The organism is Micromonospora sp. NPDC049257, from assembly GCF_040678915.1.
In the GTDB taxonomy this organism is placed as follows: Bacteria; Actinomycetota; Actinomycetes; order Mycobacteriales; family Micromonosporaceae; genus Micromonospora; species Micromonospora antibiotica.
Window position 1 is genome coordinate 1 of sequence record NZ_JBFAQU010000005.1, and the last position, 46,634, is coordinate 46,634.

A 46,634-nucleotide genomic window follows, 5' to 3' on the forward strand; every position below is an offset into this window, starting at 1 on the left:
CGCTAAAAAAACAACAACCCCCCCACCCTACCCCACCCCCACGCCCTCCCCCCCTCCCCCGCCCCCCCCCCGGCCCGCGGGGCGGCGGGCGGCGCGGCCCGCGCCGCCGGACGCCCACGCCCACCGGTCGGTCTGTGCGCCGCGCTCATGTCCGCCGGATCGCCGCCGCGCCCGTCGGACGGCGCGGCGGGTCAGGCCCACTCCTCCCGACGTTCCGCATCGCGGCGGGCCAGCGGTCGAGGGGTGACCGCGCCGGCCGGCCGGGGGGTGGCCGTGCCGGTCGGTCGCGGCGTCACCACACCGGTCGCCCGGAACCGGACCGAGTCCGCCGCCAGATCCGGGTGCTCCACGGCGAACGCCAACGCCGCCGCCTCCTCCAGACCCAACTCGCCGCCCTCGCCGTAGGCCGCGTCGAAGGCCGCGTCGCCGAGGGTGCGCCGCAGCTCGACCTGCCGCTCCTGCCAGTACGTGGCGAAGATGCCCGGAGTGCCCCGCAACCGGGCCCGGGTGGCCTGGGCCGCGCCGAACAACCGGGCCGCCGTCACCGGCTCCCCGCCCAGCGCACACCGCACCGCCACCGCGTTCACCGTGTCGCAGGCCCGCCCGTGGTAGCCGTGCCCCATCCGGGCCCGCAGCGCCACCAACAGGTGGTCGTGCGCGGCCACCAGGTCGTGCCGGGCCAACGCCACCATGCCCAGCAGCATGTCCACCGACCGGTAGCCCCGCTCCACCGGCCGGGCCGCCTCCGCCGGGCGGGCCGCCCCGAGCAGCTCCGCCGCCTCCGCCAACGCACCCCGCCGCCACAGCAGCTCCGCCAGGTTGTAGACGGCCAGCAGGGCGTCCCCGCTGACCTCCAACTCGCCCGCCCAGTCGATGACCTCCCGGCAGACCCGCTCCGCCTCGGCGAACTGCCCCATGTCGACCAGCGGCGCGGCCCGCCCGGCGAGCACCCGGGCCAGCAGCCCCGCGTCACCGGCCTGCCGGGCCGCCGCCTCCGCCCGCTGCGAGAACCGCAGCTCCTCGGCGAACTCGCCGTCCGCACCGGCGTGCAGCGAGTGCAGGTGGTACGCCGCCGCCAGCTCCGCCTCGGGGATCGCCTCCCCGGTCTCGGCGATCCGCCCGTACAGCCGGAACAGCCACAGCCGGGCCTCCCGGGACAGCCCCCGCTCCCGCCACCACTGGTCCAGCCCACCGGCCAGCAGCAGCCCGGCCCGCGCACTGCCCCCGGTGGCCGACCAGCGCAGCGCCGCCCGCAACTCACGGGCCAGCGGGTCCACCGCGTACAGCGACAGGGTGACCGGCCGGCCGTCCGCCCCGAGGTGGGCCCGGTGCAGCGCGTGCTGGGCCCAGGCCACGTGCCGGTCCCGGGCAGCCTGCTCCTCGCCGGTCTCGACCAGCCGACGCGCCGCGTACGCCCGGATCGGGTCGAGCATCCGGTAGGTGCTGCCGGAGGCGTGCGGCTCGGCCAGCACCATCGACTTGTCCACCAGCACCGACAGCGGATCGAGCGGGTCGTCGGCGAACAGCCACTCCACCGTGGCCAGGTCCACCGGCCCGGCGAAGACCGCCAACCAGCGCAGCAACCGGGCGGACCGGGGCCCCAACGTCCGGTACGACCAGGTGACCGTGGCCTGCATGGTGAGGTGCCGCTCGGTGGCGGAACGCTGCACCGCCCGGTGCGCAGGGCTCGGCGGCGTCTGCCCGGAGGCTGCTGCGACCAGGTCCACGGTGTCCTGCTGGTTGCCCGCCCAACCCCGCTCGGCGGGTGGCTCCGGGGCGTCCCGCCCGGCGTCGAGAGTGCCCAGCATGTCGTCCAGCCGGGCGGCCAACTGACCGGCGGAGAGCACCCGCAGCCGGGCCGCGGCCAACTCGATCGCCAACGGCAGCCCATCCAGCCGCTGCACCACCCGGCGCAGGTCGGCGGCCTCCGTCCACTCCGGCGGGCGACCGCCCCGGGCCGCCGCCGTCCGGTCCAGCAGCAACGCCACCGCGTCGCTCTCGGTACGCCCCGGCTGCGGGTCGACCGCCAGCGGCGGAATCCGCCACACCACCTCACCGAGCAGGCCGAACGCCTCCCGACTGGTGGCCAGCACCCGCAGTCCGCTGCCACCGGCGAGCAGCCGGGAGATCACCTCGGCACAGGCCGCCGGCTGGGCGTCACAGGTGTCGAGGACCACCAGCATCCGCCGGACGGCCGCGTACTCGACCAGGGTGTCCAGGATCGGGCGGCCCGGTTCCGGACGGGCCCCGAGCACGGCGGCGATCGCGAACGCCACCAGCCCCGGGTCGGTGACCGTGGCGATGTCGACGAACCACACCCCGTCCGGGTACGCCTCCACCTGGCCGGACGCCACCTCGACGGCGAGCCGGGTCTTGCCGGCGCCACCCGCACCGACCACGGTGACCAGCCGGTGCCGACGGATCAGCAGATCCAGCTCGACCCGTTCGGTCTCCCGGCCGACGAACGAGGTGACCTGGGTGGGCAGGTTGTGCGCCAACGCCTCGGCGGTACGCGGGCGGGGGAACTGCCGCCCGAGCCCCGGCGCGACGAGTTGGAACAGCCGTTCCCGGTCGTCGAAGCCCCGGAGCCGGTGCAGGCCCAGGTCGATCAGGGTGGCCCCGGTGGGCAGCGGTTCGGCCAGCCGCGCGGTCGACGCCGAGCAGAGCACCTGCCCACCGTGCGCGGCGGCGGCCACCCGGGCGGCCCGGTGCACCTCGGGGCTGGCGTACTCGCCGTCGCGGGGTTCCGCGTAGCCGGTGTGCAGTCCCATCCGTACCTTCGGGGCTGCCTCCGGGTTGGGCCACTCGTGGGTGGACAACGCCCGCTGCGCGGTCAGGCAGGCGGTCAGCGCCGCCGACGCGTCCGGGAAGGCGAGGAAGAACGAGTCCCCCTCGGTCAGCAGCTCCGCGCCGTCGGTCTCGGCCAGCGTGTCGCGCAGCAGGCGACGGTGCTCCCAGAGCACCGGGCGATAGTCCGACCCGAGCAGTTGGGCCAGCCGGGTGGAACCCTCGATGTCGGTGAACACGAAGGTCACCCAACCGCTCGGGAGGTGGATCCGTGGCGACATTCGTGGCACCTCCGCCCTGACGTCGGGGTTCATGCTGCCCTATGGTCAACCGGTCACGCATCGTGAGAACGGTTGGGCGATATCGGACCCAAGGGGGTCACTGACCCTGGCGCACCGACGCGCCACACCGTTACATCGGGTCGTTTCCGACCCGGTCACCAGCCGGTCCGGTCACCGGACGATCCGGTCAGCAGCCGCAGCCGCCCCCGCAACAACCGCCACCGGAGGCGGGACCCGCAGGGGCGCCACCGGCGCCGGAGCCGCCACCACGGCCGGTGACCGCCACGGTGGACAGGAGCTTGACCGTGTCGGCATGCCCCTGGGGGCAGTCGGCCGGCGCACCGGCCTCGGCCATCGGCCGGTTGACCTCGAAGGTGTCGCCGCAGGCGCGGCAGCGGAACTCGTACCGGGGCATGCCCCCACCCTACGGCCGGACCTGACTCCCTGGCCGACATGGGTGATACTCAAACAGTGGTGAGCGGCGAAGATTCGACGGTACGGCCCCTGCGGGCGGCGACCCCACCCGAGGACGTACCCCCCGCTCCGCGGCGCGGCTGGATCCCCCGGCCCCGCCGACCCCACCGGGCCCCCTCGTCCACGCCGGCCCCTACGGCCCCCGCCTCCCCGACGGCCGACGCCGCCGCTCAACCCCGGACCCCCGAGGTCCGGCCGCAGCCGACGACGCCCGAATCGCAGCCGACGACGCCCGGGTCGGAGCCGACGACGCCCGGGTCGGAGTCGGCCCCGACGACCGGCACCGACGGCACACCCGAACCGGCCGTGAAGACCGACGCCGAACCGGCCGCGAAGACCGGTCCCGGTGACGAGGGCGGGTCGGCCGCGAAGGGCGACGGGGGCGACGAGGCCACGCCGGGTACGCAGCCGCCGGCGGGTGGCGGTGCGGTGGCGGGTCGGCGGCGGCGGATCCCGTTCGCGCACGCCGTCCGCCTGCCGCCACCACGGCAGGCGGTGGGCGCCGCGACCCGGGCCACCCGGGCCTGGTCCCGTCGTCCCAGCGGCCGGCTGACGTTGCCCGCCCTGTTCCTGTTCGCGCTGGTCGCGGCGACCGCCGCCGTCGGCGCGGTGGTGGTGCCGGGCGCGGTCCGGGCACCCCGACCGGTGGCGGTGGACGACCCCGCCACCACCGGCTCCGGGTTGCCGTCGGTCGCCACGACCACCGGGATCCCGGTGCTCCCGGGCGGAGGCGTCCCCTCCCTGCCGCCGGCCGGCTTCCCACCGGGCGGGGTCGCGCCGACCGGACCGGTCGCCCCCACCGCCGCCGGCCGGCCCGCCGACGCGCTGGGTGACTGGGCCCGGGTCACCGGCACCAAGGTGGCCGTCTCCCCGATCGCCATGCAGGCGTACGGCTACGCCGAGCTGGTGCTCGCCCGGACGAACCCGAGCTGCCGGCTGAGCTGGACCACACTCGCCGCGATCGGCTACGTGGAGTCCCGGCACGGGCAGGCCAACGGCGCGACGCTCGGACCGGACGGCCGGGCCGTACCGGAGATCATCGGTGATCCGCTCGACGGCAAGGGCGGGCGGTCCCTGATCCGGGACACCGACGGCGGGCTGTTCGACCGGGACACCGTCTACGACCGGGCGATCGGACCGATGCAGTTCATCCCCACCACCTGGGAGCAGGTCGGGGCGGACGCCGACAACGACGGCCGCAAGGACCCGCACGACCTGGACGACACCGCGCTCGCCGCCGGCAACTACCTGTGCCAGGGCGGCCGGAACATGACCATCCCCGGCGACTGGTGGGGGGCCATCCTCTCCTACAACGACGTCCGCCGGTACGCACAGGACGTCTTCGACAAGGCCCACGAGTACGGGCGCGCAAGCCGTACGTGAGGTGATCGTTCGCATACATTGGCGGACCGGACACTTCCCCCGAAGAGCCGTTGACGGCAAGCTAGACGCGTGATGGTGCGCGAGTGGGATCCCCGAACCGCGTCGTCCGCCGAGATCGGCTCCGTACTGGACACGCTGAACGCGGTCCTCGCCGCCGATCTCCCGCAGGACCCGCCCTGGCGGGAGGATTCCCTGCGGGAGTACCTCTCCGAGGTGATGCCCGGCGAACGACGCATCTCCTGGGTGGCGGAGGACGATCCGCCGGCCGGAGGCGGCCACGGCACCATCCTCGGGCACGTGCACGTGCTGCTGCTCGGGGACATCGGCGTGCTGGAGGTCCTGGTGCACCCGGCGGTGCGCCGCAGCGGGCTCGGCCGGGAGTTGGTGCGCACCGCCGCCCGACGGGTCTACCAGGAGGGCTTCCAGTCGATCGGGGTCGAGGTCGTCGGGGACACCCCCGCGATCGGCTTCTACTCGTCGCTGGGCTTCACCCGCGAGTACGTCGAGACCCGCAGCGTGCTCGACCTGGGCACGGTCGACTGGACGGCGCTCACCGAGATGGCGGCCGGCGTCGACCCGGGTTACCACCTGGAGTTCTACCCGGGTGGGCCGTCCGACGACCTGATCGAGGCGTACGCGCGGGCCAAGGCCGAGGTGCGCGACGTCGACGACGGCGAACTGCGCCCCAGCTCGTACGATCCGCAGCGGCTGCGGGACAGCCTCGACACGCTGCACCGCCGGGGCATGAAGCCGTACATCGTGCTGGCCCTCCAGGAGCGCACCGGCACGGTGGCCGGCCTGACCGAGGTGGTGGTGCCGGTCCAGCACCCCACCCGCGCCGACCAGTACGACACCATCGTGGTGCGTGACCACCAGGGCTACGGCATCGACCGGGCGATCAAGGCGCGGATGCTGCTGGAGCTGCGGTCCGCCGAGCCGGAGCTGACCGAGGTGCAGACCTGGAACGCCCAGGCCAACGAGGCGATGCTGAAGGTCAACGCCGAGTTGGGCTACCAGGCCGACCGGGACTGGTGCGAATACAGCGTGGACGTCGCCGAACTGGTGCACCGGCTCGACGCCCAGCGCTGAGCAGGGCGGCCGGCGGCGTCCGATCGAGGGCGTCGGGCGGCACTGTCGCGAATTCACCACATCGCCCCCGGGGGGATGGACGGCGGACAGCGACGCACCTTAACGTGCGTTGGTTCCCGTCCACCCATCGTGGAGGCCCCATGCGCCTGCGCCGCAGATTCGCCGCGCTCGCCACCGTCGCCGTCGTCGCCGTACCGGTGCTCGGCGTCGCTCCCACTGCGGCCACCGCCGCGCCCACCGACCTGTTCATCTCCGAGTACGTCGAAGGCTCGTCCAACAACAAGGCGATCGAGCTGTACAACGGCACCGGCGCGGCGGTCGACCTGACCGCCGGTGGCTACCAGCTCCAGCTCTATTTCAACGGGGCCACCACGGCCACCACCATCGCCCTCACCGGTACCGTCGCCGCCGGGGACGTCTTCGTCTTCGCCGCCGCCTCGGCCGGGCCGGCGATCCTCGCCCAGGCCGACCAGACCACCGGCGCGAGCCTGTTCAACGGCGACGACGCGATCGTGCTGCGTCGGGGTGCCGTCGTGCTCGACGCGATCGGGCAGGTGGGCGTCGACCCGGGCAGCGAGTGGGGCAGCGGGCTGACCAGCACCGCCGACAACACGCTGCGCCGGCTGCCTGCGGTGTCCAGCGGGGACACCGACCCGTCGGACGCGTTCGACCCGGCCGCCCAGTGGGCCGGGTTCGCCACCGACACCTTCGACGGGCTGGGCGCGCACACCCTCGACGGCGGCGGCCCGGTGGATCAGCCGGCCGTGCTGACCTGCGGCGGGACGTTGACCATCGAGGCCGGCGCGACCGGCACCCGGGAGGTGACCGGCACCGACCCGGACGACACGATCGTCGACCTGGCGGTCACCGCGGTCACCCCGGCCCCGGCGAGCGGCTCGATCAGCCGTACCGCGTTCACCCCGGCGACCGCGCCGGGGGGCACGGCGACCGCGACGGTGACCGCCACCGGCCTGCCCGCCGGCACCTACACGGTCACCGTGACCGCGACGGACGCCGACGGCGGCACCGCCACCTGCCCGCTCACCGTGCAGGCCAACGGGGTGCTGTCGGTGGGCCAGGTGCAGGGCCCGACCCGCGACGACGAGAACCCGCGCACCGACCGGTCGCCGCTCGCCCCGCCCTCCGGCACCGGCACCAGCCCGCTGCTGTACGACGTGCGGGGCGTGATCACCCAGAAGTCGCTGACCCGCACCTCGGCCGGCGCCGACCAGTACGGCTTCTACCTGCAGAGCCGCACCGGCACCGAGGACGGCGACCCGCTCAGCTCGGACGGGATCTTCGTCTTCATGGGCGCGTTCACCACGCTGATCGGCGGCTACGCGCCGACCGTCGGCGACGAGGTGGTGCTGCGCGGCCGGGTGTCGGAGTATTTCGACCAGACCCAGCTCTCCGGTGCCTCGCTGGTCCGCCGGCTCGACACCGGACTCGACGCGAACACCGCCGTGACGGTGGACGACGCGGTCCCGCCGGCCGACGCTTCGGCGGCCGACCGGTTCTGGGAGCGGCACGAGGGGGCCCGCCTGCGGGTCCGCAGCGGCTCCGGCGTCACCGGCCCCCGGGACGTGTTCGGCTCCACCGCCGACTCCGAGGTGTGGGTGGTGGACCGGGCGGATCCGCTGCTGAAGCGGGCCGACCCGTACGCCCGCCGGGTCTTCCGGGACGCCCACCCGCTGGACGACGTGCCGGGGCAGCTCTTCGACAACGGCAACGGGCAGCGCATCCTGCTCGGCGGTGGCGGCGTGAAGGCCACCGCCGGTGACTCGACGGCGCTGCTCCCGCCCGCGCGTACCTTCGACACCCTCACCGCCGACGCGTTCGGTGCGGTGTCGTACGGCTTCAGCAAGTTCAGCGTGCAGCCGGAGTCGCTGGCCCTGACCGCCGGGGTGGACCCGGCGACGAACAACCCGCCGCGCCCGGCGGACCGGGCCCGGGAGGTCGCGGTGGCGACCTACAACGTGGAGAACCTGTACGACTTCCGCGACGACCCGTTCGACGGCTGCGACTTCACCGGCAACGCGGGCTGCCCGGGGGTGTCCCCGCCGTTCGACTACGTGCCGGCGGGCGAGGCCGACTACCGGGAGCACCTGTCGGAGCTTGCCGCGCAGATCCGCACCGACCTGCACGCCCCGGATCTGATCCTGGTGCAGGAGGCCGAGGACCAGGACATCTGCTCGGTCTCCGGCACCAGCCTGGTCTGCGGCACCACCGACAACGCCGACGGCGCACCGGACACCCTCCAGGATCTGGCGCTGGCGATCCGGGCCGCCGGTGGTCCCGCCTACGCGGCGGCGTACGACCGCACCGGCGCGGACGCCCGGGGCATCACCTCGGCGTTCCTGTACCGCACGGACCGGTTGTCGCTGGCCGGGGCGACCGCCACCGATCCGCTGCTGGGTTCCGCGCCCACGGTGCAGTACCGGTCGGCGGGGCTGGCGTCCAACGCGGACGTGCAGAACCCGAAGGCGCTCAACGCGGTGCTGCCGGCCGACACCGACACCTCGACGGGCAAGGACGGCAACAACGTCTTCACCCGGGCCCCGCAGCTGGGCAAGTTCGTGGTGAAGTCGACGCCCGGCGGCTCGGAGTCCTACCTGCTGTACGCGCTGAGCAACCACTACTCGTCCGGGCCGGACAGCCGGGTCGGGCAGCGCACCGAGCAGGCCGCGTACGGCGCGGCGATCGTCACCGCGATCGAGGCGGCCGACCCGGACGCCCGGGTGGTGTACGGCGGGGACCTGAACGTCTTCCCCCGCCCGGACGACCCGATCGCGACCGGCGCGAACCCGACCCCGTCGGACCAGCTCGGGCCGCTCTACCGGGCCGGCCTGCACAACCTCTGGGACGACCTGGTGGCCGACGTACCGTCGGCGGCGTACTCGTACAGCTTCCAGGGGGCGGCGCAGACGTTGGACAACCTGTTCGTCAACGACGCGCTGCACGCCGACCTGGTGCAGATCCGGGCGGCGCACGTCAACGCGGACTGGCCGGCGGAGTTCACCGGGGACGGCACCCGGGGGGCCAGCGACCACGACCCGCAGGTGGCCCGGTTCCGCAGCCAGCCGTCGCTGCGGGTGGCCGACGCCACCGTGGTGGAGGGCGACCAGGGTGGCAGCACGATGACGTTCCAGGTCACCGTGTCCCGTCCGCTGTCCCAGCCGACCACGCTCTGCGCCGCCACGGTGGGGCTGACCGCGACGGTCGTGCTGGACTTCACCCCGTACGTCGGCTGCCGGACCCTGCCCGCCGGGCAGACCTCGCTGGCGTTCCCGGTGACCGTGCGCGGTGACCGGAAACGGGAGGCGGACGAGAAGATCGCGTTCGCGGTGGCCGGCCCGTTGAACCTGCGGTTCGCCGATCTGCTGGCGACGGGCACCATCACCGACGACGACTGACGGTTGCGCACCTCCGACGGCCCGTCGGTCCGGCTTCCCGCCGGATCGGCGGGCCGTCACCATTGTGGGCGCACCACGCGGGGCGGCGGTGGCACGTTGCGGTACTTCGCCACCCGCACCTCCCACTGGCTCCGGCGTCGCATCGCGTCCCGGACGGCCCGGTTACGGCGGAACGTCTCCGGCGGTCGGGCGAGCCCGTAGACGTCCGCCCACCACTCCCCCGGTTCAGGGTCGAGAATCGTGTCGAGGTGCGACGGGTAGCGGCGCTCGGCACCGTCCCGGGTGTCGTCGCGGTCCCGCATCGGGGTGAGCACCCGGCCGAACTCGTCGACCACGGCCAGCCGGAAGCCGGCCGCCGCGATGATCCGGCGTAGCAGGGCGATGCTCGGGGTGAGCGCACCCGCCTCGATCCGCCCGACCGTGCCGTGGTGCACCCCCGCCCAGCGGGCCAGTTCCCGTTGACTCGCGTCGGCACGCCGCCGGACCGCCCGCACGATGCCCGCCGCCGGCCAGGGCAGGTCGAACGGCCTGCTGAGGAAGGTCGGCGGCTCGTCCCCTTTCCCCTCCGGAGCGGGAGAGGGGGCCGCAGCCGGGGCGGACGGAGCTGCAAGAGCCGGAGCGGACGGGGCCGGAGCGGGCGACGCCGGAGCGGACGGCGCCGGAGCGGACGGGGCCGGAGCGGACGGGGCCGGAGCGGACGGGGCCGGAGCGGAGCCCAGGACGGGGTGGGACGCCGAAGCCGGGCCAGAGCCCGAGGTGGGATGGGCAGCGGGTTCGGGCGGCAGTGCGGGGTCGGTCATGGCGCCACCGTCGCGCCCGGCCAGGCCCTGCCGCAACCCCGCCGTCGTCACCTGTGGACAACTCCGCGACCTGTGGAAAACCCGCATCCTCCACAGACCCCTTCCGATCACGCTGGGTTACTCGGTCGCCTCATCGCCTCAATTACTTTGGGTAACGCAAGCCTGGACGACCCCACCGCCCCCCCAAGATCCATCAGAACACCGTGAACAGCAAGAACGTCTAACCCCTCTCCACCCCGCCCCACTGCCCCACCGACGCTTTGCTCTGCTGCCCCATCCGCGACAGGCACCCAGAGCGAGCGTCGCGCGGATGGCAGCAGAGCAAAGTGCGCGAATGAGGGTAGGTGGAGGGAGGCCAGAAAACGCGGAGAGTAATCAAGACGGCTGCCCGCCGACCGGACGGTGCCGCCGAATTTAGACCCAGCATCGCCAGCGACAGCAGCTCACCGACGGCAGGGCGGGGGACCTTGGGCCGGGGACCTTGGGCCGAGGGCCGGATCCCGGACGGGGCGGGGTGTGGACCGGGGTCGAGGCCGGAGCGGGGACCGGGTCAGGAGAGCGGGACCGGGTGCCGTGGCGAGGACCGGGAGGCCCCAGGTCAAGGAACGAGGGGCCAGATCAGGGAACGGGAGGCCAGGTCAAGGAACGGGGGCCGGAGCAAGGAACGGGGGCCACAAGCCCAGAGGTCAGGGCAGGGAACGAGGAGCCAGGGCAGGAAACAGGGGGCCAGGTCAAGGAACGGGGGCCGGAGCAAGGAACGAGGGCCACAAGCCCAGAGGCCAGGGCAGGGCACGGAGGGCGGACCGGGGGCGGGGGACGCCGACGAGGGTGGGCCACGACGCTCGCGGCACGGACCAAGCCGCCCCGGGAGTCAGTAACGCTGACGGAGCAGCGTCGCGGCTTCCACCGCCCAGTAGGTGAGGATGACCTGCGCGCCGGCCCGCCGGATCGAGGTGAGCGTCTCCAGCATCACCCGCTCGCGGTCGATCCACCCGTTCGCGGCAGCCGCCTCGACCATCGCGTACTCGCCGGAGACCTGGTAGGCGGCGACCGGGACGTCCACGGCGGCCCGGACCGCCGCCACCACGTCGAGGTAGGGCAGCGCGGGCTTCACCATCACCAGGTCGGCGCCCTCGGCCACGTCCAGCTCGACCTCGCGCAGGGACTCCCGCAGGTTGGCCGGGTCCTGCTGGTAGGTGCGCCGGTCGCCGTCGAGCGCCGACTCGACGGCGTCGCGGAACGGGCCGTAGAAGGCGGAGGCGTACTTCGCCGCGTACGCCAGCACCGCCACGTCGGCGTGACCGGCGGCGTCGAGGGCCCGGCGGACCACGCCCACCTGGCCGTCCATCATCCCGGACGGGCCGACCATGCCGACCCCGGCGTCCGCCTGGGCCACCGCCATCTCGGCGTACGCGGCCAGGGTCGCGTCGTTGTCCACCCCGCCGTCGGGGGTGAGCAGCCCGCAGTGCCCGTGCGAGGTGAACTCGTCCAGACACAGGTCACTCATCACCACGGTGGCGTCGCCGACCTCGGCCACCACGTCGCGGATCGCGACGTTCAGGATGCCGTTCGGGTCAATGCCGCCGGAACCGGTCGGGTCCCGTCGCTCGGGCACCCCGAACAGCATGATCCCGCCGACCCCGGCCTGGACCGCCTCCACGGCCGCCTTGCGCAGCGAGTCCCGGGAGTGCTGGAGCACCCCCGGGAGCGACGCGATGGCCCGTGGCCCGGTCAGCCCCTCCTTGACGAACATCGGCACGACCAGCTCGGCCGGGTCGACGCGGGTCTCGGAGACCAGCCGCCGCACGGCCGCGTTACGGCGCAGCCGGCGGGGCCGGATCTCGGGGTACGGCATGAGGGGCCTCCCAGTACGGCTAGCGGAACCTGAGCGCGGTCGGCCCCTGCACCTTCGAACCCCGACGCTGCTTCGCCGGCATGGCGGCGAGCTTCTCGCGCAGTTCGACGGCGTAGGCGGCGAGCGCCTCGACCAGGTCGGGCACCGAGGCGTGCGGCGGCTGCACGTCGACCCGCAGGCCGAACTCCGTCGCGGTCTCCGCCGTCTTGGGCCCGATGACGGCAACAACGGTACGCGCGTGCGGCTTCCCGGCGATACCGACGAGGTTGCGCACCGTGGAGGAGGACGTGAAGAGCACTGCGTCGAACCCGCCCGACTTGATCGCGTCCCGGATCTCGGCGGGCGGCGGGGCGGCCCGGACCGTCCGGTACGCGGTCACGTCGTCGACCTCCCAGCCGCGCTCGGTGAGCCCAGCGGCGAGCGTCTCGGTGGCGATGTCGGCGCGCGGCAGCAGCACCCGGCCGACCGGGTCGAGGATCTCGTCGTGCGGGGAGAACTCGGCCAGCAGCCCTTCGGAGGACTGCTCCCCGGCGGGCACCAGCTCCGGCTGGATGCCGAAGGCGCGCACCGCGTCGGCGGTGGCCTCACCGATACAGGCGATCTTGACGCCGCCGAAGTGCCGGGCGTCCAGTCCGTGCTCGGCGAACTTCTCCCAGACGGCCCGGACCGCGTTCACCGAGGTGAAGATCACCCAGGCGTACCGGCCGTCGACCAGCCCCTTGACCGCCCGCTCCATCTGGGCCGGGGTACGCGGCGGCTCGACCGCGATCGTCGGCACCTCGCACGGGATCGCCCCGTACGCGCGCAGCCGGGCGCTCATCGCCCCGGCCTGCTCCTTCGTCCGGGGGACCAGCACCTTCCAGCCGTACAGCGGGCGGTTCTCCCACCAGCTCAGCCGGTCCCGCTGGCCGACGCCCTCGCCGACGGTGAGCACCACCCGGCCGGTGAAGCCGAGCGCCGCCGCGACGAACGAGTCCACGCTCGACGTGGTGGTGTACTGCGTCTCGCCGGTGCCGTCGCCGGTCACCCCGACCCCGGTGGTGCCGTCCACCCCCGCGGCCAGCAGGCCGTCGCGCACCGCGGCCAGGTCACCGGCGTCGACCGCCAGGGCCAGCGAGCCCCGGGCGACGGCGGCGGCGAGCGCGTCGAAGTCCAGCGTGCCGACGTCCTCGACGTCTGCGGCGGTGCGTACCCCGGGCAACGGCACCCCGGCGTAGGTGGCGACGCCCTCGGCCTGGCCGACGCCCGGCACCACCTCGAAGTGCGCGGCGGTCCGCGCGACGGCCTGCACCTCCTTGACCACCGAGTCGTGGCCGAACGGGTCACCGGCGACCAGGTGCACCGCGTTGAGCCCGGAGCGGGCCGCGCTGATGAGCATCTTCGCCACGTCGCCCGGTACGCCCTCGGCGGGGCTGAACTGGGCGTCGGCCCGGGCCTGGGCGCGCACGACGTCGAGCAGCGACTCGGGGACTCCCCGGTCGTACACCACCTGGTCGGCGTCGGTCAGGGCGTCGTGGGCCCGGCGGGTCAGTAGGCCCGGGTCACCGGGTCCGGCGCCGACGAACGCGATGCGGCCGACGGGCTTACGGGTGCGGGTCATTCTGTGCTCCCAAATTGCTGGGTCCCCGGGCCGGTGCTTCCTTCGTGGCCGAGGATCGAGTCGGCGCCGAGTTCGAGGAGTTCGGCGGCGAGTGCCTTGCCGATCTCCGCCGCGTCGGCGGGCGTTCCGGTGCGGGACAGCCGGAGGTCTCGGGAACCGTCCGGGCTGATCACCGCCCCGCGCAGGTAAATCTCGTCACCGTTCTCACCTTCGGCGAGTTCGGCGTAGGCGGCGACCGGGGCGGAGCACCCGGCCTCCAGGGTGGCCAGCAGCGCCCGTTCCGCGACGACCGCGGCCCGCGACGGTGCGTGGTCGAGCACGGCGAGCAGCTCGACCAGGTCGGAGTCGTCGGCCCGGCACTCCACGGCCAGCGCGCCCTGGGCGGGCGCGGGCAGCATCAGCATCGGGTCGAGCGTTTCGGTGATCACGTCGGTCCGGCCGAGCCGGGCCAGCCCGGCCCGGGCCAGCACGACCGCGTCGAGGTCGGCGTCCGGGCCGAGCACCCGGCCGAGCCGGGTGTCGACGTTGCCCCGGATCGGGGTGACCTCCAGTTGCAGGCCGAGGGCGTGCAGCTGGGCGATGCGGCGCAGCGCGCCGGTGCCGACCACAGCCCCGGGCGGCAGCTCCGCGAGGGTACGACCACCGGTGGCGACCAGCGCGTCACGCGGGTCCTGCCGGGGCGGCACCGCCGCGACGTGCAGCCCACTCGCCTCGGCGGTGGGTAGATCCTTGTAGGAGTGCACGGCGAGGTCGATGGTGCGGGCGGTCAACGCGTCGCGCAGCGCCGAGACGAAGACGCCGACGCCGAGGCGCTGCACCGGCGCGGACGACCGGTCCCCGGCGGTGACCACCTCGACCAGCTCGACGGCGCGGCCGGTCGCCGCGGTGATCGCCTCGGCGACGTGGCCGGACTGGGCCATCGCCAGGGCGCTGCCCCGGGTGCCGAGGCGCAGGGGGGTACTCATCGCTCACCTCCGGTGGGCGGCTGGTCGGAGTCGGTCGTCGGCACGTCGGCGACCTCGAACGATCCATGGCCGGTCTCGACCACGTCGGGCACCGAGTCGACCGGCGAGGTCTGCGGCACCTGCAGGTCGAACAGCTCGCGCAGCAGCGCGGCGTACTGGTCGCCACCCGGTTCGGCGGCGAGCTGGCGGACCTTGACGGTGGGCTGGTGCAGCAGCCGCTGCACCACCCGGTGCACGGTCCGGGCGACCTCGGCGCGCTGCTCGTCGCTGAAGTCCGGGCGACGCTGGGTGAGCCGACGCAGCTCGGCGGTCACCACGTCGTCGGCGCGTCCGCGCAGGGCGGCCACGGTGGGTGCCACGTCGGCGCCGCGCAGCCAGCTCAGGAACGCCTCGACCTCGGTGGCCACGATCCGGCCGACCTCGGCGGCGTCGGCGGCGGCCGGGCCGTCGGCGAGCAGGGTGGCCATCCGGTCGATGTCGATCACCTCGACGCCGGGCAGCCCGGCCACCTCGGGTGCGACGTCGCGGGGGACGGCGAGGTCGAGCAGGACCAGCGGCCCCCGGTCGGGGTCGCGGCGGGCGAGCGCACCGGTCACCACGTCGACGGTGAGGACCGGTTCGGTGGCCGCGGTGGCGGCCACTACGATGTCCACTGTGGAGAGCGCGGGGACGAGTCCGGCGATCGGGACGGCGTTCGCCCCGTACGACTCGGCCAACCGGACCGCCCGGTCGACGCCCCGGTTGGTGACGGTGAGCGGGCCGGCGTCCCGGCGGGACAGCGTCGCCACGCTCAGCGCGCCCATCGCACCCGCGCCGACCACCAGGGCCGGCCGGCCGGTGAGGCCACCGTCGAGCAGCTCGGCGGTGAGGTCCAGGGCGGCGGTGACGACGCTCTGCCCGGCCCGGTCGATGTTGGTCTCGGCGTGGGCCCGTTTGCCGACCCGCAGCGCCTGCTGCATCAGCTCGTGCAGCAGCCGCCCGGCGGTGTCCGCGCCGGAGGCCCAGTGGTAGGCGTCGCGGAGCTGGCCGAGGATCTGCGCCTCGCCCACGACCATCGAGTCCAGTCCGGCGGCGACCCGGAAGACGTGGTCGACGGCGGCGGCGTCGTAGTGCACGTAGAGGTGGTTGGCGAACGCGGCGGGTGGGGCGCCGGCCTGCTCGGCGAGGACCGCGCAGATGTCGCCCAGGCCGCCGTGGAAACCGGACACGGCGGCGTAGACCTCCACCCGGTTGCAGGTGGAGACGAGCACCGCCTCGGCGACGTACGGCTGGGCGACCAGGCGGTCCAGGGTGCGGGTGAGGTCGGCGGGGGCGACTGCCAACTGCTCCAGGGTAGCCACGGGAGCGGTGCGGTAGGACGCGCCGACGACGAGCAGCTTCACGTGCCGATCGCCTCCTGGGTGTCGGGGGTCGTGAGCCCGCCGGGCAGGGCGGTGAGGGCGGAGCCGCCGGTGGCGGGCAGCGCGGTCAGCGACGCCTTGCGGTGCTCGTGGAAGGACAGGATCTGCAGCTCGATGGCGAGGTCGACCTTGCGCACGTCGACCCCGTCCGGCACCGAGAGTACGCACGGCGCGAAGTTGAGGATGCTCGTGACGCCGACGGCGACCAGTTGCTCGGCCACCGCCTGGGCGGCCGGGGCCGGGGTGGCGATCACGCCGATCGAGATGGCCTCCTCGGCGGCGACCCGGGGCAGCTCGTCGACGTGCCGGACGACCAACCCGTTGATCATCTCGCCGACCCGGGACGTGTCGGCGTCGAAGAGGGCCGCGATCCGGAAGCCCCGTCCGGCGAAGCCGGCGTAGCCGGCCAGGGCGTGACCGAGATTACCCACCCCGACCAGGGCGACGGCCCGCCGTTGGGTGAGCCCGAGCACGAACTCGATCTGGTCGATCAGCAGGGCGACGTCGTAGCCGACGCCCCGGGTGCCGTACGAGCCGAGGTGGGAGAGGTCCTTGCGGAGCTTGGCGGAGTTGACTCCGGCCGCCCCGGCCAGGCCCTCGCTGGAGACCGTCTCGTGGCCGGCGTCGGCGAGGTTGTGCAGGGCGCGGAGATACTCGGGGAGCCGCGCGACGGTCGCCTCCGGGAGGTCCGGGAGCGCCGGTACGGCACCGGCGCGGCCGGGCACGCCAGGGTGACGGTGCTGACTCATGAGACTCCGTGCGGTGCGATCCTCGGCCGGCTCCGGTGCCCGCCCGTTGGGGGACCCCCGCCGGTGGCCGGGTGAGCCGGCCGTGCTAGCAGGGCGCGTCGAAACTACAGAGTAGGCGCTTGTGAAGACGTGCACAAATCGCGATCTTGCTGAATCGCGGCACTCCTCCACCAGCTCCCCCATCCCGCAAGATCGATCCGGCACGCCAAGGGTGCCGCCGCGCGATTATTACGCAATCCCGACTTCCCTCACCAATCGCGCGCGACTGCTGACCCACCGTGATCCGCGCCACCCTAGAGCTGGGGAGTGGTCAGATCCTTGAGCAACCGCTCCTCCTCCACCCGCCAGTACCCGTGCTCCTTGCCGTCGAGCAGCACCACCGGCAGCCGGTCGCCGTACTCGCGCTCCAGCTCGACGTCGCCGGTCACGTCCTTCTCGACCCACCGGTCGCCGGTGACCGCCACCACCCGCTCCAGGGCGGCCTTGGCGTCCTCGCACAGGTGACAACCGGGTCGGGTGATCAGGGCGAGCCGGGCGGCAGTGGACATCGGGACCTCCGGGTACGGGGCGGCCGAACTCGGCCGCGACGGGGATGCGCGCGGTGCACGGACCGGTGCGCACGGGTGCCGGATGCCCGGCGACACGCGCCGGGCACGCCCGCCCAGTCTCGCCCGTCCACCGGTGCGCCACACCCGGGACGGCCGAGCCGGTCGCGCAGTGGCCGAGTCTGGCACGCCCCCGACCGCCCGGCCAGGCCCACACACCGTACGGTCACGCAGCGTCAACGGGCCCGCCCGAACGGAGGGCCGATCCGGGTCCCCGACCGCGCCGGGACGGGGCCGGGAACACCGGTGAACGGACCGGCGCCACGGCGTGTCGTCGACCGCCGACCACCCCACTGAGCTGCAATTTCCACCCCAGATCAAGTCGCGACGTGAAAGTCAACCGACCACGACGGACAACCGGTCCGCCAAGGCTGTGCGGCCCCGGCAAATACTTTGGCCCTGTGTAACGGACTTGGCACACACGGGTGACGTTGGCCCTATCATCACTCGGGTCGGCTCACCCCATTTGCCGTGAGTCGACACCCCTCAGCCCGAGGAGGCCCCCGTGCCTGTGCGCGCATTGGACCAGCACCTCAAGGGGATCTGCCGCGCGTCGGCACCCCACCACACGGCCCTGTCCGACAGGGACAGACCCGGCGCGGCGGCTGCCCGCCGCCGTCCGGGCCCGGCCGTGTCGCGCCCTCGGGAGGCCCGATGACCGCCTTCGGCTACCCGGATCATCCCACCGGGCTGACCGGGCCGACGCCCCGCGCATCGGTGAACGAACGGTTGGACCCGGCCCGCCCGGAGGCGGCGTCCCGCCGGGTGCACCAGCGTCCACACCCCAACGAGGCGGCACCCCGGCCCGCCGCGCCCGGTGGCAACGCCACCCCGGCCGGCCGGGTGACCTCACCCGCCCGGCCACCCACCATGCCCACGCAGAGCCGCCGGGTCGGCGACCCCCCCGCCGTGACCGATCCGACCGGCGGGGAGACCGCCGTCATCCCGGCCGTACCGGCCGACGACACCGCACTGATCCCGGCCGTACCGACCGACGACACCGCACTGATCCCGGCCGTACCGACCGACGACACCGCACTGGTCCCGGCCGTGCCGACCGACGACACCGCACGCCCGACGGCCCCGGCCCCCGCCCCGGCCGGCACCACCGCGACGCCCACCGGCACCCCGCCCACCGGCTTTCCGAGCCGACCCGACCCGTCCGACCCGGCCACCGAGGTCTGGACGCTGGTCGAACGGGCGCAGGCCGGCGAGGCCGAGGCGTTCGGACTGATCTACGACCGGTACGTGGACACGGTCTTCCGGTTCGTCTACTTCCGGGTCGGCAACCGCCAACTGGCGGAGGACCTCACCTCGGACACCTTCCTGCGCGCCCTCAAACGGATCGGCAGCTTCACCTGGCAGGGTCGCGACCTGGGCGCCTGGCTGGTCACCATCGCCCGCAACCTGGTCGCCGACCACTTCAAGTCCGGCCGCTACCGGCTGGAGGTGACCACCGGTGACGTACTCGACGCCGACCGGGAGGACCGCGGACCGGAGGGCAGCCCCGAGGCGGCGGTGGTCGAGCACATCACCAACGTCGCGCTGCTCACCGCCGTCACCCGGCTCAACCCGGAACAGCAGGAGTGCATCGTGCTCCGCTTCCTCCAGGGCCTCTCGGTGGCGGAGACGGCCCGGGCGATGGGCAAGAACGAGGGAGCGATCAAGGCGTTGCAGTACCGCGCGGTCCGCGCGCTGGCCCGTCTGCTACCCGACGGTTTCCAGCCCTGACCTGCGGCAACGATCACTCTTCGTGATTTCGCTGCCGGCCGCCCCGTAACCGGTGCCCGGCACGGAGCGTTTCTCCGGGTGCGGCCGGTGGTTGTCCCGGCGCCCCCGGATCCGTCCCGGTCCAGGGCAGCGCCGCCGACCACGACCCTGGTACGACGGTGCACGCCGCCGCCGGTCGCTGGGAACCACCGCGGCCGACCGGCCGTGACCAGCGAGAGGGGGTGCCTGCGGTGGACAGCGACCTTTTCTCCCGTCGTCGGGCCGTACGCTTCGCCCAGCTTCTCGACGAGGCCAACGGCGGCCGACGCCACCACGTCCGATCCCGCGCCGACGACCAGCTCACCAGGCTCGTGGCGGTCGGGCAGCGACTCGTCGCCGAGCGACCTGACATCCACGTGGACGTCGAGTTCCGCGCCGGCCTGCGGGCCATGCTGGTGGCCGCCGCCGAGCGGGAACACACCACCGACCCGGCTGCGGCCGGCACCCCGCAGGCCACCGGCCGGAGTTCGCTGCTGGGCGGGGCGACCGCCCGCCGGGCCCGGGCCCGGGGCGCCATCCTGGTGGGCATCGCGGCCGGGGCGATCGCCGTCTCCGGCATCTCCGCCGCCAGTGAGAACGCGGTGCCCGGCGACGCCCTGTACGGCATGAAGCGTTCCACCGAACGGGCCCAGCTAGCCCTGGCCAAGTCGGACCTCAGCCGCGGGCAACTCTTCCTCGACTTCGCCCGGACCCGGCTCGACGAGGCGGCGACGCTCCGCGACGACGCGACCGGGTTCAGCGCGGTCCTCGACGACATGGACGCCGACACCCGGCAGGGCGTACGGCTGCTCACCACCGGTGCCGCGCAGCACACCGATCCGGCGGCGCTGGACGCGGTGAACACCTTCGTCACCGGGCAACGTCGGGCGGTGGCCGGCCTGCTCGACGGGGCCGGCTCCGCCGAGCGGGAACGCACCCGGCAGTCCCTCGCCCTGCTCGACGCGATCCGCAAGCGCTCCGACGCGCTGCGCGCCGCGATCAGCTGCGCGTCACCCGCCCCGGTCGACAGCGACGCCCTCGGCCCTGTCCCGGCCGGCTGCCCGATCGACCGCTGACCGGCGGCAGAGTCACCCGCCACAGTTCCTGCGTGGACCGGTCGACCGGCGTCCCGGCCCGACTAGGCTCGTCAACGAAGGCACGCTCGACGGCGCGGGAGGAGGTGCGATGGCCGACACCCGCAAGGTGACCGTCAGCACCGACGCCCACGGGCACACCGCCGGCTGGGCGGACGCGACGCCGACGCCCGGGCCCGCCCCGGCGGATTCCCTCGCCGCTGCGTTCTTCGACGTCGACAACACCATGATGCAGGGCGCGTCGATCTACTGGTTCGCCCGTGGGCTCGCCGCCCGCCGCTACTTCACCACCGGTGACCTGGCCCGGTTCGCCTGGCAGCAGGCCCGGTTCCGGTTGCTGGCCACCGAGCACGCCGGTGACATGTCGAAGGCCAGACAGGCCGCCCTCGCCTTCGTCGAGGGTTGGCGGGTCGGTGACGTCGAACGGCTGGCCGAGGAGATCTTCGACGAGTTGATGGCACCACGGATCTGGGTCGGCACCCGACGGCTCGCCCAACGCCACCTCGACGCCGGCCAGCGGGTCTGGTTGGTCAGCGCCGCGCCGGTGGAGATCGGCCGGGTGATCGCCGCCCGGCTCGGCCTGACCGGCGCGATCGGCACCGTCGCCGAGGTGGTTGACGGCGCGTACACCGGCCGGCTGGTGGGTGACCTGATGCACGGGCCGGCGAAGGCCGAGGCGGTCCTCCAACTCGCCACGGTCGAAGGGCTGGAGCTGGCCCGCTGCACCGCCTACAGCGACTCCTGCAACGACCTGCCGATGCTCGACGCGGTGGGCCGGGCGGTGGCGGTCAACCCGGACGGCGCGTTGCTGCGTACCGCCCGGGAGCGGGGCTGGGAGGTCCGGGACTTCCGCACCGGGCGCCGGGCCGCCCGGATCGCCGTACCGTCGACGGCGGCGCTGGGGCTGCTGGCCGGCGCGGTCTCCGCCGGCCGGGCGCTGCACCGACGCCGCCACCCGGCCTGACCCCGGCGCCACCCGGACCGCAGCCGACCCGCCGGGCCACCGCGCCGCACCCTCCCCGGACCGGGCCACCGCGCCACACTCCCGCGCCGGGCGGCCGGAGACGCAGGCTCAGGGGCCGAACGGGTCGGGGCGGCGTTCCAGCAGCTGGTGCAGGGTCTGCTGAATGGTCTCGCGGACCTGGTCGGCGAGGTTGAACACGACCAGCGGGTCGTCCGCCGAGTCGGTCAGGTGGGCGGTCGGGATCGGCGGGCAGAACTCGATCAGCCACTTGCTGGGCAGCGGCACCATGCCCAGCGGCCCCAGCCACGGGAACGTCGGGGTGACCGGGAAGTAGGGCAGCTTGAGCAGCCGGGCCAACGGTTTGATGTCGGCCAGCATCGGATAGATCTCCTCGCCGCCGACGATGGCGACCGGGACGATCGGGGTGCCGGTGCGCAACGCCGCCGAGACGAAACCACCCCGGCCGAAGCGTTGCAGCTTGTAGCGGTCGGAGTAGAGCTTGCCGATGCCCTTGAACCCCTCAGGGAAGACGCCCACCACCTCGCCGTTGCCGAGCAGCCGCTCGGCGTCCGGGTTGCAGGCGACCGTACCGCCGGTCTTGCGGGCCAGCTCGGAGACGACGGGCATCCGGAAGACCAGGTCCGCGCCGAGCAGCCGCAGGTAGCGGCGGGCGGGGTGCTGGTCGTGCAGGGCGGCGGAGAGGATCAGCGCGTCCAGGGCCACCGTGCCGGAGTGGTTGCCGACCACCAGGCCGGCCCCCTCGTTGGGCACGTGCTCCAGGCCGGTCACCTCGGTGCGGAACCAGTCGCGGTAGAGCAGCCGCAGCAGCGGATGGAAGACCGCCCCGGTCAGCTCCGGATCGAACCCGAACTCGTCCACCTCGTACTGGCCGGAGAGGCGGCGGCGCAGGAACGCCAGACCGGAGGCGACCCGACGGTCCCACTGGTCACCGGGCCGGTCCGCCACCGAAGGGCCGGCCGCGTCAGGCTCGGCGGGCGCGGGCGCGGGCGCGGACTTGGGCGCGGGCGCGGACTTGGGCGCGGGCGCGGGCGCGGGCGCGGACTTGGGCGCGGGCGCGGGCGCGGACTTGGGCGCGGGGCGGGCCAGGTCGGGGGCGGTGGGCTCGGGCCGGGCCCCGTTGCGCGACGGCGGGGCGGGGACGGGCGGCGTGGTGAGCCGACGGTGGCCGTTCTGCTCGGTCACGTACGGTCCCGGACCGCGGAACGGACCTGCCGGATGCTCTCCAGCACCATCTGCTCGGCCATGGCGAGCTGGTCCCGGCTGAGGACGGCACCACCGTGGTGGGCGCGGATGAAGTCGTCGAACGCGACGGCGGTGGAGCGCGGGGTGAAGCCGTACTCCCGGGTCAGCCGGCGGGTGTCGACCACTCGGCCGTGCACGATCAGGTCGACCTGGTCGAGGCCGTAGCGGCCGAAGCCGAGGTTACGGGCGATCGCGGCGGCCCCGGACAGCCCCGGCTCCCACACCGGCACGGCCACCCGACCGGCCCGGCGGATCGCCTGGGACAGCGAGAGCACCCCCGGCCCGGCGACGTTGTACGTGCCCGGGTGGTCCTCGGCGACCGACCGGTGCAGCACCTCCAGGGCGTCGTCGAAGTGCACGAACTGGAGCCGGGGATCGCGGCCGAAGACCGTGGGCACCACCGGCTGGGAGAAGTACCGGGTGAGTGTGGTGTCGGCGGTGGAGCCGATGAACGGGGCGAAGCGCAGCACCGTCGCGGTCACGTCGGGTCGACGGCGACGGAAGCCGCGCACGTACCCCTCGATGTCGAGGATGTCGCGGCCGAAACCGCCGCGCGGCACCTCGCGGGGCTCGGTCTCCTCCGTGAAGACCGCCGGGTCGCGGAAGGACGCGCCGTAGGCGGCGGTCGACGACCGGACCACTAGCTTGCGCAGCCGGGGTGCCCGCTGGCAGGCGGCGAGCAGCTGCATGGTGCCGATGACGTTCTGTTCCTTCATCCCCGACCGGCCGCCCTGCTGCGGGTCGGGGGCGGTGACCAGGGCGAGATGGACCACGGCGACGACGTCGAGGTCGGCCAGCAGGCCGCCGAGCGAGTCGAGGTCCAGCCGGATGCGTTCCACCCGGTCGAGCAGGCCGGCGAACTCGGGGCCGGGAGTGGCCGGGTCGACGCCGATCACCCGTTCGATGCGGGGGTCGGCGGCGAGCCGGGCGGCGACGTGCGCCCCCAGATAACGACCGACCCCGGTCACGACGACGACCCCCGGAGCACCTGGGGTGCCACCGGGGGTCATCGCGCACGCCCTGACCGGCAGGCGAGATCGAGCCGGGATGTCCGCGGCCTGATCACCTGAGCCTCCGGGGGTCGACAGATGGCAAGTGGTGCCGGACGCCGGGTGGTGACCCGGCGTCGGTCACTTGCCGAGACGGCGACGCTGGACGCGGGTCTTGCGCAGCAGCTTGCGGTGCTTCTTCTTAGCCATGCGCTTGCGGCGCTTCTTGACCACCGAGCCCATACGACAGCCTTTCGATGCAACGTTCGGCACGGACGCCCGGCGTCGAGATGGTGACGCCGGTGGCCGCTCTGCGGACAACGGACCTGGACCCAGCCTGGTGGCGGCGGGGCACACCGGCGCACGGTTCAGGATCGGCTCCAGGGTAGCCGGAGAGCGTCAGCAGGACCAACGCGCCCCCAGCCGATGCCCGTTACGTCGCGATCGGTGCGGTCGTACGGCCGCGACCGGCGCGATCAGGCGGTCTCCTGGAACGCCCCACGCAGATAGTCGTGTACGGCGTGCTCGGGCACCCGGAACGAACGGCCCACCCGGACGGCGGTGAGTTCACCGCTGTGCACCAGGCGATAGACCGTCATCTTGGACACCCGCATCACCGCGGCGACCTCGGCGACCGTGAGGAACCTGACATCCGACAGCCGACCGTCGGAGGACTGCGACCCGGCCATGGCTCACCCGACCCATCCCATGCCCGGCGCGCGCCACCCGACGGAGCTTCCGCACGGGCCGGCAACGCGCGTGTTACCAGTACGGTAGCGGGGCGGCTGTGACCTGCGCGATCCCTTCCCACAACTCATCGCGCACCGGGCGTCGTTCACCCGGTCGTGACCTGGTGTTCCCGGATGGCCTACTTCTTCGAGGCCAGGGCCCGACCGAAGAAGACCAGGTTCGCGGGGCGCTCGGCGAGGCGGCGCATCAGGTAGCCGTACCAGTCCTCCCCGTACGGCAGGTAGGTGCGCACCGTGTAGCCCTCACCGGCCAGCCGGGCCTGCTCGTCGGGGCGGATGCCGTACAGCATCTGGAACTCGAACTCGCCGGGGCCCCGGTCGAACCAGCGGGCCCGGTCCTCGCCGATGGCGATCAGGCGCGGGTCGTGGGTGGCCAGCATCGGGTAGCCCGCCCCGGACATCAGCACGTTGAGGCAGCGCACGTACGACTTGTCCACCTCGCGGGCCGACTGGTACGCCACCGACTCCGGCTCGGCGTACGCGCCCTTGCACAACCGGACCCGCGACCCGGCACCGGCCAACTCCCGGCAGTCCGACTCGGTCCGCCGCAGGTACGCCTGGAGCACCGCCCCGGTCGACGGGTGGTCCTTACGCAGCTTGACCAGCGTGTCCAGGGTCGAGTCGGTGGTGGTGTGGTCCTCCATGTCCAGGGTGACCGTGGTGCCCGCCTCGTCGGCCGCCGCGCAGATCGCCCGCGCGTTGTCGTAGGCCAACTGCTCGTCGAAGCGCTGACCGAGGGCGGAGAGCTTGACGCTCACCTCGGCGGCCGGGGTGAGCCCGGCGGCGTCGAGTGCCCGCAGCAGGGCGAGGTACTCGTCCCGGGTGGCGGTGGCCTGGTCGGGGGTGACGGTGTCCTCGCCGAGGTTGTCGAGGGTGACCGTCAGGCCGTCGGCGACGAGTTCGCGGGTCGCGCGCAACGCGTCGTCGGTGCCGGTGCCGGCGACGAACCGGCGGACGACGTCCCGGGTGAGGGGGGCCGTCGCGACGAGCCGCTCGACCTGGGATGACCGGGAGGCGGCGAGGATGACGGAACGGAGCATGAGCCGAGCGTAACGCCCGACCGTGGGACCGCGCCCGGCGGCGGGGCGGACCGTGCCCGGCGGCGGGGCGCACCGGTTCCGGCCACGGTACGGGCCGGTCAGGGGACGCGCCGGTGGCGTGGATCAGTTACAACCATGAGCGTGGAACGACACCCCCGCCGCCGGCTGCGGTCGGCCTCCGTGCAGATCGGCGCGCTCACCGCGCTGGCACTCGCCCTCTCCGGCTGCAACCTCACCTCCGACGACGACGATGACGACTGCGCCCTCGGGCCGGTCGGCGGCGGGGACACCGTGGCACTCGCCATGCAGGTGCCGACCGTCGGCATCGACCCCCGGGCCGCCGCACCCGACCCGGTGGCCGGCGCGCTGCCGGAGCGCGGCGGCTTCGGCACCCATCTCGCCTCCTGCGGCGGCTGACGGTGCGCCGGGAGCGGGTCACCCCCCGCCCGGAGTTCGACGCGGTGATCCGCACCCAGGGCCTGGTGTACGTCGACACCGAACTGCCCGACGGCGAGATCATGTCGTACTGGGACGAGTCCGCCGCGTACGTCTTCGACCTCGACGAGGTGCTCCGGCTGGAGGAGGCGACCGAGGAGTTGCACCGGATGTCGGTGGCCGCCGCCGAGCACGTGGTGGCCCGCAACCGGTACGCCGAGTTCGGCATCCCCGACTGGGCGGCACAGGCGGTGGCCCGGTCGCTGCACGAACGCCCACCCACCCTGTACGGCCGGTTCGACCTGGCCTACGACGGCTCGTGGCCGCCGAAGCTGCTGGAGTACAACGCCGACACTCCGACCGCCCTGGTCGAGGCGAGCATCGTGCAGTGGTACTGGCTGGAGGACACCCGCCCCGACGCCGACCAGTGGAACAGCCTGCACGAGCGGCTGGTCGGGGCGTGGGCCAAGATCGGAGCGGGGCTGCACGACCGGCGGGTGCACGTGTGCTGGTCCAACGAGGAGGAGTCCGGCGAGGACCAGATCACCGCCGGTTATCTGGCCGAGACGGCCCGGCAGGCCGGGCTCGACGTGACGCTGCTGCCGATCCAGCACGTCGGCTGGGACGGCCGGCGCTTCGTCGACGCCGCCGACCGGCCGGTCACCACCTGCTTCAAGCTCTACCCGTGGGAGTGGATGCTGGCCGAGCCGTACGGCCGTCCGGCGTTGGAGCCGGGCACCCCGACCACCTGGATCGAACCGGCCTGGAAGCTGCTGCTGTCGAACAAGGCGCTGCTGGCGGTGCTCTGGGAGCTGTACCCGGGGCACGAGCTGCTGCTCCCGGCCTACCTGGACTCACCGCGCGGAATGCCGGAGTACGTGGCGAAGCCCTTGCTCGGCCGGGAGGGCGGCTCGGTACGCATCGTCACCGGCGACACGGAGATCAGCAATCCGGGGATCTATGGTGACGAGGGCTTCTGCTATCAGGAGTTCCGGGCGTTGCCGCAGTTCGACGGGGGTCGGATGGTGCTGGGCAGCTGGATCGTCGACGGCGGGTCCGCAGGCGTCGGCATCCGGGAGAGCGAAAGTCTGATCACCGACGGTTACGCGCGCTTCCTGCCGCACTACATCGACGCGCCGCGTGCCGCATGAGTCGTCTACCGTTGGTCGGGTGAACTTCGACGCGTACGCCAGGACCGGGGTTGACCTAGTCAACGCCCACCTGGACGACCTCGACGACCTGCGGGCCCTCTTTCCGGACGACAACGCGTGGATGCGCGACGAGGTCGCCGACCGGGACCTGGCAATCTTCCGGCGGGCGCAGAAGCGGTTGCGCGACGTCTTCGAGTACGGCACCTCGGGGCGCGACGCCCAGGCGGTGGCCGAACTGAACGCCATGCTGGAGGCGTTCCCGGTGCAGCCGCGCATCTCGGGTCACGACTCCAGCGACTGGCACATGCACGTGACCAGCCGGGGCGCGTCGGTCAGCGCCGAATACCTGGCCGGCGCGGCGTGGGGCCTGTCGGTGTGGCTCTGCGAGTACGGCAGCGCCCGGTTCGGGGTCTGCGCCGACGAGCGCTGCCGCAACGTCTACCTGGACACCTCGTCCAACTGCTGCCGCCGGTTCTGCTCGGAGCGCTGTGCCACCCGCTCCCACGTCGCCGCCCACCGCGCCCGCAAACGCGCCGCCGAGCAACCCACCCTCACCCCGGTCCCCTGACCCCTCCCCGCCCTCTCCCCCCTTCCGCCCCGCTCGCCCCGCCCCGCCCCGGTGATCAAGAGCTTTGCGTCAGATTCGGGCTCGGACATGACGCAAACCTCTTGATCACCGGGGCGAAGTGGGGGTGGGGTGGGGTGGGAGGGAGGGGAGGGGGTGGGTTAGGCGTTCAGGGGGGTGGGGGCGGTCAGGTGGGCGCGGGCGAAGGTGAGGGAGTCGCGGAGGTCGGCTTCGCGGACGGCGCGGCTCTTGGCGCCCCGGGTGGTGACCTCCACCGCGACCGAGCCGGTGAAGCCGCGGCCGGCCAGGGAGCGGAGCAGCTCGGCGCAGGGTTGGGTGCCCCGGCCGGGGACCAGGTGCTCGTCGCGGCCCTCCCCGGTGCCGTCGCCTAGGTGGACGTGGGCCAGGCCGGTACCCATCCGGTCGGCCATCGCCAGCGGGTCGCTGTGCGACGCGGCGCAGTGCGACAGATCGAGGGTGTACGCGGGATAGCCGACGTCGGTCGGGTCCCAACCGGGCGCGTACGGGACGAACTGCCGACCGGCCATCCGCACCGGGTACATGTTCTCCACCGCCAGGTGCAGCCCGGTGAACCGGGCGGCGATGGTGCCCAGCCCGTCGGCGAAGGTCCGGGCGTAGTCGCGTTGCCAGGTGAACGGCGGGTGCACCACCACCGTCGGGGCCTCCAGCGTGTCGGCCAGCTCGGCGGCCCGCCGCAGCCGCTCCCACGGGTCGGGGCTCCACACCCGCTGGGTGACCAGCAGGCAGGGGGCGTGCACCGACAGCACCGGGACGCCGTAGTGCTTGGCGAGGCCACGCAGCGCGCCGGCATCCTGGCTGACGGCGTCGGTCCAGACCATCACCTCGACCCCGTCGTAGCCGAGTGCCGCGGCGAGCTGGAACGCCGCCGCGGTCCGCTCAGGAAAGACCGAGGAACTGGACAGGAGCACCGGGACGCGGGAAGTCACATCCCCGAGGGTAGCCCGGCCCGCCACCACAGTTCCGGACGAGCAACCGCAAAAGCCGCGCAACCACCGGCGTACGTCACATCGGTGCCAGCTGATCCAACCGTCTGAGGATGACGCCCTCACGCAGCGCCCACGGGCAGATGTCCACCGCCGGCACATCGAACCGGCGCAGCACCGCCTCGGCCACCACCGCCCCGGCCAGCAGTTGGTGGGCCCGCCCGGCGCTGACCCCCTCCAGCTCGGAGAGCTTGCCCGGTGGGATGTGCCGGACGAACCCCAACACCTGCCGCAGCCCCGTCCGGGTGAGGCTGCGCCGCGCCCACAGCCCTGCCGAGGAGGGGGCCGCCCCGGCCAACCGGGCCAGCGTCCGGAAGGTCTTCGAGGTGGCGACCGGCCGTTCCCAGCCCACCCCGGCCAGTTTCTCCACCACCGGGTCGAGCTGCGCGTCGACGTACTCCCGTAACTCCTCCACGGCCTCGGCGGTCGGTGGGGTCAGCCCCGACGGGTCGACGTGCAGCCGGTCCCGGCTCAACCGGCCGGCCCCCAACGGCAGCGACACCGCCACCTCCGGGTCCTCGTCGATGCCGGCCGCCAACTCCAACGAGCCGCCGCCGATGTCCATCGCCAGCAACCGCCCCGCCGACCAGCCGAACCACCGTCGCACCGCGAGGAACGTCGCCCGCGCCTCGTCCGCACCGGAGAGCACCTCCAGCCGTACGCCGGTCTCCTCCCGCACCCGGGTCAGCACCTCGGCCGCGTTGGTGGCCTCCCGCACCGCGCTGGTCGCGAAGGCCAGCAGGTCGTCGGCGGCCAGCGCGGTGGCCGACGCGCGCGCCGCGCCGACCGCCTCGACCAGCCCGTCGGCGCCGGCCCGGGTGAGCGCGCCGTCCGGGCCGATCTGCTCGGCCAGCCGCAGCACCACCTTCTCGGAGTGCGCCGCCCACGGGTGCGCGCCGTGGTGGGCGTCGACCACCAGCAGATGAACCGTGTTGGAACCGACGTCGAGCACACCCAGCCGCATGGGAAGACCCTAGGGCCACCGGGTTTCGGTGGCACGCCGGCCGGCCGCATCGGGCGCGCGTACGCTGGTCCGGGTGACGAGCCAGGTGGAGCTGCACGTGCTGGTGGACGACCCCGGCGACCCGCGCAGCCGGGAGGTCGGGCTGGACTTTCCCCGGGAGTGGATCGAGTTCGTCGACCCGGCCGACGAGCGGCACCTGGTCCGCGCCGACCTCACCTGGCTGCTGTCCCGCTGGACGTGCGTGTTCGGCCAGGGCTGCCACGGCATCGTCGCCGGCCGGGCCGCTGACGGCTGCTGCTCGCACGGCGCGTTCTTCACCGACACCGACGACGAGAAGCGGGTCCGCGCGGCCGTCAAGCGGCTCACCCCGCAGACCTGGCAGCACTTCCGCAAGGGTACGAAGAACTGGACCGCGACCGACACCATCGACGGCAAGAATCCGGCCCGGCGTACCGCCACCCGGGGTGAGGACGCCCCGTGCGTGTTCCTCAACGACGCCGACTTCCCCGGCGGAGGCGGGTGCGCCCTGCACGGCCAGGCGTTGCGCGACGGCGTGCACCCGCTGGAATACAAGCCGGACGTGTGCTGGCAGTTGCCGATCCGCCGGGACCAGGAGTGGACCAAGCGGCCCGACGACACCAAGGTGCTGGTGTCGACGCTCGCCGAGTTCGACAGGCGGGGCTGGGGTTCCGGCGGGCACGACCTGGACTGGTGGTGCACCTCGTCGACCGACGCGCACGTCGGCACCGAGCCGATGTACCTGTCGTACGGCCCGGAGCTGACCGCGCTGATCGGCGCACCCGCGTACGCGAGGCTGGCCGAGCTGTGCGCGGCCCGGCTGGGCCAGGGTCAGATCGCCCCGCACCCGGCCAGCCCGCAGGGGTGAACGCCGTGCACCGCCGGCCTACGGCTCGAACTTGTAGCCCAGCCCGCGCACGGTGACGATGAACCGGGGCGCGGACGGCTCCGGTTCGATCTTGGATCGCAGCCGCTTGACGTGCACGTCCAGGGTCTTGGTGTCACCGACGTAGTCGGCACCCCAGACCCGGTCGATGAGCTGCCCCCGGGTGAGCACCCGGCCGGCGTTGCGCAGCAGCAGCTCCAGCAGCTCGAACTCCTTGAGCGGGAGCTGCACGGTCGTCCCGTCGACGGTCACCACGTGCCGCTCGATGTCCATCCGGACCGGGCCGGCGGCCAGCGTCGGCGCACCCGACTCGGTCACCTCGGGGCTCTGCCGGCGCAGCACCGCCCGGATCCGGGCCACCAGCTCCCGGGGCGAGTACGGCTTGGTGACGTAGTCGTCGGCGCCGATTTCCAGCCCGACCACCTTGTCGATCTCGCTGTCCCGGGCGGTCACCATGATGATCGGCACGTGCGAGCGCTGTCGCAGCTGCCGGCAGACCTCCGTCCCGGACATCTCCGGAAGCATCAGGTCGAGCAGCACGATGTCCGCGCCGGTCCGGTCGAACTCGGTGAGGGCGGAGGTGCCCGTCGCGGCGACGGAGACCTCGAAACCCTCCTTGCGGAGCATGTACGACAAGGCGTCGGAGAACGACTCCTCGTCCTCGACCACCAGTACGCGGCTCAACGGGGTGTTTCCTTCCTACGGTCAGGACCGGCGCAGTTCGGCCGGGCCGGGCTCGATCCCAGCGGACGGCAGTATCGTCTCCAGGGCGTCCGGCGGGCCGGCGGGTAGCCGGAGGGTGAACGTCGAGCCCCCTCCCAGGGTGCTCGCCACCTCCACCCGGCCGCCATGGTTGCTGGCGATGTGTTTGACGATGGCCAGGCCGAGGCCGGTGCCACCGGTGGCGCGGGACCGGGCCTGATCGGCCCGGTAGAACCGTTCGAAGATCCGGTCGACGTCGGTGGGGGCGATGCCGATGCCCTGGTCGGTGACGGAGACCGTGACGTGGTCGTCGTCCGCCCGGGTGGTGACCCGCACGGTGGTGTCCTCGCCGGAGTAGGTGATCGCGTTCTCCACCAGGTTGGACACGGCGGTGGCGAGCTGGCTGTCACTGCCGTACGCGGTCAGCCCCCGCTGTCCTTCGGTGATCACCTGGACCCGGCGGGCGGCGGCCGAGGTGCGGGTCCGGTCGAGCACTTCGGCGATCACCCAGTCGACCGCGACGGGTTCCGGCGCGGGTTGCGGCTCGGCGCCCTGGAGCCGGGTCAGTTCCAGCAGCTCCTGCACCAGCCGGCCGAGCCGGGTCGACTCGTGTTGGATGCGTTCGGCGAACCGGCGGGCGGCAAGCATGTCCTCGGAGAGGTCGGGTGCGCCGTCGGCCGGTTCGGTGGCGTCGACGAGGGCTTCGGCGAGCAGTTGCAGCGCCCCGATCGGGGTCTTCAGCTCGTGGCTGACGTTGGCCACGAAGTCCCGCCGCACCCGGGCCAGCCGGTGCGACTCGGTGACGTCGGCGGCTTCGACGGCGATGTACCCGCCGCCGATGCCCATCGCCCGCAGGTGCACGCCGAGCGGGTTCTCCCCGGCGTTGTCGCGACCCCGGGGCAGGTCCAGCTCGATCTCGCGCCGCACCCCGGTCCGCCGGACCTGCCCGGCGAGGGTACGGATCAGCGGATGGGCCGCGATGGTGCCGGGGGTGGCGCCGGTACGGAGCAGTCCCATCGCCCGGGCGGCCGGGTTCACCAGCACCGGCACGTCGTCCGGGCCGAGCACCACGACACCGGCGCGGAGTGAGTCGATGGTCTTGCGGCCGAGCCCGGTCAGCCCGCCGGACTGGTCGTCGGGAATCGCACGCCTCCCCAGGTTCCAGCGGGAGCCCTCGCTCCCGGACGACGCCGCACGGCGTCGCCAGTCGTGGACGGTTCGCGACAGCAGCAGCCCGGCGACCAGTCCGGTCCCCAGGGCCACCACGATCGCCACCGCCCACTCCACCCGGCGATCGTAGGGTCATTGTTAACCTGGCTATCGCCCATAACAGGACGAACCACACTCGCTTTGGGAGAAATTCACTCCCGGGCCCCGCGTCGTTCACCCGGGTTCATCTGCGGTCCGTCGCCCCCGCCTACGGTGGGTCCCGCACCTGCTCAACCCGTACGCCGACGGTCCTCGGGGCTGCCGGCGGCACCGACCCCAGGAAGTGACGATGCGCGACGAGTTCCGGGCCGACCTGCAGATTGTCAGCCAACTGCTGGTGGACATGGCGGAGGGGGTGCGCGCCGCGATGCGCCAGGCCACCCGCGGGCTGCTCACCGCCGACCGCGAGGCGTCCGAGACCGTGATCGCGCGGGACGCCGAGATCGACGACCTCTACCAACACGTCGAGGAGCGGGTCTGCGACCTGCTCGCCCGGCAGGCGCCGGTCGCCTCCGACCTGCGCGCGATGATCACCGCCCTGCACGTCGCGGCCGACCTGGAGCGGATGGGCGACCTGGCCGACCACGTGGCGAAGACCGCCCTGCGCCGGCACCCGTCCCCGGCGGTGCCGGCCGAGCTGCGACCGGTCTTCACCGACATGGCGTCGGTCGCCGACCGGATGGCCGAGAAGATCGGCAAGGTGCTGGCCAACCCCGACGCCGACATCGCCGCCGAGTTGGACCGCGACGACGACGTCATGGACGACCTGCACAAGAGCCTGTTCGGCATGCTGCTCGGCGACGGGTGGCCGTACGGGGTGGAGACGGCGATCGACGCCACCCTGCTCGGCCGGTTCTACGAGCGGTTCGCCGACCACGCGGTGAACGCCGGCGAGCGGGTGGTCTACCTGATCACCGGGGAGACCGTCCCCGCCACGAGCTGACCCGCACCGCGCGACGGGAAGTGCTCCCCGCCCGGCGACCTCCGCCGGGCGGGGAGCACTTCACTGCGGGTCAGCGGCCCTGGTTGGCGACCGCGGCGGCGGCCTCCTTGGCGGCCGTCGGGTCGAGGTAGGCCCCGCCCAGGGTGATGGGGCGCAGCTGCGGGTCGAGGTCGTAGCGCAGCGGGATGCCGGTGGGGATGTTCAGCTTGGCGATCGCCTCGTCGGAGATCTGGTCGAGGTGCTTGACCAGGGCGCGCAGCGAGTTGCCGTGCGCCGCCACCAGGACGGTGCGGCCGGCGAGGATGTCCGGCACGATCGAGTCGTACCAGTAGGGGAGCATCCGCTCCACCACGTCCTTGAGGCACTCGGTGCGCGGCATCAGCTCGGTCGGCAGCAACGCGTACCGCGGGTCGCCGACCTGGGAGAACTCGTCGTCGTCGGCGATCGGCGGCGGCGGCGTGTCGTACGAGCGACGCCAGAGCATGAACTGCTCCTCGCCGTACTCGTCCAGGGTCTGCTTCTTGTTCTTGCCCTGCAGGGCGCCGTAGTGCCGCTCGTTGAGCCGCCACGACCGGCGCACCGCGATCCAGTGCCGGTCGGCGGCGTTCAGCGCCAACTCGGCGGTGCGGATCGCCCGGCGCATCACGCTGGTGTGCACCACGTCCGGCAGCAGGCCGTGCTCCCGCAGCAGCTCGCCGCCACGGCGGGCCTCCGACTCGCCCTTGGCCGTCAGGTCGACGTCCACCCAGCCGGTGAAGAGGTTCTTCGCGTTCCAGTCGCTCTCGCCGTGCCGCAGCAGGACCAGCGTCCCGACGGTGGGTCCCTCGCTCGCAGTCATGCCGATCATCCTGCCGCACGCGGCGCGGGGACACGCGGGCAGTGGTGGTGACGACCACCACGTGGAAAACCGGGTGACCGGTGTCAGACCCCGGAACTAGGTTGTAAGGCGCTACGAGGGCAACAGTCATTACCTGAGCGGGGGCGCGGGCGTGCGGACGGTACGGAGTTGGTTCCGGGACACCACAGGTGGACTACCGAGGACCTTCTGGTACCTCTGGACCGGCACCCTGATCAACCGGCTCGGTTCGTTCGTGCTGGTCTTCCTTGCCATCTACCTGACCCAGGCCCGCCACTTCTCCGCCGCCCAGGCCGGCCTGGTGATCGGCCTGTGGGGGGTCGGCGGCGCGGTCGGCACCACCGTGGGCGGCACCCTGGTCGACCGGTGGGGGCGGCGGCCGACCCTGCTCACCGCCCACCTGGGCGCGGCCACCATGATGCTGACGCTCGGCTTCGCCCGGCCCCTCTGGGCGGTGGCGGTGGGTGCGCTGCTGCTCGGCACGTTCGCCGAGGCCGCCCGGCCGGCGTTCGGGGCCATGATGATCGACGTGGTGCCGGAGCGGGATCGGTTGCGCGCGTTCTCGCTCAATTACTGGGCGATCAACCTGGGCTTCGCCTGCGCCGCAGTGCTCGCCGGCCTCGCCGCCGAGGCCGGCTACCTGCTGCTGTTCGTCGTCGACGCGGCCACCACCCTGGCCACCGCGCTGATCATCTTCGTCAAGGTCGGCGAGACCCGCCGCGCCCCGGCGACCAGCGCCGTCAAGGGTGCGACGAGCGGCCCGCCCCGGGCGGGTGCGCTGCGCACCATCGCCGCCGACCGGGTGTTCCTGGGGTTCGTCGTGCTCAACCTGTTCGGCGCGCTGGTCTTCCTCCAGCACATCTCGATGCTGCCGATCGCGATGGGCGACGCCGGGCTCTCCCCCGCCACCTACGGCTCGGTGATCGCGCTCAACGGGGTGCTGATCGTGGCGGGCCAACTCTTCGTCCCCCGGCTGATCCGGGGCCGGAGCCGCTCGCACGTGCTCGCCCTCGCCTCGGTGGTGATGGGCGTCGGCTTCGGGCTGACCGCGTTCGCCGACGCCGCCTGGTTCTTCGGGCTCACCGTGCTGATCTGGACGCTCGGCGAGATGCTCAACTCCCCGTCCAACGCCACCCTGATCGCCGAACTCTCCCCGGCCGAACTGCGGGGCCGCTACCAGGGTGTCTTCTCGCTGTCCTGGCAGGTTGCCGGGGCGGTCGCCCCGGTGCTCGGCGGGGTGGTCCGGGAACACGCCGGCAACGGCGCACTCTGGCTGGGCTGCGCCGCGATCGGCATGGCGACCGCGCTGGCCCACCTGCTCTCCGGGCCGGCCCGGGAACGTCGGGCGGCCCGCCTGCGCCACCCCGGGGCCCCGGTCGTGCCGGTCACCGCCGTCCAACCGCCTCCCCCGCAGTCGGCCGAGGCCTGCGACCGCACCCGCCGAGCCGGTCGGCGCCCGCACCCCCGCCTGAGTACGACACCAGCGCGCCCACCCGAGCCGGGCCGAACACGGCGGCTCACCCGGGTCGACGGCCCGGACCCGCCCGGGACCGCACACCGGGCAGTCACGAGAGCGTGGGCATACCCCATCAGCGTCCTTTGGAGCTGATGACGCAAACGACTCACCTCACCGGGAGGTGTGTACCCGCATCGGGCAGGCGGACCACGTGGGTGAGGTGCCACCGCCCCTGAATCGTCAACGGCATCAGCTCGAAAGGACGCACCCGGGGCTACCCGCACCCGGGCGACGGCCCGGCAACACGGGCCCAGCGATCTCGTGGGGCAGGTCATCTGCCCGCTACCCGCTCCGGACCTGGCACCGCCCGCCCACACGGGTCCGGCGGACACTACGACGTGGCGCTACCCGCCCACCCGGGCCTGGCACCGCCCGCCCACGAAGGAACCGGCAACGGCAGAGCGCCCACCGCGACCGGAAGTCGCGGTGGGCGCTCGTACCGCCTGCCCGGCGGCGGCGGGCGACCCTCACCCCCGTAAGCGTCGCCCGCTCGCGCCGCCGGTTCCCGGATGGCACCGTCCCCCAACGGTGTGCTCCACCCGATGCGCGCCTCGCCCGGTGCACGGATCTGATCGATCCGCCGCTCCCCCGAACGTTTCCGAGCGTGACGCGGTGCAATAAAGTTAGTTCGCCCAGATTCCGGATTCAACCCGCGAGCACTGTTCCGCCGGTCACAACACCGGCCGTCCCAGCTGCGCTGACGCCGTTTCCGGGTCTCGTGACTGCCAACACGCGGCTACCCGGCAGCGATTCCCGCAAACCCCTCAGCCGTCTTCCCGATCGGGTGATTCGGTGCGGAAGAAGTTGCTCTGCCGGCCGTCCCGCAGCTGCTCCTGGAAGATCAGGTTCAGCCTGCGGCTGTCGAACGTCCGGAACCAGTCGTCCCAACTGACCACCCGCACCTGCCGGCTCTGCCGGTAACCCGGGAGGTCGAACGTGAGCACCCCCGGCCGGCCCGCCCGCTCGGTGCCGACGATGGTGGCCGGCCGGGCCCCGCGTGCCGCGGCCCAGTTCCGGATCACCTGGTGGTTGGTGGTGACCAGGCTGCGCCCCGGGCGTTCCGGCCGGTCCGCCGGGGAGGTGATGAGCTGCGAGGACCGTACCGACCGCGAGGTGGCCCGCCCGGTACGCACGCCCGCAGCGCGGGTGGCGGCCCTTGCCGGTGCCGCCTTCGCTCCCGGCCGCGACAGGGCGGCTCGTCCCGACCGGGACGCCGCCGTCGCCTTCGCCCGGGACGCGGCGGACGTCTTCACCCGGGACGCCGCCGACGTCTTCGCCCGTGCCGAGGTCCCCCGTCGGGTGGAGGTGCCCTTACCGGCACCGGTCGCCCCGGCGCTCTTCCTGGCCGGCGCCCGGCCGGACGGGCCGGTGCTGCGTCGGGCGGCACCGCCGGCCCGACCCTCCGCGCGCAACGTCCGCGCGAGCGTCTTCACCAGGTCCGGCTTGCGCAACGCGGAGATCCCGGAGACTCCCCTGCGGCGCAACTGACCCCGGATGTCGTCGACCCTCATCCGGGAGATCTCCGACTCGGAGATGCCCGGCGTGTTCGGGGTCTGATTGCCGGCCTGACGCGTGGTCCTGGTCGCCGACGCGCCGCGACCTGAGCTGTTCCGCTGAGCCATGACACGCTCCTCGACAGTCCGTCCTCGGCCTGCGGCGGGTCCCACACTGCCGCACCGCAGCGGTGCGGCATACCCGTCAGGACCGGTCCGAACCTCCCGAGGACGGGGTGAAGAGGTGGGCGAAGGCGGCGAGGTTAGCGGTCGACTCGCCCCGCTTGACCCGCCACTCCCACTCCCGGCGGATCGAACTGCCGAAGCCGATCTCCAGCATGGTGTCGAAGGACTCGTCGGCATAGCTGAGCACCGCACCGAACAACCGGTCCAGCTCGTCGGCGTCGACGCCGGACGGGTTGACCCGGCCGGTGAGGTAGACGTCCCCGACCGCGTCGATCGAGAACGCGACGCCGTACATCCGGGCGTTGCGTTGCAACAGCCACGCCCACAGCTCCTCGCGCCGCTCGTCGGGCTGGCGCATCACGAACGCCTCGACCCGCAGCGCGTGCTCGCCGACGATCAGGTTGCAGATCGTCTTGAGCTTGTGGGTGCCGGGCAGGGTGACCGCGTACGACCCCTCGCCGGTGGCCTCCCACTCCAGCTCCCGCTCGGTGCAGACCGCCTCGATCAGGGCCGCCAGCTCGCTCTTCGCGCTCATCGGACCCACTCTACGGCCGGGGTGACGAACCCACCGGACAGCGCCCGGTCACCGCACCCCCGGTCCGGTGACCGCGCCACGGATCCGGCCCGGTCACCAGGATCCGGTCAGGGCCGGCCCCTCGGCCAGCCGGGCCGCCAACCGTGCCCGGTGACCGGTGACCGCCTCGCCGTACACGGCGAGCAGCCCGGACACGGTGCGTTCCCAGGAGAAGCTGCGGGCGTGCCGGGCCGCCCCCCGACCCAACGCCTCCCGGCCCACCCGGTCGGGCAGCAGCCGGGCCAGCGTACGGGCCCAGTCGGTCGGGTCGTGGCCGTGCACGAGCACGCCGCTGACCTCGTCCCGCACGGCGGTCACCAGGCCACCCACGGCGGCGGCCACGACCGGGGTGCCGCAGGCCTGCGCCTCCAGGGCCACCAGCCCGAAGGACTCGTTGTGCGAGGGCACCGCCACCAGGTCGGCGGCCCGGTAGAGGGCGGGCAGGTCGTCCCCGGTGCGCGGCGGCAGGAACCGGACCCGGTCGGCGACCCCCAACGAAGCGGCCAGCTCGATCAGCGAGGTGGGCCGGTCCAGGCCGCTGCCGCTCGGGCCACCACAGATCACCACGGTCACCTGCTCGGCGAGGGCCGGATCGCGCTCGCGTAACGCCGCGACCGCACGGACCAGCACGTCGGGGGCCTTCAGTGGCTGGATCCGGCCGACGAACGCGACGACGTACCCCTCGGTGGGCAGGCCCAGCTGGCGGCGGGCGGCGCGGGTCGCGGCGGCCCGGTCCCCGACGGCGGGACGGAACCGGTCCAGGTCCACCCCCGGTTCGACGACCGCGACCCGGGCCGGGTCGGCGGCGTAGCGGTCGATCAGGTCGGACGCCTCCACCCGGGTGTTCGCCACCAGCCGGTCGGCCTCGGCGACGACCTGCTCCTCACCGATCACCCGGGCCTTCGGCTCCGGCCGGTCACCGGCCGCGAGCTGGGCGTTCTTCACCTTGGCCAGGGTGTGCGCGGTGTGCACCAACGGCACCCCCCAGCGCTCCTTGGCCAGCCAGCCGACCTGCCCGGACAGCCAGTAGTGCGAGTGGATCAGGTCGTAGTGCCCCGGTGGGCGGGCCGCCTCGGCACGCAGCACCCCGGCGGTGAAGGCACACAGCTGACCGGGCAGCTCCTCCTTGGTCAGCCCCTCCAGCGGGCCGGAGGTGACGTGCCGGACGTGCACGCCGGGGGCCATCTCCACCACCGGTGGCAGGTCACCCGAGGTGGCCCGGGTGAAGATCTCCACCTCGACGTTCGCCTCGGCGAGCCGCCTGGCGACCTCCAGGATGTAGACGTTCATGCCGCCCGCGTCGCCGGTGCCCGGTTGGTGCAGCGGCGAGGTGTGCACCGACAGGGTGGCGATGCGACGGGGCCGGGGCCACGGCAGGGCACCTCGCTGACGACCGACACCGATGTGCTGATCCGCCACGTCCGCTCCCTCTGTCACGGTTGATGCCGTCCCGCACGACCGGCGCTCCTCGGTCAACCTTCACGCCGGATGCAATCTTCCCCATCGGGCTTCGGAAATACCTCGCCCCGGGTCGCGGGCGTGACGGACCTCATCACGGGACCCGGGGCGGCCAGCCCCGCTGCCAGGGTGAGAATGGCCGGATGACCTCTGTCGCGATCGTCACCGGGGCGTCCAGCGGGATCGGCGCGGCCACCGCCCGCCGGCTCGCCGCCGAGGGTTTCCACGTGCTCGCCGCCGCCCGCCGCACCGACCGGCTCGCCGACCTGGTCGCCGAGATCGCGGCGGCCGGCGGCAGCGCCACCGCCGTGGCCTGCGACGTCACCTCCGACGAGTCGGTGGCCGGGCTGGCCCGCGCCGCCGCCGACGCCCCCGGGCCGGTCACCCTGCTGGTCAACAACGCCGGTGGGGCCCGTGGGCTCGACCCGGTGGAGTCCGGCTCGGTCGCCGACTGGCAGTGGATGTACGACGTCAACGTGCTCGGCACGCTGCGGGTCACCCAGGCCCTGCTGCCGGCCCTGGAGCGCTCCGGGACCGGGACGGTCGTGGTGGTCTCGTCCACCGCCGGTTTCACCGTCTACGAGGGTGGGGGCGGCTACAGCGCGGCCAAGCACGCGCAGACCGCCGTGGCGGGCACCCTGCGGCTGGAGCTGTGCGGCCGACCGGTCCGGGTGGTCGAGATCGACCCCGGGATGGTCCGCACGGACGAGTTCAGCCTGAACCGGTTCGGCGGGGATGCCGGGAAGGCCGACGCCACCTACGCCGGGGTCGCGCAGCCGCTGGTGGCCGAGGACGTCGCCGAGTGCATCGCCTGGTGCGCCACGCTCCCCCACCACGTCAACGTGGACCGGTTGGTGGTCCGCCCGCTGGCCCAGGCCGCCCAGCACAAGGTGCACCGGGTCGGGCAGTGACCCGGGATGGCTGACCGGGGCCGGCAACGGCCGGTGGGGTTGGTGACCCGGGATGGCTGACCGGGGCCGGCAGCGGCCGGTGGGGTTGGTGACCCGGGGGACGACGAACCCGAACCGGCTCCGCCGGGTCGACAACTGGATCGTCGAGACCTGCGGCGACCGGTTACGGGCCGCCGCCGACCCGCTGGTGGTGGACCTCGGTTACGGCGCCACCCCGGTCACCGCCGTCGAGCTGCGCGACCGGCTGGCCGCCCGGGTCCGCCCCGACGTCCGGGTGGTCGGCCTGGAGATCGATCCGGTACGGGTGGCCGCCGCCGCACCGGCCGCCGACCCACCGGGGTTGACGTTCGCCCGGGGCGGCTTCGAACTGGCCGGGTTACGGCCCACCGTGGTCCGGGCGTTCAACGTGCTCCGCCAGTACGACGAGCGCGAGGTCGCCGACGCCTGGCGGACGGTCACCGACCGGCTCGCCCCCGGCGGGGTGCTGGTCGAGGGCACCTGCGACGAGTTGGGCCGGCTGGCCGGCTGGCTGCTGATCGACTCCACCGGCCCCCGGACGCTGACCCTGGCCGCCCGGCTGGCCACGCTGGAGAGCCCGGCCCGGTTGGCCGAGCGCCTACCGAAGGCGCTGATCCACCGCAACGTGCCGGGTGAAGGCATCCACGCCCTGCTCCGCGCCCTGGACGACGCCTGGCACGCCGCCGCCGGGCTGGCCCCGTTCGGCCCCCGCCAACGCTGGCTGGCCGCCGTCCACACCCTCCGGTCCACCGGCTGGCCCGTCCTAGACCGCCCCCACCGCTGGCGCCACGGCGAACTAACCCTCCCCTGGCCCGCCATCACCCCCACCTGACCACCCCACCCGCACCCCCACACCCCGCACCCCACCCCGCCCCCCCCGCCCCCCGCCTGCCCGTGTTGATCAAGAGCTTTGCGTCAAAATCCGCCAACGGCATGACGCAAACCTCTTGATCAACACGGGTAGAGCGGGCGGGGGCGGAGTGGGGCAGGGGGGTCAGAGGGTGCAGTTGATGAGGACGGGTTCGGGGTGGAGGGGGACGGCGAAGCGGGTGTGGACGCCGTCGCGGATCTCGCGGGCGAGGGCGATCAGGTCGGCGGTGCGGGCGGTGCCGCTGTGGTTGGTCAGGGCCAGGGTGTGCTTGCCGGAGATGGCGGTGCCACCGGGGCCGGGGTGGCCCTTGGCGAAGCCCGCCTTGTCGATCAGCCAGGCGGCGCTGACCTTCACCAGGTCGCCGGGGCAGGGCCAGGAGGGGGGGTCACCGAGGTCGGCGGCGCGCTCCCGCAGCAGGTCGTACGCCGCCCGGTCGAGCACCGGATTGGTGAAGAACGAGCCGACCGACCAGGTGTCCGGGTCGGTGGGGTCGAGCACCATGCCCTTGCCGGCGCGCAGGGTCAGCACCGTGTCCCGGGCGGCGGCCAACGGCACCCGGTCACCGACGTCGACCCCCAGCGAGCGGGCCAGTTCGGCGTAGCGGACCGGCCCGGACAGCGGCGAGCGGTCCAGCCGGAAGTCGACCGAGAGCACCACCCAGCGGTCGCTGTACTTGAAGATGCTGCCCCGGTAGGCGAACCCGCAGTCCGGGGCGGCGACGGTGGTCAGCCGGTCCTCGGCGCGGTCGTACACCTGAACGGCGGTGATCCGTTCGGCGACCTCCTGGCCGTACGCGCCGACGTTCTGGATGGGGGTGGCACCGGCCGAGCCGGGGATGCCGGAGAGGCACTCCAGGCCGGACCAGCCGTTGCCGACGGTGGCGGCGACGAGGTCGTCCCAGGGTTCGCCGGCTTCGACCCGTACGGTGACGGTATCGGTGTCCTCGGCGACCACGGTGTAGCCCCGCGACCGGATCAGCACGACGGTGCCGGGGAAGCCGGCGTCTCCGACGACCACGTTGCTGCCGCCGGCGAGGACCAGCACCGGTTCGTCGCGGCGGTGCGCCTCGCGGACCCGGCGGACGATCTCGTCGGCGCTGGTCGCGGTCTCCAACCGGGCGGCGGTGCCACCGAGGCGCAGGGTGGTGTATTCCGCGAGGGCGGCCGGATCGGCGGGTTCGGCGCTCGTTGTCGGTTTGGCGTAGACGTCTGACACGCCTTTCACCCTAGGCTGAGGGGTAGCCACGGCACCCACTGGTCGCCGGGTCACCCCGGGGAGGATTGCGATGAGCAGACTGCACGCCACGAAGGACTTCTGGTTGGGAGCGCTCCGGGTCGACGGCCCGGCGTTCGCCGCGGCCGTGGCCGAGGCCCCGCCGGAGACACCTGTGCTGTCCTGCCCGGGGTGGACGGTGTCCGATCTCGCCCTGCACCTGGCCGGCCTCTACCACTGGGTGCACTCCTTCGCCGGTGCCGGTGACACCGCCCAGCCGGCCCGCCGCGACGAGACCGCCGAGCTGCCCGCCGGGGTGTCCCCGCTCCAGCTCTGGCAGCACGAGTACGACCAGCTGGTGACCCTGTTCGACGCGCTCGACCCGGAGGCCCCGGCCTGGAACCCGATGCCGCAGCCCAAGAAGGCCGGTTTCTGGCCGCGGCGGGTGGCGCACGAGACGGCGGTGCACCGGTGGGACGCCCAGCTCGCCATCGCCGCCGGTGACCCGATCGAGACGAAGCTCGCCGCCGACGGGGTGAGCGAGGTGCTGGACACCTGGCTGCCGTCCGGCCGTCGGCGCAACCGGGGGCAGTGGCAGGGGGTGGTGCACCTGACCGCGACCGACGCCGCCCAGGACTGGTACCTGCGGATGCGCGGCGAGGGGGTGGCCCTGCTGGACACCGCGACGGTCTTCGGGCACGACGACCACCACGCCCGGGTGCAGGTCACCGGCTCGGCCAGCGACCTGCTGCTGGCGTTGTGGGGCCGGGTCAGCTTCGACACCCTCGGGGTGGCGGGGGACCGTTCCCTGCTGGAGGGCCTGCGCGTCGGCTGACGCCCGCCACCACATGCCGTGTACCGAGAGCGGCCGTTCCGACTGGGACGGCCGCTCTCGGCGTTCCCGGCGTAGATCGGGGTCGGTTGCGCACGGCGTAGCTGCGGGACGGCCACTCTCGGGGTCCCCGGTGTAGCTCGGGCGGTCGGCCCTGCGGTTCGGCGACGATCCGAGAGAGCGCTCTCTTGACAGGAGTCCATCGACCCACCACCCTGTCGGGAGAGCGCTCTCTCACAGAGATCGAATCCGGGCCGACGACCCGTACGGCCCGCTCATACGCAGGTCCACACCCCACCACCCGACCTGAGAGGGGTCCGACCCATGGGTGTCTTCACCCGCCGCCGTCTCGCGGCGATCGCCCTGGTGGCCACCACCGCACTGCTCACCACCACCGCCTGCGGCGGCGACGACGAGGCCGCCGACGGCGGACCGGTCACGCTGACCGTCGACGTGTTCGGCCAGTTCGGCTACGAGAAGCTCTACCGGCAGTACGAGGCCGACCACCCCGGCATCAAGATCGTGGAGCGGGGCACCGGCGGCAACCTCGACGAGTACTCCCCCAAGCTCACCCAGTGGCTCGCCGCCGGCAAGGGCGCCGGTGACGTGGTCGCCATCGAGGAGGGGCTGCTGGTCGAGTACAAGGCCAACCCGCAGAACTTCGTCAACCTGCTCGACCACGGCGCCGCCGACCTCAAGGGCAACTTCCTGGAGTGGAAGTGGAACGGCGGGCTGACCGCCGACGGCAAGCAGCTCATCGGGCTCGGCACCGACGTCGGCGGGATGGCGATCTGCTACCGCAAGGACCTCTTCGCCGCCGCCGGCCTGCCCACCGACCGGGAGGCCGTGTCCAAGCTCTGGCCCACCTGGCAGGACTACGTACGGGTCGGCGAGCAGTTCAAGGCCAGGAACACCGGCGCGGCCTTCCTGGACGCCGCCACCAACACCTTCAACACCATCCTGTTGCAGACCGCCGGCAACACCACCGGCTACAGCTACTACGACACCGCCGACAAGCTGGTGGTCGACAGCAACCCGGCGGTACGCCAGGCGTACGACACCACCGTCGACATCATCGACTCCGGGCTCTCCGGCCGGTACGGGGCCTGGTCGGAGGAGTGGGTGTCGGCCTTCAAGCAGGCCAAGTTCGCCACCATCGCCTGCCCGGCCTGGATGACCGGGGTGATCGAGGGCAACGCCGGGCCGGACGCCAAGGGCAAGTGGGACATCGCCCAGGTGCCCGGCAGCGGCGGCAACTGGGGCGGCTCCTACCTGGCGGTGCCGAAGCAGAGCCGGCACCAGGCCGAGGCGATCGAGCTGGCCAAGTTCCTGACCAGCGCCAAGGGCCAGATCGGCGCGTTCCAGGAGAAGGGGCCACTGCCGTCGTCCCCGCAGGCGCTCGACGACCCGGCGGTCGTCAGCTCGACCAACGCGTACTTCTCCGACGCCCCGGTCGGCAAGATCTTCGCCGCCGGTGCGAAGAGCCTCAAGCCGGTCTACATGGGCCCCAAGAACCAGGCCGTCCGCACCGAGGTGGAGAACGCCGTGCGCACCGTCGAGCTGGGTCAGCGCAACCCCACCCAGGGCTGGACCGACGCCACCACCAACGCCCGCAAGGCCGCCGCCAAGTAACCCCGTGCGGGGCGGGGTCACGGGTTCACGCCGTGGCCCCGCCGCCGGACGGGCGGGCAGGTGCAGGCCGGGACCACGAGAGGAAGAGCACGGGAGATGGTTGTTCAGGTCGACGGTCCGCCGCCGGGGGCGGTACGGACCCGGAGCAGACGGCCCGAGCGGGAGCACCGGTTGGCCCGGCTCGACGTCAGGTACTCGCCCTACCTGTACGTGACGCCGTTCTTCCTGCTCTTCGCGATCTTCGGGCTCTATCCGCTGGCGTACACGTTCTGGGTGTCGCTGCACGACTGGGACCTGTTGGGGGTGGACCCGGCCTTCGTGGGCGCGCAGAACTACACCCAACTGCTGGCCGACGCCGACTTCTGGAACTCGGTGGTGAACACGCTCGGCATCTTCGCCCTCTCCACGGTGCCGCAGCTGCTCGCCGCCCTGTGGCTGGCCAACCTGCTCAACCGCCGGCTGCGGGCGCGGACCACCTGGCGGATGGCGGTGCTGGTGCCCAACGTGACCTCGACGGCGGCGGTGGCGATCGTCTTCGCGGTGCTGTTCGGCCGCGAGTTCGGCATGATCAACTGGCTGCTCGACCTGGTCGGCGTCGACGCGATCGACTGGAAGGCGAACCGGTTCGCCGCCTGGACGGCGATCTCCGCCATGGTCGACTGGCGGTGGACCGGCTACAACGCGCTGATCTTCCTGGCCGCGATGCAGGCCATCCCCCGCGACCTGTACGAGTCCGCCTCGATCGACGGGGCCGGCCGGGCCCGGCAGTTCTGGTCGATCACCGTGCCGCTGCTCAAACCCACGATCATCTTCGCGGTGATCATCTCCACCATCGGCGGACTGCAACTGTTCACCGAGCCCCGGCTGTTCAACTCCGGCACCAACGCGATCCGGGGCGGGCCGCTGCGCGAATCCCAGACGATGACCATGTACATGTTCGAGAACGCCTTCGCCCCGCACTACAACTTCGGCTACGGCTCGGCCGTCGCCTGGCTGCTCTTCGCCCTGATCGCGGTGGTCGCGGCGATCAACGTACTGATCCTGCGCCGGCTCGGCGGCGGCGCCCGCAAGGGGGACCGATGACCCGCATCTGGTCGGCCGGCCGACTCACCTACCCGGCATTGACGCTCACCGCCCTGCTGTCGATCTTCCCGATCTACTGGATGTTCGTGGTCGCCAGCCGCAGCAGCGACGCGATGGGCCAGGTGCCGCCACCGCTCACCCCCGGCGGCAACCTCGGCGCGAACATCACCCGGCTCTTCGCCAACCCCGACGCGCACTTCCTCACCGGCCTGGTCAACTCGACGATCGTCGCGGTCAGCGTCACCTTCTCGGTGGTGCTCTTCTCCACCCTGGCCGGGTTCGCCTTCGCCAAGCTGCGGTTCCGGGGACGCAACGCGCTACTCATGATCATCATTGCCACCATGATGGTGCCCACCCAGCTCGGGGTCATCCCGCTGTACCTGCTGATGACCAAGCTGAACTGGAACGACCGGCTGCCGGCGGTGATCGTCCCGGCCCTGGTCACCGGATTCGGCGTGTTCATGATGCGCCAGTACGCGGCCCAGGCGGTCAGCACCGAGCTGATCGAGGCGGCCCGGGTCGACGGCTGCCACACGCTGCGGATCTACTGGAACGTGGTGCTGCCCGCGCTGCGGCCCGCCGCCGCCGTGCTCGGCCTGCTCACGTTCATGACCACCTGGAACGACTTCCTCTGGCCGTACGCTGTGCTCAACGACCCGGAGAACCCGACCGTGCAGTTGTCGCTGCGGGCCCTCTCCGACGGTTACTACCAGGACATGTCGCAGGTGTTCACCGGCACGGCGATCGCGACGCTGCCGCTGCTGCTGGTGTTCGTCGTGTTCGGCCGCCAGATCATCGGCGGCATCATGGAAGGTGCGGTCAAAGCGTGAGCGCGAGGAGTGAGC

The 46,634-nt window shown here is 73.1% G+C and carries 40 protein-coding genes and 1 pseudogene; 18 read left to right on the forward strand and 23 right to left on the reverse strand.

Translation table 11 applies throughout. The features are described 5' to 3' along the window. Positions 1–191: 191 nt before the first annotated feature. Together AB0K25_RS10135 and AB0K25_RS10140 are read right to left on the reverse strand one after the other, a co-directional pair. Positions 192–3,068: an adenylate/guanylate cyclase domain-containing protein gene (locus AB0K25_RS10135; protein WP_357538040.1), complete on the reverse strand. Its 2,877-nt coding sequence runs from the start codon at positions 3,066–3,068 to the stop codon at positions 192–194. A gap of 187 nt (positions 3,069–3,255) precedes the next feature. Beyond that, positions 3,256–3,483: a zinc ribbon domain-containing protein gene (locus tag AB0K25_RS10140; RefSeq protein ID WP_208568300.1), complete on the reverse strand. Its 228-nt coding sequence runs from the start codon at positions 3,481–3,483 to the stop codon at positions 3,256–3,258. 56 nt (positions 3,484–3,539) lie between these two features. On the opposite strand from AB0K25_RS10140, the gene AB0K25_RS10145 reads away from it, so the two are divergent. From AB0K25_RS10145 to AB0K25_RS10155, 3 genes are all read left to right on the forward strand, one after another. Next, complete coding sequence (locus tag AB0K25_RS10145; protein ID WP_357538042.1) at positions 3,540–4,925, forward strand: lytic murein transglycosylase; 1,386 nt, start codon at positions 3,540–3,542, stop codon at positions 4,923–4,925. A 72-nt stretch (positions 4,926–4,997) separates the two neighbouring features. Continuing rightward, positions 4,998–6,014 (forward strand): GNAT family N-acetyltransferase, encoded by a 1,017-nt coding sequence (locus AB0K25_RS10150; RefSeq protein WP_208568329.1) that lies wholly within the window; start codon positions 4,998–5,000, stop codon positions 6,012–6,014. Positions 6,015–6,154: 140 nt separating this feature from the next. Next, a complete protein-coding gene (locus tag AB0K25_RS10155; protein ID WP_357538044.1) occupies positions 6,155–9,427 on the forward strand; it encodes a lamin tail domain-containing protein in 3,273 nt (1,090 codons plus the stop codon). A 56-nt stretch (positions 9,428–9,483) separates the two neighbouring features. Here the strand turns inward: AB0K25_RS10155 and AB0K25_RS10160 are convergent, their stop codons facing one another. The 7 genes from AB0K25_RS10160 to AB0K25_RS10190 all read right to left on the reverse strand — a co-directional run bounded on the left by AB0K25_RS10160 (position 9,484) and on the right by AB0K25_RS10190 (position 17,344). Continuing rightward, entirely contained in the window at positions 9,484–9,921 is a 438-nt protein-coding gene (locus AB0K25_RS10160; RefSeq protein WP_307799405.1) for a helix-turn-helix transcriptional regulator, read from the reverse strand. A gap of 1,177 nt (positions 9,922–11,098) precedes the next feature. Further along, positions 11,099–12,082: a porphobilinogen synthase gene (gene hemB / locus AB0K25_RS10165; RefSeq protein WP_363819618.1), complete on the reverse strand. Its 984-nt coding sequence runs from the start codon at positions 12,080–12,082 to the stop codon at positions 11,099–11,101. Between the two features lie 19 nt (positions 12,083–12,101). Next, entirely contained in the window at positions 12,102–13,682 is a 1,581-nt protein-coding gene (locus tag AB0K25_RS10170) for a uroporphyrinogen-III synthase (RefSeq protein WP_219464863.1), read from the reverse strand. After that, positions 13,679–14,647, reverse strand: coding sequence for a hydroxymethylbilane synthase (hemC, locus tag AB0K25_RS10175; protein WP_219464865.1), 969 nt, complete (start codon positions 14,645–14,647; stop codon positions 13,679–13,681). The genes AB0K25_RS10170 and hemC overlap by 4 nt, the downstream gene beginning before the upstream one ends. After that, on the reverse strand, positions 14,644–16,029 hold the full coding sequence (locus AB0K25_RS10180) for a glutamyl-tRNA reductase (RefSeq protein ID WP_363819622.1): 1,386 nt from the start codon (positions 16,027–16,029) through the stop codon (positions 14,644–14,646). The genes hemC and AB0K25_RS10180 overlap by 4 nt, the downstream gene beginning before the upstream one ends. Further along, positions 16,026–16,796 carry a redox-sensing transcriptional repressor Rex gene (locus AB0K25_RS10185; RefSeq protein ID WP_208568307.1) on the reverse strand — a complete coding sequence of 257 codons (771 nt, stop codon included), beginning with the start codon at positions 16,794–16,796 and terminating at the stop codon, positions 16,026–16,028. The genes AB0K25_RS10180 and AB0K25_RS10185 overlap by 4 nt, the downstream gene beginning before the upstream one ends. A gap of 293 nt (positions 16,797–17,089) precedes the next feature. Then, complete coding sequence (locus AB0K25_RS10190) at positions 17,090–17,344, reverse strand: glutaredoxin family protein (RefSeq protein WP_208568308.1); 255 nt, start codon at positions 17,342–17,344, stop codon at positions 17,090–17,092. Between the two features lie 711 nt (positions 17,345–18,055). Here AB0K25_RS10190 and AB0K25_RS10195 point away from each other — a divergent pair. The 3 genes from AB0K25_RS10195 to AB0K25_RS10205 all read left to right on the forward strand — a co-directional run bounded on the left by AB0K25_RS10195 (position 18,056) and on the right by AB0K25_RS10205 (position 21,208). Next, the gene (locus AB0K25_RS10195; protein ID WP_219464866.1) at positions 18,056–19,132 is read left to right on the forward strand and encodes an ECF subfamily RNA polymerase sigma factor, BldN family; all 1,077 of its coding nucleotides are present in this window, start codon (positions 18,056–18,058) and stop codon (positions 19,130–19,132) included. Between the two features lie 230 nt (positions 19,133–19,362). Further along, complete coding sequence (locus tag AB0K25_RS10200) at positions 19,363–20,226, forward strand: DUF5667 domain-containing protein (RefSeq protein WP_219464867.1); 864 nt, start codon at positions 19,363–19,365, stop codon at positions 20,224–20,226. A gap of 109 nt (positions 20,227–20,335) precedes the next feature. After that, on the forward strand, positions 20,336–21,208 hold the full coding sequence (locus AB0K25_RS10205) for an HAD-IB family hydrolase (RefSeq protein ID WP_363819627.1): 873 nt from the start codon (positions 20,336–20,338) through the stop codon (positions 21,206–21,208). A 108-nt stretch (positions 21,209–21,316) separates the two neighbouring features. On the opposite strand, the gene AB0K25_RS10210 is transcribed toward AB0K25_RS10205, so the two are convergent. The 5 genes from AB0K25_RS10210 to AB0K25_RS10230 all read right to left on the reverse strand — a co-directional run bounded on the left by AB0K25_RS10210 (position 21,317) and on the right by AB0K25_RS10230 (position 25,249). Next, positions 21,317–22,174 (reverse strand): lysophospholipid acyltransferase family protein, encoded by an 858-nt coding sequence (locus tag AB0K25_RS10210; protein ID WP_363819882.1) that lies wholly within the window; start codon positions 22,172–22,174, stop codon positions 21,317–21,319. A gap of 233 nt (positions 22,175–22,407) precedes the next feature. Beyond that, entirely contained in the window at positions 22,408–23,481 is a 1,074-nt protein-coding gene (locus AB0K25_RS10215) for an NAD-dependent epimerase/dehydratase family protein (protein ID WP_219464869.1), read from the reverse strand. A gap of 120 nt (positions 23,482–23,601) precedes the next feature. Further along, positions 23,602–23,703 carry an AURKAIP1/COX24 domain-containing protein gene (locus tag AB0K25_RS10220; protein WP_007465623.1) on the reverse strand — a complete coding sequence of 34 codons (102 nt, stop codon included), beginning with the start codon at positions 23,701–23,703 and terminating at the stop codon, positions 23,602–23,604. A 233-nt stretch (positions 23,704–23,936) separates the two neighbouring features. Then, the gene (locus AB0K25_RS10225) at positions 23,937–24,149 is read right to left on the reverse strand and encodes a helix-turn-helix domain-containing protein (protein ID WP_091242358.1); all 213 of its coding nucleotides are present in this window, start codon (positions 24,147–24,149) and stop codon (positions 23,937–23,939) included. 179 nt (positions 24,150–24,328) lie between these two features. After that, positions 24,329–25,249, reverse strand: coding sequence for a proline dehydrogenase family protein (locus tag AB0K25_RS10230; protein WP_357538051.1), 921 nt, complete (start codon positions 25,247–25,249; stop codon positions 24,329–24,331). A gap of 135 nt (positions 25,250–25,384) precedes the next feature. Here AB0K25_RS10230 and AB0K25_RS10235 point away from each other — a divergent pair, with 135 nt between their 5' ends. The 3 genes from AB0K25_RS10235 to AB0K25_RS10245 are packed head-to-tail and all read left to right on the forward strand — an operon-like array spanning position 25,385 to position 27,403. Continuing rightward, the gene (locus tag AB0K25_RS10235) at positions 25,385–25,666 is read left to right on the forward strand and encodes a hypothetical protein (protein ID WP_357538053.1); all 282 of its coding nucleotides are present in this window, start codon (positions 25,385–25,387) and stop codon (positions 25,664–25,666) included. Positions 25,667–25,668: 2 nt separating this feature from the next. Next, positions 25,669–26,835 carry a glutathionylspermidine synthase family protein gene (locus AB0K25_RS10240; RefSeq protein ID WP_219464870.1) on the forward strand — a complete coding sequence of 389 codons (1,167 nt, stop codon included), beginning with the start codon at positions 25,669–25,671 and terminating at the stop codon, positions 26,833–26,835. Between the two features lie 19 nt (positions 26,836–26,854). Next, positions 26,855–27,403, forward strand: a complete 549-nt coding sequence (locus AB0K25_RS10245) for a CGNR zinc finger domain-containing protein (RefSeq protein ID WP_208568315.1) — start codon at positions 26,855–26,857, stop codon at positions 27,401–27,403. 158 nt (positions 27,404–27,561) lie between these two features. On the opposite strand, the gene AB0K25_RS10250 is transcribed toward AB0K25_RS10245, so the two are convergent. Together AB0K25_RS10250 and AB0K25_RS10255 are read right to left on the reverse strand one after the other, a co-directional pair. Further along, the gene (locus tag AB0K25_RS10250; RefSeq protein ID WP_219464871.1) at positions 27,562–28,368 is read right to left on the reverse strand and encodes a sugar phosphate isomerase/epimerase; all 807 of its coding nucleotides are present in this window, start codon (positions 28,366–28,368) and stop codon (positions 27,562–27,564) included. Positions 28,369–28,444: 76 nt separating this feature from the next. Next, entirely contained in the window at positions 28,445–29,389 is a 945-nt protein-coding gene (locus tag AB0K25_RS10255) for a Ppx/GppA phosphatase family protein (protein WP_357538056.1), read from the reverse strand. Between the two features lie 73 nt (positions 29,390–29,462). Between AB0K25_RS10255 and AB0K25_RS10260 the strand changes: the two genes are divergently transcribed. Continuing rightward, on the forward strand, positions 29,463–30,275 hold the full coding sequence (locus AB0K25_RS10260) for a hypothetical protein (protein WP_219464872.1): 813 nt from the start codon (positions 29,463–29,465) through the stop codon (positions 30,273–30,275). A gap of 18 nt (positions 30,276–30,293) precedes the next feature. Here AB0K25_RS10260 and AB0K25_RS10265 read toward each other — a convergent pair whose 3' ends face one another. Beyond that, on the reverse strand, positions 30,294–30,977 hold the full coding sequence (locus AB0K25_RS10265) for a response regulator transcription factor (protein WP_091242387.1): 684 nt from the start codon (positions 30,975–30,977) through the stop codon (positions 30,294–30,296). Between the two features lie 21 nt (positions 30,978–30,998). Further along, a complete protein-coding gene (locus AB0K25_RS10270; protein ID WP_219464874.1) occupies positions 30,999–32,282 on the reverse strand; it encodes an ATP-binding protein in 1,284 nt (427 codons plus the stop codon). A 211-nt stretch (positions 32,283–32,493) separates the two neighbouring features. Here AB0K25_RS10270 and phoU point away from each other — a divergent pair, with 211 nt between their 5' ends. Further along, on the forward strand, positions 32,494–33,147 hold the full coding sequence (gene phoU, locus AB0K25_RS10275) for a phosphate signaling complex protein PhoU (RefSeq protein ID WP_219464876.1): 654 nt from the start codon (positions 32,494–32,496) through the stop codon (positions 33,145–33,147). 70 nt (positions 33,148–33,217) lie between these two features. Here phoU and AB0K25_RS10280 read toward each other — a convergent pair whose 3' ends face one another. Beyond that, positions 33,218–33,985, reverse strand: coding sequence for a phosphoglyceromutase (locus tag AB0K25_RS10280; protein WP_363819634.1), 768 nt, complete (start codon positions 33,983–33,985; stop codon positions 33,218–33,220). 151 nt (positions 33,986–34,136) lie between these two features. Here AB0K25_RS10280 and AB0K25_RS10285 point away from each other — a divergent pair. Beyond that, positions 34,137–35,475, forward strand: a pseudogene (locus tag AB0K25_RS10285) (MFS transporter). An 808-nt stretch (positions 35,476–36,283) separates the two neighbouring features. Here AB0K25_RS10285 and AB0K25_RS10290 read toward each other — a convergent pair. The 3 genes from AB0K25_RS10290 to mshA form a co-directional block, all read right to left on the reverse strand. Next, the gene (locus AB0K25_RS10290) at positions 36,284–37,141 is read right to left on the reverse strand and encodes a hypothetical protein (RefSeq protein ID WP_357538062.1); all 858 of its coding nucleotides are present in this window, start codon (positions 37,139–37,141) and stop codon (positions 36,284–36,286) included. Positions 37,142–37,217: 76 nt separating this feature from the next. After that, a complete protein-coding gene (locus AB0K25_RS10295) occupies positions 37,218–37,733 on the reverse strand; it encodes a YbjN domain-containing protein (protein ID WP_208567910.1) in 516 nt (171 codons plus the stop codon). Positions 37,734–37,826: 93 nt separating this feature from the next. Further along, positions 37,827–39,191, reverse strand: coding sequence for a D-inositol-3-phosphate glycosyltransferase (mshA, locus tag AB0K25_RS10300; protein ID WP_219464879.1), 1,365 nt, complete (start codon positions 39,189–39,191; stop codon positions 37,827–37,829). Between the two features lie 182 nt (positions 39,192–39,373). Between mshA and AB0K25_RS10305 the strand changes: the two genes are divergently transcribed. Together AB0K25_RS10305 and AB0K25_RS10310 are read left to right on the forward strand one after the other, a co-directional pair. Next, the gene (locus AB0K25_RS10305) at positions 39,374–40,141 is read left to right on the forward strand and encodes an SDR family oxidoreductase (protein WP_219464880.1); all 768 of its coding nucleotides are present in this window, start codon (positions 39,374–39,376) and stop codon (positions 40,139–40,141) included. 52 nt (positions 40,142–40,193) lie between these two features. After that, positions 40,194–40,991, forward strand: coding sequence for a class I SAM-dependent methyltransferase (locus AB0K25_RS10310; RefSeq protein ID WP_357538067.1), 798 nt, complete (start codon positions 40,194–40,196; stop codon positions 40,989–40,991). Positions 40,992–41,153: 162 nt separating this feature from the next. Here the strand turns inward: AB0K25_RS10310 and AB0K25_RS10315 are convergent, their stop codons facing one another. Next, positions 41,154–42,245 carry a UDP-N-acetylmuramate dehydrogenase gene (locus AB0K25_RS10315; RefSeq protein WP_363819639.1) on the reverse strand — a complete coding sequence of 364 codons (1,092 nt, stop codon included), beginning with the start codon at positions 42,243–42,245 and terminating at the stop codon, positions 41,154–41,156. A gap of 70 nt (positions 42,246–42,315) precedes the next feature. Between AB0K25_RS10315 and AB0K25_RS10320 the strand changes: the two genes are divergently transcribed. From AB0K25_RS10320 to AB0K25_RS10335, 4 genes are all read left to right on the forward strand, one after another. Beyond that, complete coding sequence (locus AB0K25_RS10320; protein ID WP_219464882.1) at positions 42,316–43,077, forward strand: maleylpyruvate isomerase family mycothiol-dependent enzyme; 762 nt, start codon at positions 42,316–42,318, stop codon at positions 43,075–43,077. Between the two features lie 321 nt (positions 43,078–43,398). Beyond that, complete coding sequence (locus tag AB0K25_RS10325; protein WP_357538071.1) at positions 43,399–44,706, forward strand: extracellular solute-binding protein; 1,308 nt, start codon at positions 43,399–43,401, stop codon at positions 44,704–44,706. Between the two features lie 96 nt (positions 44,707–44,802). Then, the gene (locus AB0K25_RS10330; protein WP_363819643.1) at positions 44,803–45,789 is read left to right on the forward strand and encodes a sugar ABC transporter permease; all 987 of its coding nucleotides are present in this window, start codon (positions 44,803–44,805) and stop codon (positions 45,787–45,789) included. After that, complete coding sequence (locus AB0K25_RS10335) at positions 45,786–46,619, forward strand: carbohydrate ABC transporter permease (RefSeq protein WP_204924754.1); 834 nt, start codon at positions 45,786–45,788, stop codon at positions 46,617–46,619. Before AB0K25_RS10330 ends, AB0K25_RS10335 begins: the two co-directional genes overlap by 4 nt. Positions 46,620–46,634 lie beyond the last annotated feature (15 nt).

Excerpts from the sequence above, each read along its gene's own strand:
- AB0K25_RS10135 (WP_357538040.1), bottom strand. The coding sequence starts at position 3,068 with ATGTCGCCACGGATCCACCTCCCGAGCGGTTGGGTGACCTTCGTGTTC.
- AB0K25_RS10140 (WP_208568300.1), bottom strand. The coding sequence starts at position 3,483 with ATGCCCCGGTACGAGTTCCGCTGCCGCGCCTGCGGCGACACCTTCGAG.
- AB0K25_RS10150 (WP_208568329.1), top strand. The coding sequence starts at position 4,998 with ATGGTGCGCGAGTGGGATCCCCGAACCGCGTCGTCCGCCGAGATCGGC.
- AB0K25_RS10155 (WP_357538044.1), top strand. The coding sequence starts at position 6,155 with ATGCGCCTGCGCCGCAGATTCGCCGCGCTCGCCACCGTCGCCGTCGTC.
- hemB (WP_363819618.1), bottom strand. The coding sequence starts at position 12,082 with ATGCCGTACCCCGAGATCCGGCCCCGCCGGCTGCGCCGTAACGCGGCC.
- AB0K25_RS10170 (WP_219464863.1), bottom strand. The coding sequence starts at position 13,682 with ATGACCCGCACCCGTAAGCCCGTCGGCCGCATCGCGTTCGTCGGCGCC.
- hemC (WP_219464865.1), bottom strand. The coding sequence starts at position 14,647 with ATGAGTACCCCCCTGCGCCTCGGCACCCGGGGCAGCGCCCTGGCGATG.
- AB0K25_RS10185 (WP_208568307.1), bottom strand. The coding sequence starts at position 16,796 with ATGAGTCAGCACCGTCACCCTGGCGTGCCCGGCCGCGCCGGTGCCGTA.
- AB0K25_RS10190 (WP_208568308.1), bottom strand. The coding sequence starts at position 17,344 with ATGTCCACTGCCGCCCGGCTCGCCCTGATCACCCGACCCGGTTGTCAC.
- AB0K25_RS10195 (WP_219464866.1), top strand. The coding sequence starts at position 18,056 with ATGACCGCCTTCGGCTACCCGGATCATCCCACCGGGCTGACCGGGCCG.
- AB0K25_RS10205 (WP_363819627.1), top strand. The coding sequence starts at position 20,336 with ATGGCCGACACCCGCAAGGTGACCGTCAGCACCGACGCCCACGGGCAC.
- AB0K25_RS10215 (WP_219464869.1), bottom strand. The coding sequence starts at position 23,481 with ATGACCCCCGGTGGCACCCCAGGTGCTCCGGGGGTCGTCGTCGTGACC.
- AB0K25_RS10220 (WP_007465623.1), bottom strand. The coding sequence starts at position 23,703 with ATGGGCTCGGTGGTCAAGAAGCGCCGCAAGCGCATGGCTAAGAAGAAG.
- AB0K25_RS10225 (WP_091242358.1), bottom strand. The coding sequence starts at position 24,149 with ATGGCCGGGTCGCAGTCCTCCGACGGTCGGCTGTCGGATGTCAGGTTC.
- AB0K25_RS10230 (WP_357538051.1), bottom strand. The coding sequence starts at position 25,249 with ATGCTCCGTTCCGTCATCCTCGCCGCCTCCCGGTCATCCCAGGTCGAG.
- AB0K25_RS10235 (WP_357538053.1), top strand. The coding sequence starts at position 25,385 with ATGAGCGTGGAACGACACCCCCGCCGCCGGCTGCGGTCGGCCTCCGTG.
- AB0K25_RS10255 (WP_357538056.1), bottom strand. The coding sequence starts at position 29,389 with ATGCGGCTGGGTGTGCTCGACGTCGGTTCCAACACGGTTCATCTGCTG.
- phoU (WP_219464876.1), top strand. The coding sequence starts at position 32,494 with ATGCGCGACGAGTTCCGGGCCGACCTGCAGATTGTCAGCCAACTGCTG.
- AB0K25_RS10280 (WP_363819634.1), bottom strand. The coding sequence starts at position 33,985 with ATGACTGCGAGCGAGGGACCCACCGTCGGGACGCTGGTCCTGCTGCGG.
- AB0K25_RS10290 (WP_357538062.1), bottom strand. The coding sequence starts at position 37,141 with ATGGCTCAGCGGAACAGCTCAGGTCGCGGCGCGTCGGCGACCAGGACC.
- AB0K25_RS10295 (WP_208567910.1), bottom strand. The coding sequence starts at position 37,733 with ATGAGCGCGAAGAGCGAGCTGGCGGCCCTGATCGAGGCGGTCTGCACC.
- AB0K25_RS10305 (WP_219464880.1), top strand. The coding sequence starts at position 39,374 with ATGACCTCTGTCGCGATCGTCACCGGGGCGTCCAGCGGGATCGGCGCG.
- AB0K25_RS10310 (WP_357538067.1), top strand. The coding sequence starts at position 40,194 with ATGGCTGACCGGGGCCGGCAGCGGCCGGTGGGGTTGGTGACCCGGGGG.
- AB0K25_RS10320 (WP_219464882.1), top strand. The coding sequence starts at position 42,316 with ATGAGCAGACTGCACGCCACGAAGGACTTCTGGTTGGGAGCGCTCCGG.
- AB0K25_RS10325 (WP_357538071.1), top strand. The coding sequence starts at position 43,399 with ATGGGTGTCTTCACCCGCCGCCGTCTCGCGGCGATCGCCCTGGTGGCC.
- AB0K25_RS10330 (WP_363819643.1), top strand. The coding sequence starts at position 44,803 with ATGGTTGTTCAGGTCGACGGTCCGCCGCCGGGGGCGGTACGGACCCGG.
- AB0K25_RS10335 (WP_204924754.1), top strand. The coding sequence starts at position 45,786 with ATGACCCGCATCTGGTCGGCCGGCCGACTCACCTACCCGGCATTGACG.